Source organism: Serratia sp. CY82433, assembly GCF_052166535.1.
GTDB classification, from domain to species: domain Bacteria; phylum Pseudomonadota; class Gammaproteobacteria; order Enterobacterales; family Enterobacteriaceae; genus Serratia; species Serratia sarumanii.
The window spans coordinates 170,340-228,010 of record NZ_JBJNOR010000007.1 but is presented as its reverse complement, the minus strand read 5'-3'; the positions used below and the strand labels follow the sequence as shown (position 1 = coordinate 228,010).

Annotated in this window: 43 protein-coding genes and 3 tRNA genes (1 of these 46 only partly in view); 14 read left to right on the top strand and 32 right to left on the bottom strand. The window is 60.8% G+C overall.

Going from position 1 to position 57,671, the window contains the following annotated elements:
- Positions 1-39: 39 nt before the first annotated feature.
- From rnhB to rpsB, 15 genes are all read right to left on the bottom strand, one after another.
- The gene (gene rnhB, locus ACJ8PI_RS23190) at positions 40-633 is read right to left on the bottom strand and encodes a ribonuclease HII (protein WP_033635733.1); all 594 of its coding nucleotides are present in this window, start codon (positions 631-633) and stop codon (positions 40-42) included.
- On the bottom strand, positions 630-1,778 hold the full coding sequence (lpxB, locus tag ACJ8PI_RS23185) for a lipid-A-disaccharide synthase (protein ID WP_033635734.1): 1,149 nt from the start codon (positions 1,776-1,778) through the stop codon (positions 630-632). The genes rnhB and lpxB overlap by 4 nt, the downstream gene beginning before the upstream one ends.
- Before the next feature lie 3 nt (positions 1,779-1,781).
- Positions 1,782-2,570 carry an acyl-ACP--UDP-N-acetylglucosamine O-acyltransferase gene (gene lpxA, locus ACJ8PI_RS23180; RefSeq protein WP_004931964.1) on the bottom strand — a complete coding sequence of 263 codons (789 nt, stop codon included), beginning with the start codon at positions 2,568-2,570 and terminating at the stop codon, positions 1,782-1,784.
- Between the two features lie 3 nt (positions 2,571-2,573).
- A complete protein-coding gene (gene fabZ / locus ACJ8PI_RS23175) occupies positions 2,574-3,029 on the bottom strand; it encodes a 3-hydroxyacyl-ACP dehydratase FabZ (protein ID WP_004931962.1) in 456 nt (151 codons plus the stop codon).
- Between the two features lie 160 nt (positions 3,030-3,189).
- Entirely contained in the window at positions 3,190-4,212 is a 1,023-nt protein-coding gene (gene lpxD / locus ACJ8PI_RS23170; protein WP_033635735.1) for a UDP-3-O-(3-hydroxymyristoyl)glucosamine N-acyltransferase, read from the bottom strand.
- Positions 4,213-4,215: 3 nt separating this feature from the next.
- Positions 4,216-4,713: a molecular chaperone Skp gene (gene skp / locus ACJ8PI_RS23165; protein ID WP_004931958.1), complete on the bottom strand. Its 498-nt coding sequence runs from the start codon at positions 4,711-4,713 to the stop codon at positions 4,216-4,218.
- 156 nt (positions 4,714-4,869) lie between these two features.
- Complete coding sequence (gene bamA / locus ACJ8PI_RS23160) at positions 4,870-7,296, bottom strand: outer membrane protein assembly factor BamA (RefSeq protein WP_033635736.1); 2,427 nt, start codon at positions 7,294-7,296, stop codon at positions 4,870-4,872.
- Between the two features lie 35 nt (positions 7,297-7,331).
- Positions 7,332-8,687, bottom strand: coding sequence for a sigma E protease regulator RseP (gene rseP / locus ACJ8PI_RS23155; protein ID WP_004931952.1), 1,356 nt, complete (start codon positions 8,685-8,687; stop codon positions 7,332-7,334).
- Between the two features lie 27 nt (positions 8,688-8,714).
- On the bottom strand, positions 8,715-9,557 hold the full coding sequence (gene cdsA, locus ACJ8PI_RS23150) for a phosphatidate cytidylyltransferase (protein ID WP_004931949.1): 843 nt from the start codon (positions 9,555-9,557) through the stop codon (positions 8,715-8,717).
- Positions 9,558-9,566: 9 nt separating this feature from the next.
- Positions 9,567-10,325, bottom strand: coding sequence for a (2E,6E)-farnesyl-diphosphate-specific ditrans,polycis-undecaprenyl-diphosphate synthase (ispU, locus tag ACJ8PI_RS23145; protein ID WP_033635737.1), 759 nt, complete (start codon positions 10,323-10,325; stop codon positions 9,567-9,569).
- A 277-nt stretch (positions 10,326-10,602) separates the two neighbouring features.
- Positions 10,603-11,799 (bottom strand): 1-deoxy-D-xylulose-5-phosphate reductoisomerase, encoded by a 1,197-nt coding sequence (gene ispC / locus ACJ8PI_RS23140; RefSeq protein WP_033654123.1) that lies wholly within the window; start codon positions 11,797-11,799, stop codon positions 10,603-10,605.
- 157 nt (positions 11,800-11,956) lie between these two features.
- Positions 11,957-12,514 (bottom strand): ribosome recycling factor, encoded by a 558-nt coding sequence (gene frr / locus ACJ8PI_RS23135; protein ID WP_004931943.1) that lies wholly within the window; start codon positions 12,512-12,514, stop codon positions 11,957-11,959.
- A 119-nt stretch (positions 12,515-12,633) separates the two neighbouring features.
- Complete coding sequence (gene pyrH / locus ACJ8PI_RS23130) at positions 12,634-13,359, bottom strand: UMP kinase (RefSeq protein WP_004931940.1); 726 nt, start codon at positions 13,357-13,359, stop codon at positions 12,634-12,636.
- Between the two features lie 148 nt (positions 13,360-13,507).
- Positions 13,508-14,359 carry a translation elongation factor Ts gene (gene tsf, locus ACJ8PI_RS23125; protein WP_033654122.1) on the bottom strand — a complete coding sequence of 284 codons (852 nt, stop codon included), beginning with the start codon at positions 14,357-14,359 and terminating at the stop codon, positions 13,508-13,510.
- Between the two features lie 129 nt (positions 14,360-14,488).
- The gene (rpsB, locus tag ACJ8PI_RS23120; RefSeq protein WP_016929891.1) at positions 14,489-15,214 is read right to left on the bottom strand and encodes a 30S ribosomal protein S2; all 726 of its coding nucleotides are present in this window, start codon (positions 15,212-15,214) and stop codon (positions 14,489-14,491) included.
- 345 nt (positions 15,215-15,559) lie between these two features.
- Between rpsB and map the strand changes: the two genes are divergently transcribed.
- From map to ACJ8PI_RS23100, 4 genes are all read left to right on the top strand, one after another.
- Positions 15,560-16,354 carry a type I methionyl aminopeptidase gene (gene map, locus ACJ8PI_RS23115; RefSeq protein WP_004931936.1) on the top strand — a complete coding sequence of 265 codons (795 nt, stop codon included), beginning with the start codon at positions 15,560-15,562 and terminating at the stop codon, positions 16,352-16,354.
- Between the two features lie 73 nt (positions 16,355-16,427).
- A complete protein-coding gene (glnD, locus tag ACJ8PI_RS23110; RefSeq protein WP_033649826.1) occupies positions 16,428-19,091 on the top strand; it encodes a bifunctional uridylyltransferase/uridylyl-removing protein GlnD in 2,664 nt (887 codons plus the stop codon).
- A gap of 42 nt (positions 19,092-19,133) precedes the next feature.
- Entirely contained in the window at positions 19,134-19,958 is an 825-nt protein-coding gene (dapD, locus tag ACJ8PI_RS23105) for a 2,3,4,5-tetrahydropyridine-2,6-dicarboxylate N-succinyltransferase (RefSeq protein WP_004931932.1), read from the top strand.
- A 129-nt stretch (positions 19,959-20,087) separates the two neighbouring features.
- Positions 20,088-20,477 carry a DUF3461 family protein gene (locus tag ACJ8PI_RS23100; RefSeq protein WP_004931929.1) on the top strand — a complete coding sequence of 130 codons (390 nt, stop codon included), beginning with the start codon at positions 20,088-20,090 and terminating at the stop codon, positions 20,475-20,477.
- Positions 20,478-20,534: 57 nt separating this feature from the next.
- On the opposite strand, the gene ACJ8PI_RS23095 is transcribed toward ACJ8PI_RS23100, so the two are convergent.
- The 5 genes from ACJ8PI_RS23095 to ACJ8PI_RS23075 form a co-directional block, all read right to left on the bottom strand.
- Positions 20,535-20,987, bottom strand: coding sequence for a flavodoxin (locus tag ACJ8PI_RS23095; RefSeq protein ID WP_060431462.1), 453 nt, complete (start codon positions 20,985-20,987; stop codon positions 20,535-20,537).
- A gap of 33 nt (positions 20,988-21,020) precedes the next feature.
- The gene (gene truC / locus ACJ8PI_RS23090) at positions 21,021-21,791 is read right to left on the bottom strand and encodes a tRNA pseudouridine(65) synthase TruC (RefSeq protein WP_033654120.1); all 771 of its coding nucleotides are present in this window, start codon (positions 21,789-21,791) and stop codon (positions 21,021-21,023) included.
- A gap of 60 nt (positions 21,792-21,851) precedes the next feature.
- On the bottom strand, positions 21,852-24,200 hold the full coding sequence (gene pbpC / locus ACJ8PI_RS23085) for a penicillin-binding protein 1C (RefSeq protein ID WP_164134892.1): 2,349 nt from the start codon (positions 24,198-24,200) through the stop codon (positions 21,852-21,854).
- 49 nt (positions 24,201-24,249) lie between these two features.
- Entirely contained in the window at positions 24,250-30,225 is a 5,976-nt protein-coding gene (locus ACJ8PI_RS23080) for an alpha-2-macroglobulin family protein (protein WP_164134893.1), read from the bottom strand.
- 146 nt (positions 30,226-30,371) lie between these two features.
- Positions 30,372-30,698 carry a YqcC family protein gene (locus ACJ8PI_RS23075; RefSeq protein WP_033654135.1) on the bottom strand — a complete coding sequence of 109 codons (327 nt, stop codon included), beginning with the start codon at positions 30,696-30,698 and terminating at the stop codon, positions 30,372-30,374.
- A 178-nt stretch (positions 30,699-30,876) separates the two neighbouring features.
- Between ACJ8PI_RS23075 and ACJ8PI_RS23070 the strand changes: the two genes are divergently transcribed.
- Positions 30,877-32,115: an MFS transporter gene (locus ACJ8PI_RS23070; protein ID WP_164134894.1), complete on the top strand. Its 1,239-nt coding sequence runs from the start codon at positions 30,877-30,879 to the stop codon at positions 32,113-32,115.
- A gap of 610 nt (positions 32,116-32,725) precedes the next feature.
- On the opposite strand, the gene syd is transcribed toward ACJ8PI_RS23070, so the two are convergent.
- Positions 32,726-33,274, bottom strand: coding sequence for a SecY-interacting protein (gene syd, locus ACJ8PI_RS23065; protein WP_164134895.1), 549 nt, complete (start codon positions 33,272-33,274; stop codon positions 32,726-32,728).
- A 63-nt stretch (positions 33,275-33,337) separates the two neighbouring features.
- Here syd and queF point away from each other — a divergent pair, with 63 nt between their 5' ends.
- The 3 genes from queF (at position 33,338) to xni (ending at position 36,551) form a co-directional block, all read left to right on the top strand.
- Positions 33,338-34,183, top strand: a complete 846-nt coding sequence (gene queF / locus ACJ8PI_RS23060) for an NADPH-dependent 7-cyano-7-deazaguanine reductase QueF (RefSeq protein WP_033649800.1) — start codon at positions 33,338-33,340, stop codon at positions 34,181-34,183.
- 192 nt (positions 34,184-34,375) lie between these two features.
- Positions 34,376-35,740, top strand: a complete 1,365-nt coding sequence (gene ppnN, locus ACJ8PI_RS23055; RefSeq protein ID WP_019455737.1) for a nucleotide 5'-monophosphate nucleosidase PpnN — start codon at positions 34,376-34,378, stop codon at positions 35,738-35,740.
- 52 nt (positions 35,741-35,792) lie between these two features.
- On the top strand, positions 35,793-36,551 hold the full coding sequence (gene xni / locus ACJ8PI_RS23050; RefSeq protein ID WP_164134896.1) for a flap endonuclease Xni: 759 nt from the start codon (positions 35,793-35,795) through the stop codon (positions 36,549-36,551).
- Between the two features lie 39 nt (positions 36,552-36,590).
- Here the strand turns inward: xni and rlmM are convergent, their stop codons facing one another.
- The 4 genes from rlmM to ACJ8PI_RS23030 all read right to left on the bottom strand — a co-directional run bounded on the left by rlmM (position 36,591) and on the right by ACJ8PI_RS23030 (position 39,661).
- Positions 36,591-37,694 carry a 23S rRNA (cytidine(2498)-2'-O)-methyltransferase RlmM gene (gene rlmM, locus ACJ8PI_RS23045; RefSeq protein ID WP_164134897.1) on the bottom strand — a complete coding sequence of 368 codons (1,104 nt, stop codon included), beginning with the start codon at positions 37,692-37,694 and terminating at the stop codon, positions 36,591-36,593.
- Complete coding sequence (locus ACJ8PI_RS23040; protein ID WP_004931896.1) at positions 37,687-38,082, bottom strand: DUF423 domain-containing protein; 396 nt, start codon at positions 38,080-38,082, stop codon at positions 37,687-37,689. The genes rlmM and ACJ8PI_RS23040 overlap by 8 nt, the downstream gene beginning before the upstream one ends.
- 51 nt (positions 38,083-38,133) lie before the next feature.
- Positions 38,134-39,051, bottom strand: coding sequence for a transcriptional regulator GcvA (locus ACJ8PI_RS23035; RefSeq protein ID WP_025304049.1), 918 nt, complete (start codon positions 39,049-39,051; stop codon positions 38,134-38,136).
- A 385-nt stretch (positions 39,052-39,436) separates the two neighbouring features.
- The gene (locus ACJ8PI_RS23030; protein ID WP_025304050.1) at positions 39,437-39,661 is read right to left on the bottom strand and encodes a YgdI/YgdR family lipoprotein; all 225 of its coding nucleotides are present in this window, start codon (positions 39,659-39,661) and stop codon (positions 39,437-39,439) included.
- 196 nt (positions 39,662-39,857) lie between these two features.
- Here ACJ8PI_RS23030 and csdA point away from each other — a divergent pair, with 196 nt between their 5' ends.
- Together csdA and csdE are read left to right on the top strand one after the other, a co-directional pair.
- The gene (gene csdA / locus ACJ8PI_RS23025) at positions 39,858-41,063 is read left to right on the top strand and encodes a cysteine desulfurase CsdA (protein ID WP_039567391.1); all 1,206 of its coding nucleotides are present in this window, start codon (positions 39,858-39,860) and stop codon (positions 41,061-41,063) included.
- A 19-nt stretch (positions 41,064-41,082) separates the two neighbouring features.
- Positions 41,083-41,517: a cysteine desulfurase sulfur acceptor subunit CsdE gene (csdE, locus tag ACJ8PI_RS23020; RefSeq protein ID WP_033649797.1), complete on the top strand. Its 435-nt coding sequence runs from the start codon at positions 41,083-41,085 to the stop codon at positions 41,515-41,517.
- Here the strand turns inward: csdE and tcdA are convergent.
- Entirely contained in the window at positions 41,508-42,314 is an 807-nt protein-coding gene (tcdA, locus tag ACJ8PI_RS23015) for a tRNA cyclic N6-threonylcarbamoyladenosine(37) synthase TcdA (RefSeq protein WP_049212978.1), read from the bottom strand. The two genes, csdE and tcdA, sit on opposite strands and share 10 nt — an antisense overlap.
- Positions 42,315-42,398: 84 nt before the next feature.
- Positions 42,399-43,535 carry a murein transglycosylase A gene (mltA, locus tag ACJ8PI_RS23010; protein ID WP_049212977.1) on the bottom strand — a complete coding sequence of 379 codons (1,137 nt, stop codon included), beginning with the start codon at positions 43,533-43,535 and terminating at the stop codon, positions 42,399-42,401.
- Positions 43,536-43,751: 216 nt separating this feature from the next.
- On the opposite strand from mltA, the gene ACJ8PI_RS23005 reads away from it, so the two are divergent.
- From ACJ8PI_RS23005 to ACJ8PI_RS22995, 3 genes are all read left to right on the top strand, one after another.
- Positions 43,752-43,828, top strand: a tRNA-Met gene (locus tag ACJ8PI_RS23005).
- A gap of 58 nt (positions 43,829-43,886) precedes the next feature.
- Positions 43,887-43,963: transfer RNA gene (locus ACJ8PI_RS23000), tRNA-Met, on the top strand.
- Between the two features lie 65 nt (positions 43,964-44,028).
- Positions 44,029-44,105 (top strand) — tRNA-Met (locus ACJ8PI_RS22995).
- 90 nt (positions 44,106-44,195) lie between these two features.
- Here the strand turns inward: ACJ8PI_RS22995 and amiC are convergent.
- Entirely contained in the window at positions 44,196-45,449 is a 1,254-nt protein-coding gene (gene amiC / locus ACJ8PI_RS22990; protein ID WP_033635752.1) for an N-acetylmuramoyl-L-alanine amidase AmiC, read from the bottom strand.
- Between the two features lie 221 nt (positions 45,450-45,670).
- Between amiC and argA the strand changes: the two genes are divergently transcribed.
- On the top strand, positions 45,671-47,014 hold the full coding sequence (argA, locus tag ACJ8PI_RS22985) for an amino-acid N-acetyltransferase (RefSeq protein WP_049232224.1): 1,344 nt from the start codon (positions 45,671-45,673) through the stop codon (positions 47,012-47,014).
- A gap of 37 nt (positions 47,015-47,051) precedes the next feature.
- Here the strand turns inward: argA and recD are convergent, their stop codons facing one another.
- The 4 genes from recD to recC all read right to left on the bottom strand — a co-directional run.
- Positions 47,052-48,902 (bottom strand): exodeoxyribonuclease V subunit alpha, encoded by a 1,851-nt coding sequence (gene recD, locus ACJ8PI_RS22980; protein WP_164134721.1) that lies wholly within the window; start codon positions 48,900-48,902, stop codon positions 47,052-47,054.
- Complete coding sequence (gene recB, locus ACJ8PI_RS22975; RefSeq protein ID WP_164134720.1) at positions 48,899-52,450, bottom strand: exodeoxyribonuclease V subunit beta; 3,552 nt, start codon at positions 52,448-52,450, stop codon at positions 48,899-48,901. The genes recD and recB overlap by 4 nt, the downstream gene beginning before the upstream one ends.
- Positions 52,447-55,335, bottom strand: a complete 2,889-nt coding sequence (ptrA, locus tag ACJ8PI_RS22970; RefSeq protein WP_442528231.1) for a pitrilysin — start codon at positions 55,333-55,335, stop codon at positions 52,447-52,449. Before ptrA ends, recB begins: the two co-directional genes overlap by 4 nt.
- A gap of 231 nt (positions 55,336-55,566) precedes the next feature.
- Positions 55,567-57,671, bottom strand: partial view of an exodeoxyribonuclease V subunit gamma gene (gene recC, locus ACJ8PI_RS22965; protein ID WP_103773102.1) — the 3' portion only. The gene runs 1,267 nt beyond the window's last position; 2,105 of the gene's 3,372 nt are visible here — the last part of the coding sequence; its start codon lies beyond the right edge, outside the window; its stop codon occupies positions 55,567-55,569.

The following is a 57,671-nucleotide window of genomic DNA, read 5'->3' as shown; positions in this document are numbered from 1 at the left end:
TTAATGCTATCGTCGGGCCTGGTCAACCAGGCCCGCAGGCTACAGCGCCAGCGCCCTTTTCACCGGCGCGAAGCTGCGGCGGTGATGCTCGGTGGCGCCCAGCGCGGCCAGCCGCTCCAGGTGGAAGGCGGTCGGGTAACCCTTATGCTGCGCGAAACCGTAGTCCGGGAACTCGCTGTCCAGCGCGGCCATTTCACGATCGCGCGTGACCTTCGCCAGAATGGACGCCGCGCTGATCTCCGCCACGCGGCTGTCGCCCTTCACCACCGCCTGCGAACGCATCGGCAGGTTCGGGCAACGGTTACCGTCGATTAAAACCATGTCCGGCGCGATATGCAACCCGGCCACCGCCCGCTGCATCGCCAGCATGGTGGCGTGCAAAATGTTCAGCTGGTCGATTTCCGCCGGCTCGGCGCGCCCCAGGCTCCAGGAGAGCGCCTTGGCGACGATTTCGTCATACAGCGCCAGGCGGCGTTTTTCACTGAGTTTCTTGGAGTCCGCCAGCCCGACGATCGGCTGCGCCGGATCGAGGATCACGGCGGCGGTGACCACCGCGCCGACCAACGGGCCGCGGCCCACTTCGTCCACGCCGGCAATCAGCGTGGCAGCGGGATAGATAAAGGGTTCAATCATGCTTTCGCCAGCTCCAACACAGCCTGAGCGGCCTGTTCGTCCGCACCGCAACGGATGCTTTGGTGCAAGGTAAGGAAAGTCTGTTTCAGCGCTTCGGTTTGCGGGCTCTCTTCCAGCAGCGGCATCACGGCGGCGGCCAGTTTGTCCGGCACGCAGTCATGCTGCAGCAGCTCGGTAACGATCTCGCGCCCCGCCAGCAGATTCGGCAGCGAAACGTAAGGCGTTTTCACCAGCTTCTGCGCCAGCCAGAAAGTGAACGGCTTCATGCGATAGCCCACCACCATCGGGCACTTGGCCAGCATGCACTCCAGCGCCGCCGTGCCGGATGCCAGCAGCGCCGCGTCGCTGGCGATCATCGCCTCGCGCCCCTGACCGTTCAGCAGGTGTACGGTCAGATCCGGCGCCACTTCCGCCTTGATGCGCTCAAACTGCTCGCGCCGTTTGGCGTTGACCAGCGGCACCACCACTTCCAGCTCGGGATAACGGGTGCGCAGCAGCTGCGCGGTCTTGAGGAAGTCGGCGCTCAGCATCTCGACTTCGGCGCCGCGGCTGCCCGGCAGCAACGCCAGGCAGCGCGCCTGCGGATCGATGCCAAGCTGAGCGCGCGCCGCCAGCCGATCGGGCTGCAACGGCATGGCGTCCGCCATGGTGTGGCCGATAAACCGGCAGGGCACGTTGAAACGATCGTAAAACGCTTTTTCGAAAGGGAGAAAGGCCAGCACCAGATCGGTGGCTTTGCCAATTTTGAAAACGCGCTTTTGCCGCCAGGCCCACACGGAAGGGCTGACGTAGTGAATGGTACGGATGCCGCGCTGCTTGAGGCGGCCTTCCAGCGTGATGTTGAAGTCCGGCGCGTCGATGCCGACAAACACGTCCGGCCGCAGCTCGCCGAAGCGGCGGGTAAGATCCTTGCGGATCTTCAACAGGCGTGGCAAACGCTCGAGCACTTCCACCACGCCCATTACCGCCAGCTCTTCCATTTCGTACCAGGCTTCACAGCCTTCGGCCTGCATCAGCGGGCCGGCGACGCCAACAAAACGCGCGTCGGGGATCTGCGCCTTGAGCGCGCGGATCAAACCGGCGCCGAGAATGTCACCGGAGGTTTCTCCGGCGACCAATCCGATAGTCAATGGACGATTCGACATAACTCAGCGAATGATACCGCGGGTGGAACGGGTAAAGAAATCGAGGTATTGCTGCACCACCGGCTGTTCTTTGGCCAGGGCTTCGATTTCCGCTTTCGCTTCATCCAGCGTTTTCTCGCTGCGATACAGGATCTTGTAGGCGTTGCGGATCGCCTGCATTTCATCCTTGTCAAAACCGCGACGCTTCAGGCCGACCGCGTTGACGCCGAACGGCGTCGCGTGGTTACCCTGAGCGATGACGAAGGGAGGCACGTCCTGAGCGACGCCGGAACAACCGCCTACCATCACATGCGCGCCGATAATGCAGAACTGGTGGATCGCCGTCATGCCGCCGATGATGGCGTGATCGTCGATTTCCACATGCCCCGCCAGCGTGGCGTTGTTGGCCAGCACGCAAGCGTTGCCGACCACGCAGTCGTGGGCAACGTGCACGTTGACCATCAGCAGGTTGTCATTGCCCACTTTGGTCAGGCCGGTGCCCTGCGCGGTGCCGCGGTGAATGGTCACGCTTTCGCGGATGCGGTTGCGATCGCCCACTTCAACGCGCGTCGGTTCGCCCGCGTATTTCAGATCCTGGTTCACTTCACCGATGGAAGCGAACTGATAAATCTGGTTATCGCAGCCAATCTTGGTAATGCCGTTCACCACCACGTGGGATTTCAGCACCGTGCCGGCGCCGATTTCCACCTGGGAGCCGACGTAGCAGAAAGGGCCGATATGCACGTTGGCGCCGATCACGGCGCCTTCTTCGACTATCGCGCTAGGATGGATAAAGGCGGTTTGGTCAATCACGGATTAAGCCTCCCGGCTGCGGGCACACATCATGGTTGCTTCGCAGACAATTTTACCGTCAACGGTCGCCACGCCTTTGAAGCGAGTCAGGCCGCGGCGAGTTTTCTCGAAGGTGACTTCCATGACCATCTGATCGCCTGGCACCACAGGGCGTTTGAAGCGTGCTTCGTCGATACCGGCGAAGTAATACAGCTCGCCCGGCTCCAGTTTGCCGACGCTTTTAAACGCCAGGATACCGGTGGCCTGCGCCATGGCTTCCAGAATCAATACGCCTGGGAAAATCGGTTTGCCAGGGAAGTGGCCCTGGAAAAACGGTTCGTTCACCGATACGTTCTTCACCGCACGCAGATATTTGTGCTCTTCAAACTCGAGGACGCGGTCGACCAGCAAGAACGGATAACGGTGAGGAAGCAGATCCAAAATTTCTGCAATATCCAGAGTATGAGTGTCAGTAGTCAAAATACTCTTCCTGTCTCTAAAAACTGATGGCATCAACAACACGGCCTGCGCTGACCCCAAAAGGAGATCATCATGCAGGCCGCAAATTAACATCTCTTTGCGCTTTTGGTCTCACGACCAACGCGTTTCGTTTTGTACCCGCGAAGGCGGGCGGCAATGATTAGTCTTTTCCGACTTTACGTTCGACAGCTTTCAAGCGTTTGCTGATCTCATCGATATTCATCACCAACGCAGCGGTTTTACGCCAAACCTTGTTAGGCTGCAACGGAATGCCCGAAGAGTATACCCCAGGTTCGGTGATTGGTCGCATAACCATTCCCATTCCGGTAACAACAACCTTGTCGGCAATTTCCATGTGACCGTTGATCACGCTGGCACCGCCGATCTGGCAGTAGCGGCCGATTTTCAGGCTGCCGGCCATGATTACACCGCCGGCGACGGCGGTATTGTCGCCAATCACGACGTTATGTGCAATCTGGCATTGGTTGTCGATGATAACACCATTCCCGATTTGGGTGTTATCCAAAGCGCCGCGGTCGATGGTAGTGCAGGCGCCGATTTCGACGCGATCGCCGATAATCACCGTGCCCAACTGAGGGATTTTGATCCACTCGCCGCGCTCGTTCGCATAGCCGAAACCGTCCGCGCCGATCACGGTGCCGGACTGGATCAGGCAGCGCTGGCCGATTTCAACCGCATGATAAATCGTAACGTTCGCCCACAGACGCGTTCCCGCGCCGATGCGCGCGTGTTTGCCGATGAAGCAGCCCGGGCCGATAACCACGTTATCGCCAAGCACCGCACCCGACTCAATCACCGCGTTCGCCCCAATGGCGACGTTCTGCCCCAGTTGCGCTTCAGGCGAGACAACCGCGCTTGGCGCAATATCCTGCGCCGGCGCCGGCGTGGTGTCCATCAGCTGCGCCATGCGCGCGTAGGTCAGGTAAGGGTTTTTAACCACCAGCGCCGCAGTACGGCAGTGTGGTAAATCCGCTTCGGTAAGCACCACGGCGCTTGCCTGGCAGGAAGACAGCTGCTCTTGATAGCGGCTGTTTGACAAAAACGTGATTTGGCCAGGCTGTGCCGAATGCATAGAAGCAATGCCGGTGATGACGAGATCGCCATCACCGTGCAATTGTGCATCCAACTGCTGCGCTAAATCAGCCAGTCGAATTGAAAGCATGTGTTATTTAACCTGTTTCAGCACGTCAGCAGTGATATCTTTGGAAGAGTCTGCATAGGCAACGGCGTTGGCGTCGATCACCACGTCATAACCGCCTTTGCTGGCGACAGATTTCACAGCGTCCTGAATGCGGCTTAGGATCTTGTTACGCTCTTCCATCTGGCGACGACGGTTGTCCTGCTCGAAAGCCTGGGCTTTCTGAGAGAACTGCTCGCGCTGCGCCATCACGTCTTTTTCCAACTTGCTGCGATCGCTGGCTTTCATGGTAGCGCCGTCACGCTGCAGACGTTGCATTTTGGTCTGCAGGCTACGTTCCATGTTCTGGAGTTCGCTTGCACGGCCTTTAAACTCGTTTTCCAGCTGTTTAGCGACCGCTTCGCGGGCCGGCAGCTGTTGGAAAATGCTGGAGACGTTAACGACAGCGATCTTATCTGCTGCCTGAACGCCAGCTGAAGCAGCCATTGCTAAACCGAGGCCTGCGGCACACAACCACTTTTTCACTATAAACTCCTTACCATCACCCATTTGTGTCATATGACACTGAAGTACACAATTTGCCAGACTTATCCCACCAAACAATGAGAATCATCTCCCTCTGCCGGCGGGCGCCTGGCCATTGCGATTCTTAATAACTTTTATGCCCAGAGGCGAGACCCGTTACCAGGTCTTACCGATGTTAAACTGGAACTGTTCGGACTTGTCGCCTTCGTATTTCTTGATCGGGTTGGCGTAAGAGAACACCAATGGCCCCAGCGGCGACATCCACTGCAGCGCGATACCGGCGGAAGAACGAATATTGCTGGCCTTGCTGTAGTCCGGCACGCCGTACATCAGCGTTTCGTTGGTATTCTTCCACTTGGTATCCCACACGGTACCGGCATCGATGAACAGCGACGTCCGCACTGAGTTGGCGTATTTCTCGCTGATGAACGGCGTCGGGGTGATCAGCTCCAGGCTGGCGACCGCCATGGCGTTACCGCCCACCGCGTCATCCGAGCTACAGATGTTCTGACGCGTGGTCGTGCTGCCGGCGTTGAACTGACACTGGTACGAGTTGGAATTGTAGTACACCGCCTTCGGACCAATGGTGTTGGACTGGAAGCCACGCACGGTGCTAGAACCACCGGCGTAGAAGTTCTCGTAGAACGGCATTTCCTTGCCGCCCAAGCCATCCGCGTAACCCAGACGGCCACGGCCCAACAGCACCCAGGTGCGATCGTCGTTGATCGGCACGTACTGTACGCTGTCCAGCGTCACCTTGTAGTATTCGTTGTCCGAGCCCGGAATGGTGACCTTGCCGTTCAACGTGGTGCGGTTACCCGACGTCGGGAAGTAGCCGCGGTCTAGGTTGTTGTAGGTCCAACCCAGGTTCAACGTAAAGTCGTCCGTCGAGTAGCTGGCGCGGTCGGTCTTGTTCGCATCCACGCCCATCGAGTCGAGGTAACGCCACATCGCGATCTGCGGCTGCATGTTCGACAGGCCGTTGTGGACGTAGCCCAGGCCGGTACGCAACGAGTTGTTTTCGTTGATCGGGAAGCCCAGCGTGCCGTCGATACCGTAACTCTTGTTGGTATAGTCCGACAGATCCGCGTCATCCGCCTTAAAGTCGTTGTAGAAGATGCGGCCGCCCAGGCTCACACCGTCAACGGTGAAGTACGGGTTGGTGACCGACAGTTCCGTATAGGTCTGGTAGTCGTTCTTGGTGCCGCTGATGCCCACCGAGTAGCCGGTACCCAACCAGTTATCCTGCTGCACGCCCGCCTGGAAGCTGACGCCGCTCTCGGTGCCGTAACCGACGCCGAAGTTGAAGGTACCGGTGTTGCGCTCTTTCACCTTGTAGGTGACGTCGACCTGATCGGCGGTGCCCGGCACGCGCTGGGTTTCCACGTCAACCGTTTCGAAGTAGCCCAGACGGTTCAGACGCTCCTTGCCCTGCTCGACCTGCTCGTTGCCGAGCCAGGCGCCTTCCATCTGGCGCATTTCGCGACGCAGTACGGAATCCTTGCTGGTGTCGTTGCCTTCGAACTTGATGCGACGCACGTAGAAGCGGTTGCCCGCGTCGACGTTGACGTGCAGTTTGACGGTTTTATCCGCGTCGTTGATCTCAGGCTGAGTGCCGACGCGCGGGTAAGCGTAACCATAACGGCCCAACATCGTTTTGATGTTGTCTTCCATTTTGGTCACCTTGCTGCCGTTGTACAGCTCGCCCGGTTCGATTTTGGTGATCTGAGCGACTTCCGCCGAGTGGCCGGCCAGGTTGCCGTTCACGACAACATCGGAAAGCTTGTACTGATCGCCTTCGGTGATGTTGATGGTGATGTAGATGCCTTTTTTATCCGGCGTCAGGCTCACCTGGGTAGAATCGATGTTGAAGCGGGCATAGCCGCGATCCAGATAGAAGCTGCGCAGGGTTTCGAGATCGCCCGCCAGTTTCTGCTTCTGGTATTTGCGATCGCCGACCAGGTTCCACCACGGCACTTCGTCACGCAGCTGGAAGCGCGAGATCAGTTCGTCGTTGGTGAAGGCATGGTTGCCGACGATGTTGATTTGTTGAATCTTGGCGGAGACCCCTTCCGTGAACACCAGTTTCAGGTCGACACGGTTGCGCGGCAGCGGCGTGACTACGGCTTTCACCGAGGCGCTGTATTTACCGACGCTGTAGTAGAAGTCTTCCAGCCCTTTTTCAATGCTGGAGATCGTGGTGCGGTCGAGCGCCTCGCCCACCCGGACGCCGGAGGCTTCCAGGTTCTGCTTGAGCATGTCATCTTTCACCGACTTGTTGCCGGAGAAAGTGATGCTGGCGATGGTAGGACGTTCCTTCACCTGCACGATCAAGGTATTACCATCGCGCAGTACGCGCACGTCCTCGAAGTTGCCGGTGGCAAACAAGGCACGGATGGTATTACTGATGTCATCGTCAGTGACGGTATCGCCGACGCGAACCGGCATGTTGAGTAACGCCGCACCGACGGCGACTCGCTGCAGGCCTTCGAAATGAATATCTTTCACTACGAACCCGTCTGCACCGTATACGGTGGCGCTGCCAAACAGCAGCGACGCTATGAGCAACTTTTTCATCGCCATCGTTGTTATGCGTTCTTCCTAACCTATCCCCGCCCCTAGAGGCGGGAAAAATCATTGAAAAGTGCAAGACCCATCAACAACACCAGCACGATCGAACCTATGCGGTAGCTGTAGTCCTGTACTCGCTCGGAAACCGGCCCACCCTTCAGCTTTTCTATCGCCAGGAAGAGGAGATGCCCACCATCTAACACCGGTAATGGGAACAGGTTGATGATACCCAGGTTGACGCTAATCAACGCCAGGAACATCAGATAATACACGAACCCGACTCCGGCTGACGCCCCTGCTCCCTGTGCAATCGAGATCGGGCCACTCAGGTTGTTCAGCTTTACATCACCGGTTATTAATTTGCCCAACATGTTGACCGTCAGCCGCATCAGCTGCCAGGTCTTGTCGCCGGCCTGATACAGCGCCGGGAACGGTCCATACTGGCGAATCGTTTTATACTCGTCCGGCAGCGGCAGCACCTTTGGAATGATGCCTGCAAACCCCACCGATTTGTCTTTTCCCACCGGCTTTGTATCCGGTATCAGCGTCAAAGACAAGGGGGCGCCGTTTCTTTCAATCTCCAAAGCCAGCGGTTGCCCCGGGCCATCGTGGATACGCTTCACCAGCGTCTGCCAACGACCCAACGGCTGACCATCGACTTTAACGATCCTGTCCCCCGCTTGTAAACCCGCCTTTTGCGCCGCCGAGTTAGGCTGCACTTCCGCCAACACGGATTCTATCTGCGGGCCGCGCGGCATAATGCCCAACGCGACAACGGGATCCTGCTTGTCCGGTTCAAAGTTCCACTGGCGCAAATCCAGGGTTTTGGTCACCACCTGCGAAGAGCCGAACGGCGCGACGCCGACTTCGGTTTGCGCATCGCCAATCTTCGCCACCAGCGCCAGACGAACTGACTCCCAATCAGGCGTTTCGATACCGTCAACCGACTTTAGTTCCATGCCAGACGAAATTTCGGCCTTGGCGGCGATGGATTGCGGCGCGATTTCGCCGATCACCGGACGGAAACTCGGCACGCCGATGATGAACACCAGCCAATAGGCAAGGATAGCAAACAGGAAGTTGGCGATGGGGCCGGCGCTGATGATGGCCGCGCGCTGCCAGACGGTTTTGTTGTTGAAGGCCTGATGGCGCATTTCCGGCGCCACCGACTCCACGCGCTCGTCCAGCATCTTCACGTAGCCGCCGAGCGGAATCAAGGCGATGACGTACTCGGTGCCCTGGCGATCGGTGCGGCGCCACAGCGCCCGGCCGAAGCCGATGGAGAAGCGTTCAACGCGCACGCCGCAACGGCGGGCAACCCAAAAGTGTCCGAACTCGTGCACGGTGATCAAAATACCGAGCGCAATCAGAAACGCCACCAGGTTCCAAAGCACGCTGACCATCATCCCTCACTTTCCGTCATCGACGGATTAAAACACCAACAGCATCAGGCAGGCAAACACCGGCACCGCCGCGGTCAGGCTGTCGATACGATCCAGTATGCCACCGTGACCGGGGATCAAGTGACCGCTGTCCTTGATGCCCGCTTCGCGTTTGAACATGCTTTCGGTCAAATCGCCCAGCACCGAAGCCAGCGCGGCGATCACCGAACAGGCCAACAGCGTGGTCGGCACCACGTTCAGCGGCGCGTAGCGGCCGAACAGCCAGGAAATGACCGCCGACGTCAGCAGCCCGCCAATCAGCCCTTCCCAGGTTTTACCCGGAGAGACCTTCGGCGCCAGCTTATGCTTGCCGAACAGCTTGCCGAACATATAGGCGCCGGAATCCGCGCCCCACACCAGCAGCATCACGTACAGCAGCCACCAGGCGCCGGTAAACGGGTTTTGCTCGTAGCCGAACTGGCGCAGCGCCAGCATGCCCCAGAAGAACGGCACGATGGTCAGCAGGCCGAACAGCAGGCGCAGCGGGCGCGAGTTGCGCCAGATGGCGGCCGAGCCGGGGTAAAACAGCACCAGCAGCAGCGCCGCCAGCCACCAGGCCAGCGACAGCCACAGCGAGCCGCTCACCTGCGGCACGGATTGATGGTACGCGGGAACGCTGAGCATCATCAGCGCCAGCAGAAAACCGCACAGTATCGCCAGCCAGATGCGCTGCGAACGAGAGGTAAAACCGGCCAGTTGGCCCCACTCCCAGGCTGCTAACATGCACACGACGAGCGTTACCAGAGCAAAGGCCAGCGGCGGCAACAGGAACAGCGCCGCGATAACGATCGGGATTAAAATCAGAGCAGTTATGAGGCGATACTTCAGCAAAAGTTCTCCCTAGGACGCATCGGCGCCGATAGGTGTTGTTCCCCCGAAGCGGCGCTCACGTTGTGCAAATGCATTCAGCGCACCTTCAAAGACAAGTTCATCGAAATCAGGCCAGAGCACATCAGTAAAGTAAAGTTCAGCATAGGCGATTTGCCACAGCAGGAAGTTACTGATGCGATGCTCGCCACCGGTGCGGATAACCAGATCCACCGGCGCCAGGTCGCTCATGCAAACCCGCTCGTTCAATAATTCCTCGCTGATCTGATCCGGGTGCAACTCCCCCACCCGTACTCGTTCGGCCAGTTCCCTTACTCCCTGAATGATATCCCAACGGCCACCGTAGTTGGCAGCGATATTGAGCGTCAGGCCATCGTTATTTTCCGTCAGTGCTTCAGAGCGGCGGATCCGCTCCTGCAAACGCGAGCTGAAGCGGCTGATATCGCCGATCACCCGCAGCCTGACGTTATGTTTATGCAGGCTTTTTACTTCACTATCCAGAGCACGGACAAAAAGCTCCATCAGGGCGGAGACTTCCTGCACCGGACGGTTCCAGTTTTCGCTGCTGAAGGCATAAAGCGTGAGCGCATCTAAATGGTGGCTGGCGGCAAAACTGACCGCGCGGCGAACCGATTTCACCCCTGCTTTATGACCGAAGACACGTAACTTGCCCTGACGTTTGGCCCAGCGTCCGTTACCGTCCATGATAATGGCGACATGGCGCGGCCCCGGGGAAGATGGATTAGCCTCTTGTTGGTTTGCGGACGACATAACTCGTACTTATTTCCTCAATAGAAATATAACTGCCTTTCCGGAACATCAGGCCCTTACGCGCAAAAAAAGCCGTGTGCCCGACACGGCTTTCAGCCAGCCCTCGCGATGCCCGGCGCAGCCGGGCCGCCATTGGCGCACAAGGCGCCAATCAGGCCATAATTCAACGGTATAACCGCTGACAGGTGGCGCAGACTATACCACCTCAGCGGGGCATGAACAAACGGCCCCGCTGCGGCACGCGTGAATTACGAGCAAAATCGGATAATCGCCGCCCTCAACCGCGCAACGCGCGAACGCGCTCCTCGGCGGCGGCGCGCGCCTGGCGATCAATGTCTAAGACCGCTTCGATGCTGGTCGGTTCCTGCAGCGCGAGGCGCTCCACCACCTGGCGGTTGACCGCCGCAATGTCGGTGAAGCGAATCTGCTGCTGCAAAAATGCCGCCACGGCAATTTCGTTGGCCGCGTTCAGCGCAGTGGTCGCCGCCTGGCCGGCATCGAACGCTTCAATCGCCAAATACAGGCAAGGATAACGCTCGCGCTCCGGTTCGGCGAAGGTCAACGAACCGATGCGACAGAAGTCCAGCGCCTCCACGCCGGAGTTCACGCGCTGCGGATACGCCATCGCGTGGGCGATCGGCGTGCGCATATCCGGCGTACCCAGCTGCGCCAGCACGCTGCCGTCGGCATAGCGCACCATCGAGTGAATCACCGACTGCGGATGCAGGATCACTTCCATTTGCTCGGCCGAGGCGTTAAACAGCCAGCGGGCCTCAATGTATTCCAGACCTTTGTTCATCATGGTGGCGGAATCCACCGAGATCTTGCGCCCCATCGACCAGTTCGGGTGGGCGCAGGCTTGATCCGGGGTCATCGCGGCGAACTGCTCCAGCGGCGTGGTGCGGAACGGGCCGCCGGAGCCGGTAAGCACGATGCGCGAAACACCATGACTGTCCAGGGAAGAGTATCCCAACTGACGCTGAATGCTCTCAGGCAAACTCTGAAAAATCGCGTTGTGCTCGCTGTCGAGCGGCAGCAACTGCGCTTGGCTTTGGCGCACCGCATCCATAAACAGACGGCCGCAGGTGACCAGTGACTCTTTGTTGGCCAGCAGCACCTGCTTGCCTGCGCGGATCGCCGCCAGCGTCGGCAACAGCCCCGCGGCGCCGACGATGGCCGCCGTCACTTGATCGACGTCGTCCAACGCCGCCAGTTCGCAGGCCGCTTGCTCCCCGGCCAATACCTCGGTAGCGACGCCGTTTTCCGCCAGAATGGCGCGCAGCTCGCGCGCGGCGCTTTCATCCGCCATCGCGGCGAAGGCGGGCCGAAATTCCATGCATTGCTGCGCCATGACCGCGACGTTGCGGCCGGCCACCAGCGCTTTGATCGCAAAAAGGTCGGGATTTGCCCTGACCACGGCCAGGGTGCTGGTCCCTACCGAGCCGGTCGAGCCAAGAATGGTCAGTTGCTTCATGAGTTCACTCTGAATAACTGTCTGATAAGATCGGAGGTGTTCCAGTGTGGAACCTTGGACACCGCTTGTCCATGATCTTTCAGTACGATGAAACGGGATCTGCGCCACAAAAAACAAAGCGCCGCCCAGGCGACGCTTTTTTTCTGCGCGATGCTGATTAGAAATCCATCAGCTCTTTTTCTTTCTCCGCCAGCGCGGCGTCGACCAGCTTGATGTAAGCGTCGGTCATTTTCTGAATCTCGTCTTGTGAACGACGTTCTTCGTCTTCGCTGATCTCTTTGTCTTTCAGCAGCGCCTTGACCTTGTCGTTGGCGTCGCGACGCACGTTACGCACCGCTACTCGGCCCTGCTCGGCTTCGCCACGCACGATCTTGATCAGATCCTTACGACGTTCTTCGGTCAGCGGAGGCAGCGGAACGCGAATGTCAGAACCGGCAGAAGACGGGTTGAGGCCCAGATCGGAGCTCATGATCGCTTTCTCAACGGCCTGGCTCAGGCTGCGGTCGAACACGTTGATTTTCAGCGTGCGGGAGTCTTCCACGGTCACGTTGGCCAGCTGGCGCAACGGCGTAGCGGCGCCGTAGTATTCCACCATGATGCCGTCCAGAATGCTTGGAGAAGCGCGGCCGGTGCGGATCTTGCTGATTTGGTTTTTGAATGCTTCTACGCTTTTTTCCATGCGTGAATCAGCATCTTTTCTGATTTCATTAGTCACGTTGCAAACCCTTGGAAGCTGGTTACTTGGCAGGCGATACTCAAGTATAGCCCGTAATCGTACTCGGAGAGCGCGCGGCGTCTGGCGTCACGCGCACCGAAAAAGGGGTGTGAACAGCCTTATTTGCTGATCAGCGTACCTTCGTTCTCACCCATCACCACGCGGCGCAGCGCGCCCGGCTTGTTCATGTTGAACACGCGGATCGGCAGACCGTGATCGCGGGCCAGCGTAAACGCCGCCAGATCCATCACTTTCAGCTCGCGCTCCAACACGTCCTGATAGGTTAATTGTTCATACAGCGTCGCATCCGGGTTTTTCACCGGATCGGCGGAGTATACGCCATCCACTTTGGTGGCTTTCAGCACCACGTCCGCTTCGATCTCGATGCCGCGCAGGCAAGCGGCGGAATCGGTGGTGAAGAACGGGTTACCGGTACCGGCGGAGAAGATCACCACGCGGTTGTTGCGCAGTAGGCTGATAGCTTCTGCCCAGCTGTAATTGTCACACACGCCGTTCAGCGGGATCGCCGACATCAGGCGGGCGTTCACATAGGCACGGTGCAGTGCATCACGCATAGCCAGGCCGTTCATCACGGTAGCCAGCATTCCCATGTGGTCGCCCACTACGCGGTTCATGCCGGCTTGCGCCAGGCCCGCGCCGCGGAACAGGTTCCCGCCGCCAATAACTACACCGACCTGAATTCCCAGTTCGACCAGCTCTTTCACTTCCTGAGCCATGCGATCCAAAACGCTGGCGTCGATACCAAAACCTTCTGCACCTTGCAGGGCTTCGCCACTCAGTTTAAGCAGAATACGCTGATATACGGGTTTTGCATTGGTTGCCATGGTGTTCTGTCCTAAGAAGCAGTATTAGTATTGGGGATTTCAGCCGATGAAACGCGCCTGAGGTGAGCATCACGCTGCAGGGCCTGCCACCGGTGTAATTCTGGCTGGATAGTATGGAACCGCCAGACGGCGGTTCCATCGACAGTCATTAAGACTGTTTGCTCATCGCGGCAACTTCAGCAGCGAAGTCGGTTTCGACTTTCTCGATGCCTTCGCCCACTTCGAAGCGAATGAAGTTGGTCACGTCAGCGTTGTGCTCTTTCAGCACCTGAGCAACGGATTTGCTCGGATCAATAACGAAAGGCTGACCGGTCAGAGAAACTTCGCCGGTGAATTTCTTCATGCGGCCTTCAACCATTTTCTCTGCGATTTCTTTCGGCTTGCCGGACTGCATGGCGATGTCCAGCTGAACCTGGTACTCTTTTTCTACCACTTCAGCAGACACGTCTTCCGGCTTAACGAACTCTGGCTTGCTTGCCGCAATGTGCATTGCGATTTGCTTAACCAGCTCTTCGTCAGCGCCTTTAGCCGCAACCAGTACGCCGATACGCGCGCCGTGCAGGTAGCTGCCCAGCACTTCGCCTTCCAGGGAAGCAACGCGACGAATGTTGATGTTTTCGCCGATTTTTGCCACCAGCGCTACGCGCTCTTCTTCGAACTGTGCTTTCAGCACGTCAACGTCAGTGATTTTGCCGGCCATGGCCGCATCCAGCACTTTGTCGGCGAACGCCTGGAAACCGGCGTCTTTCGCTACGAAGTCAGTCTGGCAGTTAACTTCCAGAATGATGCCGTAGTTGCCTTCGATCTTGGTTTTGATCACGCCGTCAGCAGCTACGTTGCCTGCTTTTTTAGCGGCTTTGATCGCACCGGACTTACGCATGTTTTCGATTGCCAGTTCGATGTCGCCGTTGGATTCAACCAGCGCCTTCTTGCAATCCATCATGCCAGCGCCGGTACGCTCGCGCAGTTCTTTTACCAGGGCAGCGGTAATATCAGCCATTTATTTTTCCTCGGTTATCTCGCGTGGAGACAGTTCTCATTCAGATAAGCAAAGGGGGCCTTAACAGGCCCCCCTAACCAACATATGTCAATACCTGGTTAATAAGGGCTCAGTGACGAGCTTGCCTTATTATTCAGCTTCTACGAAGCCTTCTTCCGCCTGAACGGCCAGATCTTGAGAACGACCTTCACGCACAGCGGCAGCAACGGCAGTCAGGTACAGGTTTACTGCACGGATTGCGTCGTCGTTACCAGGGATGATGAAGTCAACGCCGTCTGGGTTGGAGTTGGTATCAACGATAGAGAATACCGGGATACCCAGGTTGTTGGCTTCTTTGATCGCGATGTGCTCGTGATCGGCATCGATAACGAACAGTGCGTCTGGCAGACCGCCCATATCTTTGATACCGCCCAGGGAGTTTTCCAGCTTGGCCAGTTCACGAGTGCGCATCAGCGCTTCTTTCTTGGTCAGCTTGTCCAGGGTGCCGTCTTGAGACTGGATTTCCAGATCTTTCAAACGCTTGATGGACTGACGAACGGTTTTCCAGTTAGTCAGCATGCCGCCCAACCAGCGGTGGTTCACGAAGAACTGGTCACAGCTGTTAGCAGCGTCTTTTACCGCTTCGCTTGCTGCGCGCTTGGTACCTACGAACAGGATCTTGCCTTTACGGGAAGAGATCTTGCTCAGTTCAGCCAGAGCGGCGTTGAACATTGGTACGGTCTGCTCCAGGTTGATGATGTGAACCTTGTTACGAGCGCCGAAGATGAAAGGCTTCATTTTCGGGTTCCAGTAACGGGTCTGGTGACCGAAGTGAACACCAGCCTTGAGCATGTCGCGCATGGAAACAGTTGCCATGATTAAACCTCTATAGATTAATTGGGGTTATGCCTCCACGTATCCCATAACGCCGACCCTGGCGGCGACAAGTCACCTCAGGGCACCCCGGCGGATGTGCCGATACGTGTGTGTTATTTACACAAAATGAGTGCAGTTAAAGTATTTTCGGCCAATTCCTGCCAGGTCACAAGAACCAAGTCGCGGATCGCCGGCGCGCTTTATACCATAAACCCGCCGCCGACACCAACTTTTGTTGCTTTGCGCCGGGCATCGGGAAATGAAATTTGGCAGCCCCCGGCCGGGCTGATACCATAAGTCACTGCTTCTTATTGTCGACGATAACGACACCTGCGGACGAATTTCATGGCAATCTCAATTAAAACACCTGATGACATCCAAAAAATGCGCGTGGCCGGCCGCCTGGCCGCCGAAGTGCTGGAAATCATCGAGCCGCACGTCAAACCTGGCGTGACCACCGGCGAGCTGGACCGTATCTGTCACGAGTACATCACCAACGAGCAGCAGGCTATTTCCGCCTGCCTCGGCTATCACGGCTTCCCGAAATCCGTGTGCATCTCGGTGAACGAAGTGGTGTGCCACGGCATCCCGAGCGACGACAAAACGCTGAAAGACGGCGACATCGTCAATATCGACGTGACCGTGATTAAAGACGGCTTCCACGGCGACACCTCAAAGATGTTCATCGTCGGCAAACCAACCATTCTGGGCGAGCGCCTGTGCCGCGTCACTCAGGAAAGCCTGTATCTGGCGCTGAAGATGGTCAAGCCGGGCATCCGCCTGCGCACCCTGGGCAAGGCTATCCAGCAATTCGTCGAGGCCGAGAAATTCTCCGTGGTGCGCGAGTACTGCGGCCACGGCATCGGCGAAGTGTTCCACGAAGAGCCGCAGGTGCTGCACTATGATGCCGACGATGGCGGCGTGGTGCTGCAGGCGGGCATGGCCTTCACCATCGAACCGATGGTCAACGCCGGCGACTACCGCATCCGCACCATGAAAGACGGCTGGACGGTAAAAACCAAAGATCGCAGCTTGTCGGCGCAGTATGAGCATACTATTGTGGTCACTGATAACGGCTGCGAGATAATGACGTTGCGCAAGGATGACACCATCCCCAACATCATTACGCACGAGATGTAAGCACCGCGGCGCACGCCGCGTGCAGAATGTCACCAGGCCGGCTTTTGCCGGCCTTTTTTATGGGCTGCGCACTATGTCTGACAATCTCCTTCAACAAGCGGCCCCGGCCGTGCCGATGCCGCCCGCCTCCCCCAGCACCTACGGCGACGAAGAGCTCACCTGCCCGATGCTGAAACAGCGGCTGGAGCAGTTCCAGCTGTGGCTAGCGGCGGCGTTCGATGCCGGCTCCAGCGCCGAAAGCCTGGTGGCGGCGCGCAGCGACTTTATCGATCGCCTGCTGCGCCGGCTGTGGACGTTCTACGGCTTCGAAGATATCCCGGAAACGGCGCTGGTGGCGGTCGGCGGCTACGGCCGCGGCGAACTGCACCCGCTGTCGGACATCGACGTGCTGGTGCTCAGCCAGCGCCGGCTGACGGAACAGCAGTCGCAGCGGGTCGGCGAATTCATCACCCTGCTGTGGGATCTCAAGCTGGAAGTGGGCCATAGCGTGCGCACTCTGGAAGAGTGCCTGCTGGAAGGGTTGGCGGATCTGACCGTGGCCACCAACCTGATCGAATCGCGTATGATCTGCGGCGACGTCGCGCTGTTCCTGCAGATGCAAAAACATATCTTCAGCGACGGCTTCTGGCCTTCGCCGCAGTTTTTCCACGCCAAGATCAACGAGCAGCAGGAGCGCCATCAGCGCTACCACGGCACCAGCTATAACCTGGAGCCGGATATCAAAAGCAGCCCCGGCGGCCTGCGCGATATTCACACGCTGCTGTGGGTGGCGCGGCGCCACTTCGGCGCCACTTCGCTGGACGAAATGGTCGGCTTCGGTTTCCTCACCCAGGCCGAGCGCAACGAGCTGAACGAGTGCCAGAGCTTCCTGTGGCGCATCCGCTTTGCACTGCACCTGGTGCTGCCGCGTTACGACAACCGCCTGTTGTTCGATCGCCAGCTCAGCGTAGCGCAGCTGCTGCGCTATGAAGGCGAAGGCAACGAGCCGGTCGAGCGCATGATGAAAGACTTCTACCGCATGACGCGGCGCGTCAGCGAACTGAACCACATGCTGCTGCAGCTGTTCGACGAGGCCATTCTGGCGCTGGACGCCACCGAGAAGCCGCGCCCGCTGAACGACGATTTCCAGCTGCGCGGCGATCTGATCGACCTGCGCGACGAAACGCTGTTTATCCGCGAGCCGCAGGCCATCATGCGCATGTTCTACCTGATGGTGCGCAACCGCGAGATCAAGGGCATTTATTCCACCACCGTGCGCCAACTGCGTCACGCGCGCCGCCACCTGAAGCAGCCGCTGTGCACCATTCCGGAAGCGCGCGATCTGTTTATGGCCATCCTGCGCCATCCCGGCGCGGTGTCGCGCGCGCTGGTGCCGATGCACCGTCACAGCGTGCTGTGGGCCTATATGCCGCAGTGGGGCAAGATCGTCGGGCAGATGCAGTTCGACCTGTTCCACGCCTATACCGTCGATGAACACACCATCCGCGTGCTGCAGAAGCTGGAGAGTTTCGCCGACGACCAGACTCGGCCGCGCCATCCGCTGTGCGTGGAGCTGTATCCGCGCCTGCCGCACCCGGAACTGCTGCTGCTGGCGGCGTTGTTCCACGATATCGCCAAAGGGCGCGGCGGCGATCACTCGATCCTCGGCGCGGAAGACGTGGTGGAGTTCGCCGAACTTCACGGCCTCAACTCGCGTGAAACCCAGCTGGTGGCCTGGCTGGTGCGCTGCCACCTGCTGATGTCGGTCACCGCGCAGCGCCGCGATATCCAGGATCCGACAGTGATCCAGCAGTTCAGCAGCGAAGTGCAGAGCGAAACCCGCCTGCGCTATCTGGTATGCCTGACGGTGGCCGACATCTGCGCCACCAACGAAACCCTGTGGAACAGCTGGAAACAGAGCCTGCTGCGCGAGCTGTATTTCGCCACCGAGAAGCAGCTGCGCCGCGGCATGCAAAACAGCCCGGATCTGCGCGAACGCGTGCGCCATCACCGCCTGCAGGCGCTGGCGCTGCTGCGCATGGACAACATCGACGAAGAGGCGCTGCACCGCATCTGGAGCCGCTGCCGCGCCGACTATTTCCTGCGCCACTCGCCGAATCAGCTGGCCTGGCACGCCCGCCACCTGCTGGCCCACGATTCCACCCAGCCGCTGGTGCTGGTCAGCCGCCAGGCGACGCGCGGCGGCACCGAGATCTTCATCTGGAGCCCGGACCGCCCCTACCTGTTCGCCGCCGTCGCCGGGGAGATGGATCGCCGCAACCTGAGCGTACACGACGCGCAGATCTTCACCAACCGCGACGGCATGGCGATGGACACCTTTATCGTGCTGGAGCCGGACGGCAGCCCGCTGGCGCAGGATCGCCACGCGGCGATCCGCCAGGCGCTGCTGCAGGCCATCACCCAGCGGGAGTATCAGCCGCCGCGCGTGCGCCGGCCCTCTTCCAAGCTGCGCCACTTCAGCGTGCCGACCGAGGTCACTTTCCTGCCGACCCATACCGATCGCCGCAGCTACCTGGAGCTGACCGCACTCGACCAGCCCGGCCTGCTGGCGCGGGTGGGCGAAGTGTTCGCTGACCTGGGGCTGTCGCTGCACGGCGCGCGCATTTCCACCATCGGCGAGCGGGTCGAGGACTTGTTTATCCTGGCCGACGGCGAGCGGCGCGCGCTCGACCAGGAAACGCGCAGAAAGTTGGAGCAACGGTTGACAGAGGCCCTCACCCCAAACGATAAAATGTGATACAAGTAACTTTTTACCGACAACATCAGGAAAGAGAACAGCATGCAGCAATTACAGAACGTTATTGAAAGCGCCTTCGAGCGCCGTGCGGACATCACCCCGGCGAACGTAGACACCGTAACGCGCGAAGCGGTAAACCAGGTGATCGGCCTGCTGGACAGCGGCGCCCTGCGCGTCGCCGAGAAGATCGACGGTCAATGGGTCACCCATCAGTGGCTGAAGAAAGCCGTGCTGCTCTCTTTCCGCATCAACGACAACAAGGTGATGGACGGCGCGGAAACCCGCTACTACGACAAGGTGCCGATGAAGTTCGCCGACTACGATGAAGCGCGCTTCCAGAAGGAAGGTTTCCGCGTCGTGCCGCCAGCCACCGTGCGCCAGGGCGCGTTCATCGCGCGCAACACCGTGCTGATGCCGTCTTACGTTAACATCGGCGCCTACGTCGACGAAGGCACCATGGTCGACACCTGGGCCACCGTCGGTTCTTGCGCTCAGATCGGCAAAAACGTTCACCTGTCCGGCGGCGTCGGCATCGGCGGCGTGCTGGAGCCGCTGCAGGCCAACCCGACCATCATCGAAGACAACTGCTTCATCGGCGCGCGCTCCGAAGTGGTGGAAGGCGTGATCGTGGAAGAAGGCTCGGTGATTTCGATGGGCGTGTACCTCGGCCAGAGCACCCGTATCTATGACCGCGAGACCGGCGAAATCCATTACGGCCGCGTACCGGCGGGTTCGGTGGTGGTTTCCGGCAACCTGCCTTCGAAAGACGGTTCCTACAGCCTGTACTGCGCGGTGATCGTCAAGAAGGTCGACGCCAAAACGCGCGGTAAAGTCGGCATTAATGAGTTATTGCGCACTATCGACTAAATTGAAATAGCGGGTGATTCACCCGCTATTTTTTTGTCTGCGTTTCGCTGGCAGTCACAGTCGCAAATCTCGCTTTCCGCCATAATCGCAGTCGTGGAATATAACGATCACATCTAAAGAGGGCGCAGTATGTACGATAACTTGAAGAGTTTGGGCATCAATCAACCGGAAGACGTCGATCGCTATAGCCTGCGTCAAGAGGCCAACAACGACATCCTCAAGATCTATTTCCGCAAGGACAAGGGCGAGTTCTTCGCTAAAAGCGTGAAGTTCAAGTACCCGCGCCAGCGTAAAACCGTGGTGGCGGACAACGCCGGCCAGGGCTACAAGGAAATTCACGAGATCAACCCGAACCTGCGTTACGTGATCGACGAACTGGATCAGCTGTGCCAACGCGATCAGGTGGAAGTGGATCTGAAGCGTAAAATCCTCGACGACCTGCGCCATCTCGAAGGCGTGGTGTCGCACAAGATTGCCGAGATCGAAGCCGATCTGGAAAAACTCACCCGCGGCAAGTAATGCGGATCGGTTGACCCGCATCATCGCCAAGGCGCCCTTTCGCGGCGCCTTTTTACTTTACGATTGCAGCAGCGTGCCCCACTGCTCGACCCACGGGCAGGCGGCCACTTCCGGCTCCGGCTGTTCCATCGCATCGATCTCCAGCACTTCGCCAACGCGGGTAGCGCCCTGCTCCTGCAGCAGCGCGTCGAACGTGCGCCCGGCGCCGCAGAAGTTGTCATAGCTGCTGTCGCCGAGGGCGATCAGCCCATAGCGCAGCTCCGGCTGGTAGCCGACCTGATCGCGAATGGCGTGGAACAGCGGCGCGATGCTGTCCGGCAGATCGCCCTGCCCGGTGGTGGAGGTAATCACCAGCGCGTAGTGCTGACGATAATACTGCCAGGCCTCCAGCGTGCCCTCTTCGAACAGTTTGACCTCATGGCCCTGTTCGCTGAGGATGTTTTGCGCCTCTTCCGCCACCAGCAGCGAATTGCCGTAGACCGTTCCCACGAAGATACCAACCTGAGCCATGGCTCCTACTCCCTTCATTACCTTTAAAAATTGTCAGCTATCCTGACCGTTAGCCGCGCTAAACTCAACCCCGGCAAGTTCAGGGAATACTCCCGCCCAGCCGAACTGCGCCATCACCCCTTGCCAGTCTTCGTCCCAGCGCGCCGTCACCCGCAGCGGCTCACCGGTCACCGGGTGCGTCAGCTGCAGATGGCTGGCGTGCAGCATCAGGCGCGGGCAACCGAAATGCTGCGCCATGCCGCGGTTCTGCCGCAGATCGCCGTGCTTGCTGTCGCCGATGATCGGATGGCGAAGGTGCGCCATGTGGCGCCGCAGCTGGTGCTTGCGGCCGGTTTCCGGCTGCAGCTCCACCAGGCTGTAGCGCGCGCTGTCGTAGCGGCCGACGGCCACCGGCATCTCTACCTGCGCCAGCGGCCGGTAGTGCGTCACCGCCGGCTGCGGCCCTTTATCGGCATCGGCATGTTTATCGGCGATTTTGTCCAGCTCCGCCGTCAGCGGGTAGTCGAGGGTCGCCCCCTCCTGCACGTAGCCGCGCACCACCGCATGGTAGGTTTTCTGCACCTGATGCTGCTCGAACTGCTGCGACAGCAGGCGCGCCACCTCGCTGGAGAGCGCCATCAGCAGCACGCCGGAAGTCGGGCGATCGAGACGGTGCACGGTAAAGACGTGCTGCCCGAGCTGATCGCGCACCGTCTGCATCATAAAGCGGGTCTCATGACGATCCAGCCAACTGCGGTGCACCAACCAACCCGACGGCTTGTTCACCGCCACCAGGTGTTCATCCTGATACAAAATCTCAATCACATCGCTTTCCCAGGTAAATAGCCGTTTCGGGCGCGAGTATAACAGGCGTGCGGCTCAGCGCTAGTTCACCCATTCGATGGTCACCAGCCGCGTATCGGCGCGGCCGCGATCGTCCACCGCCCGAATGCGGTAGCGCCCGTTGTCGATCGGCCGCCAGTCGATCGGCTTTTTGCTGGCGCTGCTGCCGAGATAGATATCGTCGACGAACCAGTACACCGTCTTGCTGTCGGCGTCCGTCACCGCGTTGAAGGCGATTTTATCTCGCCCCTGCTGCGATTGGCGCAGGGTATAGGTGGTGTTTTTCAGCGGCGAAGTGATGCGCGGCGCGTTGCCGCCGACGGCGATGCCGTTGTCCTTGCAGCGGTTGACCGGCGGCGCCCGCTTCGGCAGCCCGGCCTGGGCGAACACGTTGGCCAGATCGGAAGGCCAGAACTCAAAGATTTCGGTGCGGGTCTGCGCCGCGTCATACGGCGGGCAAACGACCTCGCCGCTGTGAATATCCAGCACCACCGGCCGATAGACGCTGTCGACCTTGATCGGCGACTTGCCGGGAATGAACCAGGTCTTGCCCTTCTGCTGGCACCACGGCGTCGGCAGATCGCCGCTGGCGAGGCAAATATCCACCCGCCGCAGCCGTTGGGGGAACGGGTGCTTCGGTTCCCGCAGGCCAGGGTAGCTGGCATTGACGCTGTCGATGATGTTGAAGAACAGCGGCGCGGCCGCCTCGGCGCCGACCAACGCATTGTTGCCGCGCCCGTCGAAGTTGCCTTCCCACACCACCAGCACGTAAGGGCCGAAAATCCCGACGCTCCAGGCGTCGCGAAAGCCCCAGGAAGTGCCGGTCTTCCAGTACACCGGCAGCGAAGAAGAACGCTGCGCCAGCGTATCGCCCGGCCGCCGGTGCTGACGCAGCATATCCAGCGTGATGAAACTGGCCTCCTCGCTCAGCAGCCGCACCGGCGTCGATTCGGCCTCTTTCAGCTGCATACGAAGCGGCCGCAGCTCGCCGCGGTTCGCCAGCAACGCATACAGCTTCGCCAATTCCTGCGTCGTCACCTCGCCGCCGCCCAGCACCAGCGACAGCCCGTAGTGGCTTTCGTTGGCCATATTGGCGACGCCGGTCAGGCGCAAAAACTGATAAAAGGTCGGCTGGCGCAGCTGCGAGGCAACATACACCGCCGGGATGTTGCGGCTGAAATTCAGCGCGTCGGTGGCGGTCACCGGGCCGAGAAAACGCCGGTCGAAATTTTCCGGCGCATAGGCGCCGAACGACGAAGGCACGTCCTTCAGGATGGTCATCGGATGCAGCACGCCCTGCTCCATGCCCAGCGCGTAGATGAACGGTTTGAGCGTCGAACCCGGCGAGCGCTTGGCGTTGGTGCCGTTCACCTGCCCCTGGATCGGCCGATTGTAATAATCCGCCGATCCCACCAGCGCGCGCACCCCCATATCGCGGCTGTCCACCAGCAGCACCGCGGCGTTTTGGATGCCGCGGCTGCGGTTGCGGGCGATAAAGGCATTGACCTGCCGCTCAACCAGCCGCTGCAACCCGGCGTCCAGCGTGGTGTCGACGCGGGTATCGCGCTGCACCAGTTGCTGCGTCTGCTGGCGCAGCTGTTCGATAAAGTGCGGCGCGATATAGGGCACTTGTTCGGGCTGGCGCAGCGCCAGCGGCAGGCGGAACAGCGTTTGCTGGCTGGCGTCGGTGGGGTAAACCCGCTGCCAGCGCTGGAACAGACGGTTGCGCGCCTGGGTCAACGCGGCGCCGAGCACGCCGGTTTTCGGCTCCAGACGGTAGCTGGGCGACTGCGGCAGCACCGCCAGCGTCAGCGCCTCCGGCAGGGTCAAATCCTTCGGCGACTTGGCGAAATAGATCAGGCTGGCGGCGCCGATGCTTTCGATGTTGCGGCCGTAAGGGGCGTAATTCAGGTAGGCTTCCAGGATATCGCGCTTGGAGTAGCTCAGTTCCAGTTGCACCGCACGCAGCACCTGCAGCAACTTGCCGCCCGGCGTGCGGGTGTTGAGATGCCAGCGCATGCGCGCCAGCTGCATGCTGATGGTCGATCCGCCCTGCATTTTGCCGCCGGCGACATAGCTGCGCCAGAAGCCGCGCATCAGGCTGACGGGGTTAAAACCGGGGTTGTAGTAGAACCAGCGGTCTTCGTGCAGCAGCAGCCCGCGCACCGCCAACGGCGACACCTGCTCCAGCGGCGTCCACAGCCGGTAGCGGTCGTCGTTGGCCAGGGTGATGCGCAGCAGCGCGCCGTGCCTGTCGTAATAGACGGAAGACTGCGGCAGCCCCTGCCACAGGGGCGGATGCGGCCACAGCCGAATCGCGGCCAGCAGCAGCGCCAGTAAAAACACCGCCATCAAGCCGTTTTGCAGCACGCGCCCGGTCAGGATCTTCATACGTTCTCACCACCCCGGCGCCAGACGCTGGCCTGGCGCCGGAGCCGGCCTAGTCGTTGCCCGCCGGCACCACCACCAGCTTGCCGCCGCCGGCCGACATCGCCTGTACTTCACGGTCATACATGGCTTCGCCGTAGGCCGGTGGAACAATAAAGCTGCCGGTATTGGTGGCCTTGATCTGATAGACGAACTCCTGCACCTCGGTGCCGGCGCTGCCATAGATAATCACCCGATCTTCACGGATATCGCTGTAATCCGGCGCCCAAGTGGAGCCGGTAGCGGCCAGCGGCGACTGCCAACCGCCGCGTTCTTCGCTCTCCTCGCCGGCATCGGCCGGTTCCGGCGGCGTCTGCTGCACCACTTCGAACCCGCCCGGCAGCAGATCGACGATCGCCAGGTTGCTCTGCCCCTCTTTCGAGTTGGCGCGCACCTTCAGATGGACGTTGATCTTCTGCCCCAGCGTCACCTGCGTCACCGGCTTGCCCTGTTCGTCGGTGTAATCGCGGACGATCTCAATGCCGCGCGACAGCGCTTTTTGCGGCGCATTCAGGTCGTAACCGGCCTGCGTCACCACATACCAGGCCGGCGCATTGCCGCCGTTGGTGAAGCGCACCGCGGTGGCATCGGCGTTGAACTGCCCCTGAACGAACAACCCCTGCAGCTCACTGATGCGCTGCGGCTCGCCGCCGCTTTTGCCTACCTGCACGATGCCCAAGGCGTCCGCATTGGCGGATTGCGCCGCCACCTGGGCCGAATAGCTTTCCAGCGCCAGAATGCTCATCGCGGAGGAGTAGGTGGTATAACGCTCTTCTTTCAGCGCCTTGACCATATTCTCCAGCACCTGCGGCGGGATCGACGCCACCTTCTCCGGGAAGTGACGGGTAATCAGATACAGCCGCGTCGCATCCTGCACCAGCGGATCGAAATAGTTCTGCGTCCACCAGGCGCTGTCATACGCCTTGCTCAGCTGCTGCCAGCTCGGTTGCAACAGCGCGGCGGCTTCGTCGTCCATCTTCAACAACCGATAGGAAGAAGCCAGATACAGCGCGCTCAGATCGGTTTTCCACCCTTCGCCATAGCGTTTTTGCAGCGTATCCTGCACCGCCGCCAGCGAGTTGGTGGTCACTTCGCCCTGCAGCGTCAGCAGGTAAACCGCCCAGCTGCGCAGGCGCAGCAGATACAGATCGTCGAATCCGCTGGCCGCCAGCTCGCGCAATGCGCCGTTGGCCTCGTCCAGCATGCCTTCCGGCAGGGCGTAGCCCGCCGCTTTGGCTTCGAGCAGATACTGCACCACATAAGGCGTGACGAAAGGATCGGCATCCGGCGACGAACGCCAGGCGCCGATCGCTCCGCTGTCGTTCTGGCGCGCGCGCAGCACGCCAAGCAGGTTGCGCAGCTGCTTGCTGACTTCCGCCTGGCTCAGGCTGCTTTTCATCTCGGGGTGGCGGCTCTGCAGCATCAGCGGAATGGAGCGGCTGACGATCTGCTCGGAACAGTAATACGGGTAATCCGCCAGGTACTGCGCCAGCCCGCTGGTCAGCACCAGCGGCGAATTAGATACCGCCGCCCGGCGCTGCGCGAAAGCGTCAAACATCTGGCGCAGGCCATCGACGTTCTGACTGCCGCCGCTCATGCGCCCCATCACCGACTGGGTACGGTACGGCGCCGCCGGCCGCACCGAGGTGCTGACAGTGCGGCGGCTGGCCTGGTCGCCGTAACGGGCGTCGAACACCAGCGGCGCATCGCCCAGCACGGCTTTGGCGCGCAGGCGGAAAGCGATCACGCCTTCGCGTTTTTCCGCCAGCGTCAGGCTTTGCGTCGCGTTGCCCACCACCTCCAACTGCGGCGGCGGCGTCAGCAGGACATTGATAGCCACCGACTGACCGTTCAGCCCGTCGAGGTTGTTGCTGACGCCCACGCTGACGTCGAACTCGTCACCCGGCGCCACCATCGCCGGCACGTTCGGCGTCATGATGAAATTGTCGCGCACCGTGGCGGCGGTTTGCGCCTTGCCGATTTTCTCCGGGGTCACCGAAATCGCCATCACGCGGATCTTGCCGTTGAAGTAGTCCGGCACCGGGTAAACGAACTGCTTCTCGCCGCTGACCTCGGTAATGCCGGACCAATAGGCCACCGGCTTGTCGCGCTTGCGCTTGAACGGGTTGAGGTTGAGATCCAGCCCCTCGCCCGCATCGCCGCCCGGCGCCGCGGTCAGCGCCATCAGCTTGCTGAATTCCGGCAGGATCAGATCGAGGATCTGCGAGCTGCTCACGTTCAGTTCGCGCTTGCTGAAGAAGAACTCCAGCGGATCCTTCAGGCGGTAGCGCGCCACCTGCAGAATGCCCTCATCGACGGCGAACAGCGCCACCTGCTGCGGCGCGTCGGTCTTGACCGTCATCGTCAGGTTTTCACCCGGCTTGATGACCTCCGGCGCCGTCACCTCGAGGCTGTTTTGCCGCGCCTTGGTGCTGATCTTGAACGGCATCACGCCATAGCTCAGCGGGCTCATGAAGATCTCGCTGGAGTTGATATCGCGCACGAACTGCACGTTGATGTAGCCGTTGCCCTCCATGCCGGCCGGCACGCGGATCTTCTGCACCGAGCTGGTGGTGTCGGTGTGGAACCACTGCCAGGCGTAAACCCTGTCCTTCTCGATGGTGATCAAGCCGCTGCCGGTATAAGGCGCGTTGATCGCCACCTCGATCTCTTCGCCCGGCTGGTATTCCGCCTGGTTCAGTTTCAGCTTCAGTTCGGCGTTGCGATCCAGCGAACGGCTCAGGTTGGCGTTGCCGGCCACGCTGTAGGCGACGCGGTTGAGCGTTTTGCCCTGCGCATCTTCAATCACCAGCACGAAGTCGCCCGGCTTATCGGTCGCCAGCCGCAGATCCGCGCCCTGCCCGCTCAGCGCCAGCGGCTGTTCCGACAGCTGCACTTCCTTCATCTTCGACTGGTATTTGTAAACGCCCGAATCCTGTTTGGTCAGCACCGAAATGTATTTCTGCTCGATCAACACCTGCTTCAGGTTCGGCATGGCGATCTGTTTCAGGTCCGGATCGATGGCGATCACGTTCAGATGGCGCTCCGCGTCGCGGTTGATGTAGCCCAGATCGCCGTCCGCCTTCACCCCGATCAGGTAATCGTAAGGCGAAACCAGCGTGCGGGCGGTCGCCGCCACCGAGCGCCCACCGCCGGCGACGAACGCCTCCGACAGCAGCTGCAGCTGATAAGTGGCGTCGGCGTAGGATTTCAGATCGAGCGGGATATCGGCCGCGCCGTGCTCATCGGTGGTGCGATCTTCCAGCTCGGTTTCGAACCCGTCGCTGTTTTGCCGATTTTCATAGAACGCATAATCCGGGAAGCGATCGAAGCTCGGATACATCGGCCGCAGCGTCAGCCTGGTGCTCACGCGGCGATCCTGCGCCGGGGTGCCGAACAGGTTCTGCACATCGATGCTGGCCTTCAGCTCGGACGGTTTGGCCCAGCCTTGCTGGCGGTTCGGCGTCAGCGCCAGCTTCACTTTCAGCTGATCCGGTTCGAACTCCTTCACATTGACCGCGGTATGGCCGAGCAGCGTGGAGGTATCGTTGTTTTTGCCGATCAGATACAGATAGACGTTCCACTCGCCGGTAGGCGAGTTTTCATCGGTGGTATAGCTCAGCTCATTGAAACCGCTGGCGCCCAGCGTCAGCGGCACGGTGGTCATCAGCTTGTCGCGCGGATCGCGGATTTCGGCGCGCACCGGCACGCCGGCCAGGCCAACGCCCCAGTCGGCGGCGCGGGTGATGAGGCCGATGTTAAAGGTATCCCCCGGCCGATAAACGCCGCGATCGGAGAACAGGTAACTGCTGAGCGTGCGCGGATCGGTCGGCGTTTGTTCACCGGCGACGTCGAAGCGCGAGAAATCCAGCCCGCGATCGTTATAGCTGCCGGTCGGCAGGAAGGAGACATCCCCCTCCTTTTCCACCAGGAACATCACCGGCTGGCGCTCGTTGGTGTACACGTCGAGCGCCGGGAAACGCACGTGGCCGTCGGCCCCGGTGGTTTGGCTGAGCAGCGTCACGCCATTTTTGGCCACCACCGACACGTTGGCGCCGCTGACCGGCGCGCCGCTTTGAATCGACTGCACAAAGACGTCGCGCGTCTTATCCTGCGAGCTCTTGGCGACGATGCCCAGATCGGTCACCACCACAAAGCGCGAATCGCCGACGTCGGGCTGATCTTCCCCGGTGCTCTCGTCCGGTTCCTGTTCTGGCTCGGCGCCCGCCTCTTCCGCCGCCGGTTTCCGGTTCGGCTGCCATTCGGACAGCGTCAGCAGGAATACTCCGCGATGGGAACTGGCGTTGGTGGAGAGATAGCGGGAGAGATCGATGCCCTGATAGTTCACTTCCCCCGGCCGCTCGTTGTTGAGCGCCGTCTGGTATTTGAAATGCTCGGTGAAATATTCGTCGTTGAGCCGGTTGAATTCCGTTGACGAGTATTCCCGGCTTTTGAAGGAGACGATGTGCTGCAGCTGACTCGGGATCACCCGCTTGATGTCCAGCCGCAGGCCCGCCACGTTGCGCGCCGCCACGCTGATCTGTTTGTCGCCGTTGACCGACAGCAGCGAGCCTGCGGACATGAACTGCAGCGATTTCGGGAACTCCGGCACTTCGACCACTCGATAAACCTTCTTCGGCATTTTGTAACCGCCGACGGAGACCAGCTGGTTGTCTATCTCGATCAGCACGAAGCGGTGCGCCGGAGCTTCAAAGCGGAAGCTGAACTGCGGCTGGTAGGCCTCTTCCGCCTCGTTAAGCGTCAATGGCAATGCCGTCGCCTGCGCCAGCACGTTTTTACCGACGCTGTCGACCGTCCATTGATAGAAATCTTCAGCATCGTTGGCGGTCTCGGCATCGCTCGGATCGTGCTGCGGCAGCAGCCAGGCTTTGGTGGCCCGCGCCAGCTCTTTATCCTTCACCGCATCGCTGAAGCCGACCACCAGCGCACGCTGCCCTTGGCCGCCGTCGGTATCCACCACCTGGGCGCTGGCGTCGCTCAGCGCCAGGCTGTACAGCGTCGGTACTTTGACCCAGTTGCTTTTCGCCTCAGCGACCGCATTGCCGGCCGCCGTCGATTTAACGCCTTTGCCGACGGTCAGATGCACAGCACCGCCCTGATCCAGCGCCTGCAGCGGCTCGGAATGCACCCAGGCGTTCAGTTTTTTCTCGTCATAGACCAGGGAGAAGTTCAGCTTTTTCTCGGAGGAAGCGCTGCCCTCCTTCAATCCCAGCGAAATCTGTTTTTCAAAGCTGGCGACGTCGACCGGCGCATTGAACTGCAAATTGAAAATCGCGCTGCGTTTCTGCGCATCTTGCGGATCGCGGTAATACTCGGCCTGCCCCAGGCGGTAATCGAACGCGGGCACGGTGAAGGCATAGCGGGTTTTGGCGAGCTTGACCTGCGGCGCCAGCAAGGTGGCGGGCTCGAGGGTTACGTCATATTTCGCGCCCATCGGCAGCGGTTTTTTCGGCGTGAACACCAGCGTCGACTCATTGCGCCACGCCCACTGCCCTTCTGCAGCCGGTTTGAGGATGATGCCGGCGCTCACGGTTTTACCCACCGCGCTTATTGCCGCGGCCGAGCCGCTGAAGGTCAGGCTCACCGTTTGCGGCGCCTGCCGGGCGGCGGCGTAGTCTATCAGCTCGGGGTTGGCCAACTCGGCGCTGATCTCCTGAACCGCCATTGGCGCCGGTTCGATGGGCTGGGGGCGGTTTTGCCACCAGTGCCAGCCGTAAAACGCGCCGCCTGTGGCGCCCGCCAGCAGCAGCAAGCCCAAACCGATCGCTTTCGGGTGTTTATCTACGCCGCTTTCGAGCCGCAAAAAACCGCGCAGCAGCGCAGCCCACCAGGCCGGCGCACGCCAGCTGAGGTTGCCGACCAGCGGTCTCAGCAACCGCCCCAACAGCGACAAAATCCCGCCCAGCAGGCGGCAAACGCCCTTAACCAGGGTAAAAGGCAAACGCAGGATAAACCTTAATAAATCCATTATTGCAGCACCTCATCATCCTAATGCAGCCCCCGGTCAACCGCCGCGGTTCAACCGAGCCGAAAGACGCCTTCGGCTCTCCTGCCCGGCATCCGCGCGAGTACTCTACACTGCCGGGCGGCAAAAATCTGCGCGCCGCCGGCGAATTACGGCGCTTTATTCAACATCAAATCCAGCTGTTGCAGCAGCACCAGCAGCGGCAGGCTGCTCGGTTCACGATCTTTCAACGCCTCTTCGAAATAAGGCGTGATGGCGAAGCGCGTCGGCAGCGGCGCTTCGGCGTCCAGCAACGCATACATGCGCGGCAAGAACACCCACTGCAGCCAGGCTTCGGCCGACATGCTGTCGATGCAGAACGGCTCGGTGCTGGAGAAGGCCTCATGATCAGGCGGCGCGGCCTGCCACAGCGCCAGATCGCGCATGGATTGTTCAATCGCCTGCAAACTGCGGCGCACCTGGTTATGTATACTCATCTGCATTCCCGATCTCTTTTCATCATGGTATTCAGCGCGCTGGCTGAAAGGCGGCAAAGCATAGCATTTTTATAGCCCAAATTCGGCGCGTCTGAGACAGCCCGCCGTTTTTATCTGGTGGCGTCCGCCGCCGCGCGGCACAATAGGCCCACCGAGTTCACCACACAGATAAAGATTCATGTCCGTAATAACAGAGAAAAAAAACCACGCGACGCCCGGTAAGGCCATGCTGGCTTCGGTCACCGGTTACGCCATGGACGGGTTTGACCTGCTGATCCTCGGCTTTATGCTGCCGGCCATCAGCAGCGAATTAGGATTAACCTCATCGGCCGCCGGTTCGCTGGTCACCTGGACGCTGATCGGCGCGGTGCTGGGCGGCGTGATCTTCGGCCACCTCAGCGATCGCTTCGGCCGAATCCGGGTGCTCACGATCACCATCCTGATGTTTTCCCTGTTCACCGGCCTGTGCGCCGTGGCGCAAGGATATTGGGATCTGCTGGCCTATCGCACCCTGGCGGGCATCGGGCTGGGCGGCGAGTTCGGCATCGGCATGGCGCTGATCGCCGAAGCCTGGCCGGCGGAGAAGCGCAACCGCGCTTCGGCTTACGTCGGCATGGGCTGGCAACTGGGCGTGCTGGCGGCCGCCTTCCTGACGCCGCTGCTGCTGGAACACATCGGCTGGCGCGGCATGTTTTTGGTCGGCCTGCTGCCGGCGCTGGCGTCATTCCTGATCCGCCGCACTCTGGGTGAACCGGAGGAATTCGTACGGCAGAAAGACGCTGGGCAATCGCTCTCCTTCCTGCAGCGTTTGCGCCTGCTGTTTAAGGATCGCGCCACCAGCAAGGCCAGCATCGGCATCTTCATTCTCTGTTCGGTGCAGAACTTCGGCTACTACGGGCTGATGATCTGGATGCCGACTTACCTGGCGAAAAACTTCGGCTTCTCGCTCACCAAGTCCGGCCTGTGGACGGCGGTGACGGTAGTCGGCATGACGTTCGGCATCTGGCTGTTTGGCGTGCTGGCCGATCGCTTCGCCCGCTGGAAGATCTTCGTGCTGTATCAGGTCGGCGCCGTGGTGATGGTGATCGGCTATGCCCAGTTGAGCGACCCGACGCTGATGCTGTTCGCCGGTGCCGTGATGGGCATGTTCGTCAACGGCATGATCGGCGGCTACGGCGCGTTAATTTCCGATACCTACCCGGTGCAGGCACGCGCCACCGCGCAGAACATCCTGTTCAATCTGGGGCGCGGCGTCGGCGGCCTGGGGCCATTGGTAATCGGTGCGCTGGTGACGCAGGTGTCGTTTACCGCGGCCATCAGCCTGCTGGCGGCAATTTACCTGCTGGATATCTACGCCACGCTGTTCCTGCTGCCGAAAAAACAGGGCGCAGGCGATACGCTGGGCGCGATTGGTTAACGCTGAAGAGGGATTAAGGCAGGGCCGCACGCGCGGCGGAATGGAACAAAAAGTTGGGGGCACTGCGTTAACAGTGCCCCCGGTTCGTTTTATAGCTATCCCGCTACACAGCGTGCTCCCTGCTCAATCCTTGAAAACTTTTCCTGCGGCCATCCTGACCAAGCGATCCTTGCATCATCCTGCAGCATCGTCCTGACGCGGTTCCTCAGCCTTCCTGACCCGCCGACAGTCCTGTGCCGGCTCTCAATCTCCGTCCTGGAGGTGTCCCTGGTTTCTATCCTGAAACATCCTGGGCATCTCCTGACGCCATCCTTCGCTCTTGCCTGAGCGCATCCCTTTGTTCTTCCTGAAGCTGCATCATCCTGATGCTTTCCTGCTCCGCCGGTTCCGTTCCGGTAACGATAAGATCGCTTAAATTCCCCGGAATCACAAGGGTTTGGGAGGTGTCTCACACTAAATTAAGCCTAAGAGTTATCCTAAAGAAATTCTAACCAATTGATCTGGATAACAATAATCTCATCGCCTGGAGAAAGGCGGGAAAAATTAAGAGCGATCTCTCACAGCCCGTGTGAGAGATCTCGCACACGGGCGACGGCGAATCCGTCGCCATTCAGTCCAGCACCGGGCGCAGCGCATCGAGGAAATTCCCCAGCGTCGCCGCCAGCAGGGTACGCTTATCGCTGCCGAACTGTTCCAGCACCACGTTGCCGCTGACGTTGCACAACGACACCATCGTCATCTCGGATTCGGTGGTCGCCAGGAACAGCGTTGGCGGCAGCTTGAGGCGCTTTTGCGTCACCAGATGGCCGATCAGGTTCTCCTGCAGGCGGATAAAATCCTCTTCGCTCCAGACCTGCAGCAGGCTCAGACGATGCTCGCCGAACTGCGCGCTCATGTCGCCGGCGTATTGCTGCGTGTAGAAACGGTGCGCGTCCGGCTGCAAACGCAGCTCCAGCGCGGCTTCTACCTTTTCCAACGTCGCCGCCGGTTCGAAAGGCTGTGGCAACCACAACACTTCGTCCTCGCGGTTCTCCACGATGCAGGGCGACGGCACGCCGTACAGCGTCTGGCTGGCCGGCGCGTGGCCGCGCTCTTGTTGCCACAACTCGACATAGCGTTGAGTGAATTCACGCAGAGCGTGCGATACATCATGGTCCATATTCTTTCCCGCATACGTTAAACTGACGGCCATTGTACCTATCTCTGACCAAGGTGACAGCAGATGTCCTCATATCAAGACCACCAGGCCCTGTCGGGGCTGACGCTGGGCAAACCCACCGCCTACCGCGATCGCTACGACGCCTCGCTGCTGCAGGCGGTGCCGCGCAGCATGAACCGCGAGCCGCTGGGGCTGTACCCCGATAACCTCCCCTTCCACGGCGCGGACATCTGGACGCTGTACGAGCTCTCCTGGCTGAACGCCAACGGGCTGCCGCAGGTGGCGGTCGGTGAAATCAGCCTCAACGCCGACAGCCTGAACCTGATCGAATCGAAAAGCTTCAAGCTGTATCTCAACAGCTTCAACCAAACCCCGTTCGCCGATTGGGAAACGGTGCGCAGCACGCTGCAGCGCGATCTGTCCGCCTGCGCCCAGGGCGAGGTGAGCGTCACCCTGTTCAGCGTCGAGCAGTTGGAAGGCACGCCGATCGCCCGCCTGGCCGGCGACTGCATCGATCAGCAGGATATCCGCATCGACAATTATGAGTTCAACGCCGACTACCTGTTGAACGCCGCCGGTGAAGAGGTGGTGGAAGAGCAATTGGTCAGCCACCTGCTGAAGTCCAACTGCCTGATCACCCATCAACCAGACTGGGGCTCGGTGCAGATAAGCTACCGCGGCGGCAAGATCGATCGCGAAGCGCTGCTGCGCTACCTGGTCTCCTTCCGCCACCACAACGAATTCCACGAGCAGTGCGTCGAGCGCATCTTTAACGATTTGATGCGCTACTGCCGGCCGCAAAGCCTGACGGTTTACGCCCGCTACACCCGCCGCGGCGGGCTGGATATCAACCCGTGGCGCAGCAACGTCGAATTCGCTCCCGAACGCGGCCGTCTGGCGCGCCAATAAGTGCGAAACATTGCTCAACAACTGAGCTAACGAGCGGTTTATGTTGGTAAAAGCGCAGGGACGGCGGTAAGGTTAAAACGAGGCTGCGGCCGGGCGGAGCGCCCGCTGCGCCGCAGCACGCCAACCATAACGAGATGCTGTTTTGCTGCGTATGGATTACTACCGCCCCGCACCGGGTGCAAAGGAGTTACCTTGATTACACACATCAGCCCGCTTGGCTCTATGGATTTATTGTCGCAGCTGGAAGTAGACATGCTGAAGCGTACCGCCAGCAGCGACCTGTACCGCCTGTTCCGCAACTGTTCGCTGGCCGTGTTGAACTCCGGCAGCCAAACCGACAACAGCAAACAGCTGCTGTCACGCTATGAAACCTTCGACATCAACGTGCTGCGCCGCGAACGCGGGGTGAAGCTGGAGCTGGTCAACCCGCCGGAAGAGGCGTTCGTCGACGGCCGCATCATCCGCTCGCTGCAGGCCAACCTGTTCGCCGTACTGCGCGACATCCTGTTCGTACACGGCCAAATCGCCAGCGCCGGCCGTTTCCAGCACCTGAACCTGGAAAACTCGGCCCACATCACCAACCTGGTATTCTCGATCCTGCGCAATGCACGCACGCTGCATCTGGATGAAGATCCCAATATGGTGGTGTGCTGGGGCGGCCACTCGATCAACGAGAACGAATACCTGTACGCGCGCAAGGTCGGCAGCCAACTGGGCCTGCGCGAGCTGAACATCTGCACCGGCTGCGGGCCGGGCGCGATGGAAGCGCCGATGAAAGGCGCGGCGGTCGGTCACGCGCAGCAGCGTTACCGCAACAGCCGCTTCATCGGCATGACCGAGCCGTCGATCATCGCCGCCGAGCCGCCAAACCCGCTGGTGAACGAGCTGGTGATCATGCCGGACATCGAAAAGCGCCTGGAAGCCTTCGTGCGCATCGCGCACGGCATCATCATCTTCCCGGGCGGCGTCGGCACCGCCGAAGAGCTGCTGTACCTGCTGGGTATCCTGATGAACCCGGAGAACAGCGAACAGGTGCTGCCGCTGATCCTGACCGGGCCGAAAGAGAGCGCCGATTACTTCCGCGTGCTGGACGAGTTCATCATGAACACGCTGGGCGATGCCGCGCGCCGTCACTACACCATCATCATCGACGATCCGGCGGAAGTGGCGCGGCAGATGAAGAAAGCCATGCCGCTGGTGAAGGAAAACCGCCGCAACACCGGCGACGCCTACAGCTTCAACTGGTCGATCCGCATCGCGCCGGATCTGCAGCTGCCGTTCGAGCCGACCCACGAGAACATGGCGAACCTCAACCTGTATCCGAACCAGCCGCCGGAGCAATTGGCCGCCGCGCTGCGCCGCGCGTTCTCCGGCATCGTGGCCGGCAACGTGAAGGAAAACGGCATCCACGCCATCGAGCAGTTCGGCCCGTACAAGCTGCACGGCGAGCCGCAGATGATGAAACAGATGGACAGCCTGCTGCAGGGCTTTGTCGCCCAGCACCGCATGAAGCTGCCGGGCAGCGCCTATGTGCCCTGCTACGAAATCGTCGCCTGACCCTCAATCCCGGGCGGCGTAACGGCCGCCCCGTTTTCTGACCTTGCCGCCCATGATGATACACCTACTGATTGTCGACGCCCTGAACCTCATCCGCCGCATTCACGCCGTGCAGGGTTCCCCTTGCGTCAACGCCTGCCGCCACGCGCTGCAGCAGTTGATCCAGCACAGCCGCCCGACCCACGCGGTGGCGGTCTTCGACGAGGACGATCGCCGCGACAGCTGGCGTCACCAAATTCTGCCGGACTACAAGGCCGGGCGTTCGCCGATGCCGGAAAATCTGCAGCAGGAGATGCCGCAGCTGCGCGAGGCCTTCGCCGAACTGGGCGTCGCCAGCTGGCATTCTCCCGGCAACGAGGCGGACGATCTGGCGGCCACGCTGGCGGCGAAGGTCGCCGGCGGCGGCCACCAGGTGACCATCGTCTCCACCGACAAAGGCTACTGCCAGCTTTTGGCGCCGAACGTGCAGATCCGCGATTACTTCCAGAAACGCTGGCTGGATATGCCTTTCGTGCAACAGGAATTCGGCGTGCGGCCGCAGCAGCTGCCGGACTATTGGGGGCTGGCGGGGATCGGCAGCAGCAAGATCCCCGGCGTGGCCGGTATCGGGCCGAAAACCGCCGTGCTGCTGTTGCAGCAGTCGGGCAGCCTGGACGGGCTCTATCAGCAGCTGGAACAGGTGCCGGAGAAATGGCGCGGCAAGCTGGAGCAACACCGCGAGCTGGCCTACGTCAGCAAACAAGTCGCCACGCTGCGCACCGATCTGTCGCTGGACGGCAACCTGCAGCAGCTGCGCCTGCCGATACCATAAGGGCGCTGCAAGCAGCGCCCTTCATCAGGCTTAACGCGATTAATCGCGCTCGTCGCGCCGGCCCGGCACCGCCGACCACATGCGGCGCACGTGTACGGTGATCTCTTCGCGGTCGTGATACAGCTGCTTGGCATGCACTTCGACGCTGACGCCGGCAGCGCCCAGCGCTTCGCGGATGCTCATCAGGTTCTGCGACACTTCCTCATAGCGCTTTTTCATCGGCAGCTTGAGGTTAAAAATCGCTTCGCGGCACCAGCCTTTCACCAACCACTGGACCATCAGGCTGGTTACCTTCGCCGGCTTCTCCACCATGTCGCACACCAGCCAGTAGATCTTGCTGCTGTTCGGCTCGAACTTGAAGCCGTCGGCGCGGTGGTGCGTCACCTGGCCGGTTTCCATCAGGCTCGGCGCCATCGGGCCGTTATCCACCGAATGCACCATCATGCTGCGTTTCACCAACTGATAGGTCCAGCCGCCCGGGCAGGCCCCCAGATCGACCGCGTGCATGCCGCTGGCCAGGCGTTCGTCCCACTCGTCGGCGGGGATGAACACGTGGAACGCTTCTTCCAGCTTCAGCGTCGAACGGCTCGGCGCATCGGCCGGGAAGCGCAGACGCGGAATGCCCATGTAGAACGGCGAGTTGTTGTTGCTGTAGGAGTAACCGACGTAGCAGCAGCCCGGCGCGATGAAGAACACGTGCACCACCGGGCGAGTGGGGTTCTCGCGCGCCATCAGCACCTTCTGCTCGCGCATCGCGGCGCGCAGCGGCACCGTCAGCTTGCGGCAGAACTTCATCAGCTCTTTGCTTTCGTTGGTGTCCGGCACTTCCACCCGCAGCTCGCCGCCGCGGTCAACCACGCCGATCAGCATGCCGACGATCGGCGATACCCGATCTTCCGGCGGCAGATCGCGCAGCAGCTCACCCACCACGATCATCTGGCGGGCGAAAATCAGTTCGCGGAACGGAATTTCCCGCGCCAGGCGATCGGCATCGTCCGGCTGATAGCATTCGAACAGCACGTAACCGCTGTGCTCTTTTACCCGCGCAAAACCGAAAATCTCCCGCTGGGCGGCTTTGTCGGTGATCTCCGCCGCACACTCTTTTTCAAAGCCAGGGCGGCAGTACAACGCAATCTTATTCATGGCGCTCGGCCTTTTTCCTCAGACGCAAAGCGCCAATCAACATCAATATCCAGCCGATCAGGAAGCACACGCCGCCAACCGGCGTGATGTATACCCAGACCTTCAGGTGCGACAGCGCCAGGCAATAGAGGCTGCCGCTGAACAACACGGTGCCGAACGCCAACAGCGCTCCGCTCCAGTAAAACCACAGGCTCACGCGGCGCTGCATCGCGACCGCCAGCGCCAGGATGGCCAGGGTGTGGAACCCCTGATACTCCAGCCCGGTGCGGATCCAGGCCATTTCGTTGGCGCCGAGCGTGCCGCTTAATACATGCGCGCCGAATGCGCCCAACGCGACAAACACAAAGCCGCTGATAGCGGCGAAAACCAGCATGGAACGGCTGCTCATCGTGATTTATCCCATTTAAAATCACCGGCCGCGGCAAGGCGGCGGCCGGTCTTATTGTTCGTAGCGGAAGCGGAACTTCTCTTGTTCGCTGGCGGCGCGCGCCAGGATCCACTGCCGGAAGGCGGCTATTTTACCCAGTTCTGCCTGGCTGTCATGACATACCAGATAAAAAGCGTTTTTACTGACCAGCACATCGTTGAACGGGCACACCAGGCGACCGGCTTCGATCTCGGTTTGCGCCATCACATTGTTCACCAGCGCCACGCCCTGGCCGTGCACCGCCGCCTGCACCACCATCGCGCTATGGCTGAAGATCGGCCCCTGCTGCACATTGATGTGCTGCAACCCCAACTGGCGCGTATAGGCCAGCCAGTCGCGGCGTGAAACGTCATGCAGCAGCGTATGATAAGCCAGATCCTCTGCGGTTTTCAGCGGATGATCGCCGGTCAGCAGGCTCGGCGAACACACCGGCAGCAGATATTCCGCATACAGGCGCTCGGCGCGCAGCCCCGGCCAGTTGCCGCGGCCGTAGAAAATCGCCACGTCGACGTCGTCCGCCAGCTTGTCTTCTTCGCGGTCCACCGCCTGGATGCGCACGTCGATCCCCGGATAAGCTGAGTTAAAGCCGGACAGGCGCGGCACCAGCCACTGAATGGCGAAGCTCGGCGGCAAACTGACGGTCAATGCCCCCTTGGCGCTACGCGCCTGCAGCTTGCGCGTCGCCTCGTTGATCGAAGAGAAGATCTCCTTGATATCGAGGTAGTAACTTTGCCCCTCTTCGGTCAGCAGCAGCGAGCGGTTACGCCGGCGAAACAGCTTCAGCCCGAGGAAGTCCTCCAGCGACTTGATCTGGTGGCTCACCGCGGCCTGGGTCACGAACAGCTCTTCCGCCGCCTTGGTGAAACTCAGGTGGCGAGCGGCCGCATCGAACACGCGCAGCGCATTGAGGGGAGGTAAGCGTTTAGACATTAAATTAGCTACTTTTGTGTAACATTAATCCGAATGATTCGGCGCCGAAAATCGGGCGGCTTTGTGTGGCAAGCCATCGGTAAACGCTAACGGCGTATTGCCATTAGTTTTTTTAATCCGAGCCATTATAATTTGTCCGTTGAGGATGCGCCAGCAAATACCTATAGTGGCGGCACTTCCCGGGCCGGAACGAAAAGGGAGTGGGTGTCGAGGACGCCGATGAACTTTTGGCTTGTGGTTGTGATGTTGTGTTTGCAAATTGTCCGGCGATTCCGGACATGGTAGCTAGGCTACTGTTTTTTCACTTCCTGTACATTTACCCTGTCTGTCCATAGTGATTTTATGCAGCACCGCAAAACTTGCGGTGCTTTTTTTTGCCTGACGGTTACTGGTTGCTTTCAACCATCTCTTTCACATCGGCGCGGTTGATCTGCTGCTCGACGCCGTTGGCGTCTTTATAGCTGATCATGCCGGTATCGTTGTCCACTTTTGGCTTGCCGTCAGCGACAATGGTGCGTCCGTCATTGGTATGCATCACGTAGTTGCTGGAACAGGCGGCCAGGGTAAACGTAAGCATCAGGGCAGAGAGAACTGCGGCTGTTTTCTTCATTGAGGACTCCTTTTTAGTTTTAAATGCTGATAAATACCTTTTATGTGTATAGATGCGATTAATAAGCGCACATTTAATAGCATAACAAACTTTCCCAATTTTGCCAGGCGATAAGTCCTAATAGGCAGGATCGCTTGTCTCCGGCGGCAAAATAGGACAGGATCCCCCATCGACTCAAGCCAGTGACAATCAGGGTATGACGCCTTTTAACCCCAGCCTTTTTCGCCAACAGTTTCCCGCGCTCGCGCAGGACGGCATCTATCTGGACAGCGCCGCCACCGCGTTAAAACCGCAGGCGGTGATCGACGCCACGCAGCAATTTTATCGCGATGACGCCGCCACCGTGCACCGCAGCCAGCATCGGGCGGCGCAGGATCTGACCGCCCGCTTCGAGCAGGCGCGCGGCCAGGTGGCGCAGCTGATCAATGCGCCGTCGGCCGACGACATCGTCTGGACGCGCGGCACCACCGAAGCGATCAACCTGGTGGCGCAGAGCTACCTGCGTCCGCGTCTGCAGCCGGGCGATGAAATCCTGGTGAGCGAAGCGGAACACCACGCCAACCTGATCCCCTGGCTGATGGTGGCGGAACAAACCGGCGCGCGGGTGGTGAAACTGCCGATCGGCGCCGATCGGTTGCCGGATTTGACGCAGCTGCCCACCCTGCTCAACGACAAAACCCGCCTGTTGGCGCTGGGGCAAATGTCCAACGTCACCGGCGGCTGCCCGGATCTGGCGCCGGCGATCGCGATGGCGCATGCCGCCGGCGCACGCGTGATGATCGACGGCGCACAGGGCGTGGTTCACGGCCCGGCCGACGTACGGCTGCTCGACATCGACTTCTACGCCTTTTCCGGCCACAAGCTGTATGGCCCGACTGGCATCGGCGCGCTGTACGGCAAAGCCGAGCTGCTGGCGCAGATGGCACCCTGGCAAGGCGGCGGCAAGATGCTGACCCAGGCATCGTTCGACGGCTTTACCCCGCAAAAGCCGCCGCATCGCTTCGAAGCCGGCACGCCAAATATCGCCGGCGTGCTGGGGTTGGCCGCGGCGCTCACCTGGCTCAGCGAGCAGGACATGGCGGCGGCGGAGCGCTACAGCCGCGAGCTGGCGGACCAGGCGGAACAGCGGCTGGCGCAGCTGCCGGGCTTTCGCAGCTTCCGCAGCTCCGGCTCCAGCCTGCTGGCGTTCGACATCGCCGGCGTACACCACAGCGACATCGTCACCCTGCTGGCGGAGCAAGGCATTGCGCTGCGCGCCGGCCAACACTGCGCGCAGCCGCTGATGGCGGCGTTGGGCGTCAGCGGCACGCTGCGCGCGTCGTTCGCCCCCTACAATACGCAACAGGACGTCGATACGCTGGTCAGCGCGTTGACTCACGCCCTCGATCTGCTGGCCGACTGACTTGATTCCCGGAGACGCTATGCTCGCCCCCCATCCTTTTGGCCGAGAGGTCACCGCCGAGGCGTTGATCGCCACCTTCAGCACGCTGAAACAGTGGGAAGATCGCTACCGCCAGCTGATTATGCTCGCGAAACGGCTGCCGCCGCTGCCGGAGGCCTTGCGCAGTGAAGAAATGGCGTTGAGCGGCTGTGAAAACCGCGTCTGGTTGGGGCACCAGTTGCTGGAAGACGGCACGCTGCACTTCTATGGCGACAGCGAAGGCCGCATCGTGCGCGGCCTGCTGGCGGTACTGCTGACCGAAGTGGAAGGGAAAACGCCGCAGCAGATCGCCGCATTGGATCCGCTGGCGCTGTTCGACCGGTTAGCGCTGCGCGCCCAGCTGAGCGCCACCCGCGCCGGCGGCCTGGCGGCATTGGCCGCCGCCGTCAAGGCGATCGCCGCCCGTTACGCCTGAGGCGCCGCCTTCGCCACCATCTTTTTCAGCGCGTGCGACACGGCGACGAAGCCGAAAGTAGCGGTGACCATGGTCGCCGCGCCGAACCCCGCGCTGCAATCCATTCTTTTCGGCCCTTCCGCCGTGCTGCGTGAAGCGCACACCGAACCGTCCGGCTGCGGATAAACCAGCGGCTCGCTGGAGAAGACGCAGTCGATGCCCAGCTTGCCCTTGCCGTTTTTCACCACGTTGAAATCGTGCTTCAGCCGCTCGCGCAGCTTGGCGGCCAGCGGATCCTGGATGGTTTTCGCCAGATCGGCCACTTCGATCTTGGTCGGGTCAATCTGCCCGCCGGCGCCGCCGGTGGTCACCACCGGGATCTTGAAGCGGCGGCAGTATGACAGCAACGCCGCCTTCGGCCGCACGCTGTCGATCGCGTCGATGACGTAGCTGAAGTTATGGTCCAGCAGCTCGGCAACGTTGTCCGGGGTGATGAAATCGTCGATGCAGGTCACCCGGCATTCCGGGTTAATCGCCAGGATACGCTCCGCCATCACCTCGGTTTTCGATTGCCCGACGTGTTGGCGCAACGCGTGGATCTGGCGGTTGGTATTGGTGACGCAAACATCATCCATGTCGATCAGGGTGATGGCGCCGATGCCGGTGCGCGCCAGCGCCTCAGCCGCCCAGGAACCCACGCCGCCGATGCCGATCACGCAGACGTGCGCCTGCGCGAACACCGCCAGCGCCTGCTGGCCGTACAACCGCGCCGTGCCGCCGAAACGCTGCAGATAGGCTTCCGAATAAGCTGTGCTCATAACGCTTTAATTACCTTCGTAATGCAAATGATAAGGGCCGGAAAATCCGGCCCTTGCGGGTCACTCTTTTCACGCCGTATGCGTTTACCGGGTGGCCAGCAACGAACCGCCGCCGTTTGACTGATTGGCGCTGAACAGCTGACCGCCGCCGTTGTTCTTCAGCACCCAGACGCGGCCGTAGTGGTTGTAGTACCCCGCCGAGTGGCCGGCTTCCGGTCCGATGCCCTGATACATGTCAAAATGCTGGCCCTTGATGGCGCCGCCCACGTCGAGCGCGACCATCAGGCGCATCTCGTATTTTCCCGTGAATTTACCCTTGTTGTCCAGCAGCGGCACTTCGGCCAGCAGCGTGGTGCCCGCCGGGATCAGCGAACGGTCGGAAGCCACCGAGGCTTTGGCGATCAGCGGCACCGCGCTGGCGCCTCTCACCGGCGCAAAAGCTTCCGGGCGGAAGAACACGAACGATGGGTTTTGCTCCAGCAGCTCACGCACCTCTGCGGCGCTGTGGGTATCCGCCCACTGACGGATCGCCTGCATCGACATGTCCGCCTTGGCCACTTCACCGCGATCGATCAGCACCTTGCCGATGCTGCGATAGGCGTGGCCGTTCTTGCCGCCGTAGCCGAAGAACACCAGCGGCTGGCCGTTGCCGTAGTCGACATAGCCGCTGCCCTGGACTTCCATCATGAAGTTGTCCATCAGCGAGTTGGTGTAAGCGATGATATAGCGATCGTCGAGCGCGCCGGAATAGATGCCCGCGCGATCCGGCAAGCGGCCCCTGCCCTTCGGCGGCATGCGGTACAGCGGATAGCGGAACTCGCCCTGTTGGGTATAGCTCGCCTGCACCACCGGCGTGTAGTAGCCGGTAAACTGCACGTTGCCGTAATTGTCGACGCCTTCCATCTGGTAAGCGCTGAGGCCGTACTGGCTCAGCATGCGCGTGTCGGCGCCGGACGCCATCCAATTTTGTACCGCCTGATAGGTGCCGTTGTTGCGGTTGAACAGCGAAGGCGACGCGTACTTGATCTCCATCAGCTGATCCGAATAATCCTTGGCGTTGACCGGCGAACCTTTGGCGTTGGGCTGATTGACCAGCTCCAGCGACTGATCCAGACGGCCGTCTTTATATTGCTGACCCCGATCGGTCGGCTTGGACGAACAGCCCGCCAACACCGCCACCATCAACCCGCCCAGCAGGTATTTGCCCCAACGTCCTTTCATCGCGCACACTCTCAAACTGATATGATCTACCGGCTGAACGATAACAAACGCTCATTGATAAAGGAATCGCTGCAAATAAAAAAAGCCGCACGGAGGATGGTGATGAAAAAGAAGGCAAATTGCGGGCAAATTCAGCAGAAAAACGGGTTTAGGCCAATAAAATGCAAAAAGGGTTTGCAACAAAACGCATGGAGAGTATAGTGCGCATCCATCGGACGCGGGGTGGAGCAGCCTGGTAGCTCGTCGGGCTCATAACCCGAAGGTCGTCGGTTCAAATCCGGCCCCCGCAACCAACCGATGCCGCAGCGGCGGTATTTTGCGTTTGGTTTCGATAACAAAGTATTACACGGACGCGGGGTGGAGCAGCCTGGTAGCTCGTCGGGCTCATAACCCGAAGGTCGTCGGTTCAAATCCGGCCCCCGCAACCAACCGAATGTCGTACCAGCGGCATAACATGAAACGGTAGTTCGTAGTAATACAGCATCAAGACGGACGCGGGGTGGAGCAGCCTGGTAGCTCGTCGGGCTCATAACCCGAAGGTCGTCGGTTCAAATCCGGCCCCCGCAACCAACTCTTGATGACAACAGACAAGCACCCTGACGGGTGTTTTTTTGTATCTGCAATCCGCGAAACTAGCCGGACTCGCGCCCGGCCCTGCCTCTATCGGCTCGCCAGCGCGCCGCCGTTGGCGAAATAAGCCTTGATGCCCGCCAGAATCGACTCCGCCACCTGCTGCTGGAAATGGCTGGTGCGCAGCTTGCGCTCCTCTTCGATATTGCTGATAAACGCCGTCTCCACCAGGATCGACGGGATATCCGGCGCCTTTAACACCGCAAAACCGGCCTGATCGACGCGATTCTTGTGCAGCCGGTTGATTTTCCCCATCCGATTCAACACTTCCTTGCCGAACTTCAGGCTGTCGTTGATGGTCGCGGTCTGGATCAGATCGAACATGGTGTGGTCGAGATAACGGTCGCCGCTCTTGCTGACGCCGCCGATTTGGTCCGAGGCGTTCTGCGTCTGCGCCAGGAACTTGGCCGCCGAGCTGGTGGCGCCCTTGGTGGACAACGCGAACACCGATGAACCGCGCGCGGCGCGGCTGGTGAAGGCGTCGGCGTGAATCGAAACGAACAAATCCGCGCGCTGCTTGCGCGCCTTGGCGACGCGCACCTTGAGCGGGATAAACACGTCTTCGTTGCGCGTCATGAACACTTTCATGTTTGGCTCGCGCTTGATCATGGCGCTCAGCTTGCGGGCAATCTGCAACACAATGTCTTTCTCGCGCGTCTTGTACTTGCCGATAGCGCCGGGATCTTCGCCGCCGTGGCCGGGATCCAGCATGATGACGATCGGCCGATCGCGCCCCGCCTTACCGGCCTGCGGCGCTTCCGGCGGCAGCGTGCGCTCCAGATCGCCCTTGTTGTAATCTTCCAGTAACGCCAGCAGCGGATCATACTCCTCGCCGCCGCTGCTGCCCTTGGTCGGATAGAGATCCATCACCAGGCGATTGCGATACTCCGGCACCGGCGCCAGCGTAAAAATATGCGGGCTGACGCTCTGCTTGAGCTCCAGCACCAGCCGCACGGTATTCTGATCGAACTGGCCGACGCGCGCCTGCTTGAGATACGGATCGTCGGCGCGCACCTGCCCGGCGATGCCTTTCAGCACGCTGTTGAGGTGGACGCCTTCGATATCCACCACCACGCGATCAGGATTGGTCAGGGCAAACTGCTTGTATTTCAGCTCGACGTTGGATTCCAGCGTGACGCGGGTATAGGTGGAGGATGGCCAGACGCGCACGGCGATCACGTGCGATGACGCGGCGAAGCCCGTGCGACTCACACTCAGCAACCAGCTGGCGGCAACGCCCTGTAATAAACGACGGCGGCCCAGATTGTGATTAGAGTTTGGCATGCGGCTCCGGCAGTAATAGCTGTTTACAACAGATGAAAAAAACATCAATAAAATGGGGATGCCGAAAACTTTAACCAATCATTCCAGCCCTGTCATCAGAAAATCTTTTTATGGTTTTTCAATTTATTAACGATTTGGCGCCCTTAGCGCACTCTTCATGATGATTTCTCGCTTGCCATCGGCGCCATAAAAGAATAAAAATACAAAAATACCGTATAAATATGCAAAAGAGGTTTGTCGTGAAGGAACGTAGTACAGAGCTGGTGCAAGGATTCCGTCACTCAGTCCCCTATATCAACGCCCACCGCGGCAAAACGTTTGTCATCATGCTCGGCGGGGAAGCCATCGAACACGAGAATTTCTCCAACATCGTCAATGATATCGGGCTGCTGCATAGTCTGGGCATTCGCCTGGTGGTGGTTTACGGCGCGCGGCCGCAGATCGACGCTAACCTGGCGCAGCATAACTTTGAGCCGATCTACCACAAGCACACCCGCGTGACCGACGCCCATACGCTCGAACTGGTCAAGCAAGCCGCCGGTTTGTTGCAGCTCGACATCACCGCCCGGCTGTCGATGAGCCTCAACAATACGCCGCTGCAGGGCGCGCATATCAACGTGGTCAGCGGCAACTTCATCATCGCGCAACCGCTGGGCATCGATGACGGTATCGACTACTGTCACAGCGGCCGCATTCGCCGCATCGATGAAGACGCGATCCACCGCCAGCTCGACAGCAACGCCATCGTGCTGATCGGCCCGGTCGCGGTTTCCGTTACCGGCGAGAGCTTCAACCTGACCTCGGAAGAAGTGGCCACCCAGCTGGCAATCAAGCTGAAAGCGGAAAAAATGATCGGCTTCTGCTCCTCGCAGGGCGTGACCGACGCGGAGGGTAACATCCTTTCCGAGCTGTTCCCCAACGACGCGCAAAAGCGCCTTGAAGAGCTGGAAGAAGGCGGCGATTACCATTCCGGCACCGTGCGCTTCCTGCGCGGTGCGGTGAAAGGCTGCCGCAGCGGCGTGCGCCGCAGCCACCTGATCAGCTATCAAGAGGACGGTGCGCTGGTGCAGGAACTGTTCTCGCGCGACGGCATCGGCACCCAAATCGTGATGGAGAGCGCCGAACAGGTGCGCCGGGCGACGATCAACGACATCGGCGGCATCCTGGAGCTGATTCGGCCACTCGAGCAGCAGGGTATTCTGGTGCGCCGTTCGCGTGAACAGCTGGAGATGGAAATCGACAAGTTCACCATTATCGAACGCGACAACCTGACCATCGCCTGCGCGGCGCTGTACCCGTTCTTGGAGGAAAAAATCGGTGAGATGGCCTGTGTCGCGGTACACCCCGATTACCGCAGCTCATCACGCGGCGAGATGCTGCTGCAGCGAGTGGAAAATCAGGCCCGGCAGATGGGATTGAAGAAGCTGTTCGTGCTGACCACCCGCAGCATCCACTGGTTCCAGGAGCGTGGCTTTACCCCGGCGGAGGTCGACGTGCTGCCGATGCAGAAACAGGCGTTGTACAACTACCAGCGCCGCTCCAAAATTCTGCTGGCGGATCTGTAATCCCTGCGGGCGCGGCCGTTGCCGCGCCCCTCAGCGCTTATTCCGTCGCCTGCAGCCGTTCAGCCAATCCGCTGCGGCGCTGGGTCGGCGTGCGAATGGCCCGCAGCAGCACCGCCTCCGCAGCGTACAGCGAAAGCAGCTTACGCGCGCGAGTGATCGCGGTATAGACCAGCTCACGCGTCAGCACCGGCAGAAAGTGATTCGGCAACACCAGCACCGTATGGTCAAACTCCGATCCCTGAGATTTGTGCACCGTCATCGCATAAGCGGTTTCATGCGCCGGCAAACGGCTTGGCTGTACCGACTTGATGCTGCCGTCGGGCAGTTGGAAATGCACGCGCAGATCGCCGTGCTCATCCGGCAACGTAATGCCGATATCCCCATTGAACAGCCCCAGCGCGCTGTCATTGCGGCCGATCATCACCGGCCGCCCCCGGTACCAGCGGCCGAGTACGCCCGGCTTGCGGTCAATTAAACCGGCACGCTGCAGCCCGAGCTCAATGCGCTCGTTCAGGCCGGCGACGCCGAACGGCCCTTCACGCAGCGCGCACAGCACCTGGAAACGGCCAAAGGCCGCCAGCACCGTCGCCGCGTCCGCCCCTTCTGCGGTCAGCCGCAAATAGTCGCGGTAGCCCGCCACGCAGGCATCCAACAGCGCCTGATACTCTTCGCTCGTCGCCAGCGCATAGCCCGCAACATCACCGAAACTGCCGTTTAATGCCGCCAGCGCGCGATCCCCCGCTCCGGCGTTGACCGCCAACGCCAGCTGACCGATGCCGGAACGGGCGTCGAAGCGATAGCTCTTGCGCAGCAGGCACAGGCTGTCGCGCACCGCCGCTTCCGCGTCGGCCTGCTGGCCCGTGAGCGAACAACCGGTCAGGCGGCTCAGCTCAGCGGCGCGCGCATCGCTGTATCCCTGCTCGGCAAAACGGCAAATATCGCCCAGCACCGCGCCGGCCTCCACCGAAGCCAGCTGATCGCGGTCGCCGAGGAAAATCACCCGCGCCCGATCGGGCAGCGCGGCAATCAGGCGCGCCATCATCGGCAGATCGACCATCGAGGCCTCATCCACCACCAGCACATCCAAATGCAGCCGGTTGCCACGGTGATAACGCATGCGCTGACTGTTCGGTTGCGCCCCCAACAGACGGTGCAACGTCGCCGCCTCCGTCGGGAACAGCGCCTGCTGCGCCGGGGTCAACGCCAGCTGGCGGCTGGCGCTGCCAAGCGACTCCGTCAGGCGCGCCGCCGCCTTGCCGGTCGGCGCCGCCAGCTGAATGCGCAAGCGCGCGCTTTCATCCAGCTGCACCAGCGCCGCCAACAGTTTGGCGACGGTGGTGGTTTTACCGGTGCCCGGCCCGCCGGAAATGACCGCAATGCGCCGCGTGGCGGCCACCGCGGCGGCGATTTTCTGCCAGTCGGGCTCGTCGCTCGCGGCGCCGAACAAGCGGTCGAGAATGGTGCGCAGCTCAGCCTCCGGCACCGCCAGCGATTCGCCTTCACCGCCGATAAACGCCGCCACTTCGCCTTCGTTTTGCCACATGCGCTGCAGATACAGGCGCGGCCCGCGCAGCACCAGCGGCGTAGCGCCGCTGCCGTCCCCGACCGCCGCGCTGGTCGCCAAACGCTGCTGCCAACGCGCGCTATCCGGCCGCCCGGCCGCCTCCCACACCGCCAGCGCCAACGCCGGCTGGCGCCCTTCAAACAGCGTGTCCGCCTGCAGCTGCTCCAGCATCAGGCAGACGTGACCGGCCCCCGCCTCTGCGCTCAGGCAGGCGGCGGCCAGCAAAATATCGGGCTCGTCTTCGCTCGCCACCACGCGGGCGAACTGCACGTCCAGCGGGCGCAGCACGCCAAGCGCCACCGCCTGCTCCAGCAGTGCGATCATGATCCTTCCTCCGTCGCCGCAGCTTCGCCGCTGAACAAGCGATCCATCCCCTCCACCAGCTCAAGCTCGGGGAGACAGGTGAAAATGCCGTTGCCCGGGTGCGCCGCATCCACGCCGCGCAGGAACAGATATATCACCCCGCCAAAATGGCGCCGATAATCGTAATCCGGCAACCGATGACGCAGATAACGATGCAGCGCCAGCGTATACAGCTGGTATTGCAGATCGTAACGATGCTCCGCCATCGCCTGCTCCATCGCCGGCCGGGTATAGGCGCTACTGTCTTCCCCCAGCCAGTTGGATTTGTAGTCCAGCAGGTAGTATTTGCCCTGCCAGCAAAACACCAGGTCGATAAAGCCTTTCAGCATGCCCTGCACCTGATGAAAATCTAGCGCCGGGCAGCGGGCGGAAAGCGGATCGTAACGCTTCATCAGGGCATCGAGCGCCTTCGCCTGCAACAACCGGTTAATCGGCAAATAGAACTGCAGCTCGGCCTGCTTGTGCTGCGGCGTCAGCGCCGACAACGTCACGCCGCTGTCGTCGAGCGGCGTGTTGAGCAACACCTGCATCCACGCCAGCAGAATCGGCTGCCAGTGCTCAGCGAAGCCTTGCTGTTGCAGCTGTGCCAACAGCCACTGTTCGTCCAGCGGCTGGGTGAAGTCCAGCGTTTCAAACAGGCTGTGCAGGAAGGTGCCGGGCGTTGCGCCGCACGGGAAGGTATGCGGTGTGAGCGCTGGCTCACTCTCCTCACCCCGCTCGCCCGCGGCGTCGACATCCAGACGCGGCAGCAGATCCTGCATCAGGCTCGAACCGTGCTGTTGCAAACCGGTATAGCTGGTCACCCGCCAAAAATCCTGGATCCGTCGGGTAAAGCTTTTCGCCGCCAGCGTAGCGGCCAGCGATGCCTGGGGCTGCCAGGGCGCCTCGTCCGGCGGTTCCACCAGCGACAGCGCGATGCCGCCGCCCGCCAATTGCTGCAGGCGCTCCTGCAGATACGCGGCGTCGCCGGCCTGCCCGCCCTGCACCAGATAACCCAATGCGCTGCGGTGCAGATCGGTATCGCCCTGTTTCTTGCGCGTGCCCTGGAACAGCGGCGCGATGCCGATGCTGCAGTGGTACACCGAGCGGGTCAGCGCCACGTACAACAGGCGCAGGTCTTCTGCCAACCGCTCTTCCTCCGCCCAGGCCTGGCTCTCTTCATTGGCGTCGAGATCCAGCAACGCCTGGAAACTGTGGCGATCGTGATACAACGCCTGCTGCTGCTGGCGGAAATTGCCGACGAACGGCAGCCACACCAGATCGAACTCCAGCCCCTTGGATTTATGAATCGTGATCACCTGCACCAGATGCCGGTCGCTCTCCAGCCGCAGTTGCTGATTATCGGACTGGCGATTAGGCTGGGCGATCTGCTGTGCCAGCCAGCGCACCAGCGCATGTTCGCTGTCGAGTTGCGCCGCCGCCTCCTGCAACAGCTCCCCCAGGTGCAGCACGTCGGTCAAACGACGCTCGCCACCGGCGCTGGCCAGCAGGTTCTCCGCCAGTTGGCGCGCTTTCATCACCTCGCTCAGCATCGGCAACACGCCGCGGCGCAGCCAGAGCGTGCGGTAATTATCGAACTCGTTAACCAATGCGTCCCAGGCGCGCTCATCGCGGCTCAGGCCGTCCAGCGTCGGCGCGTCCAGCCCCATAAGACCGGTGGCCATAGCGCTGCGCAGCGTGCGCTCCTGCTCCGGCGCCAACACCGCCTGCAGCAACCACAGCAGGTCTTTGGCCTCCGGGGTGTCGAACACGCTGTCGCGGTTGGACAGATAGACCGACGGAATGGACAGCGCACTCAGCGCATCGCGCACCAGCGCCGCCTCATTGCGGCTGCGCACCAGCACCGTGATATCGGAGGCTTGCACCGGCCGTGGCTCCTTGCCGCCCTGCAGCCACGCCTGGCCCTGCTGCCCGGCGCTGAGCCAGTCGCGAATTTGCGTGGCGCACAGGCGCGCCATCAGCTGTTGGTAATCACTTACACCGGCGCCTTCCCCCTGCTGCAGCCAGAACTGCATCGCCGGTTGCGGCTTGCCGTGCAGGTCAAACGCCAACCCTTGGTTCTTTTCCGCCGCGCTGACCTCGATAAAGGGGATTTGGCCGAACAGGAAAGGCTTTTCTACCTGAGAAAACAGGTGATTGACGCTGGCGACCATCGACGGCGACGAGCGCCAGTTGGTCTCCAGCGTATAGTGGGCGCTCACCTCTGAGCGCGCCCGCATGTAGGTAAAGATGTCGGCGCCACGGAAGGCGTAAATCGCCTGCTTGGGATCGCCGATCAGCAGCAGGCCGCAATCGGGCCGGCCGACGTAAAGCTTTTGGAAAATGCGGTATTGCTGCGGATCGGTGTCCTGGAATTCATCGATCATCGCCACCGGGTAACGCTGGCGGATCGCCTGCGCCAGCTGTTCGCCGCCGCCGCTTTGCAGGGCGCCGTCCAGCCGGCTGAGCAGGTCGTCAAACCCCAGCTCGGCGCGCTGGCGCTTTTCTTGTTGAATGGAAGTGCGGATCTCGCTGAGCGCGCGCGCCATGATCAGGTCGCGCAGCGTCAAGGGCTCATCGAACAGTTCGTCGATCGCCGTGAACAGCGCATGCCGCGGCGGCTCGCCTTTCTTGGTCTTCTCCAGCAGCACCGACTGGCGAAATTTATCCAGTTCCTTCGGCAACTGGTAGTCCTGAGTCTCCTGCCCGCTCCATTCGCCGACCTTGTTCAGCCAGTTCGGCAGGTGCTTGCTGCTGTAGCTGCGCTTATCGACGCCGGACTGGGCGATCAACGCCTCCAGATCGCCCGCCGCCGCACGCCATTGCGCCTTGATGGCATCGATGCGCGCGACGATCTGCTCGTGGCGCATCAGGACGGTTTCTTCCTCTTTCGGCGGCCGGCGCAGCGCCGGCGCCTCACCGTGCAGATAGCCGGAGAGATCGGCCAGCAACGCTTCCGGGCCGCTCCACTCCTGGCTGACCGCACGCGCCACGCCCAGCGGCAACGGATAGCAGTGGCGACGCCAGAAATCGGCACAGGCCTGCCGCCGCAGCGGCAACTCGTCCTGCACCAGCGTTTGTTCAAACAGCATGCCGGATTCGAAGGCGTTGTGCGTCAGCATTCGTTGGCAAAAGCCGTGAATGGTGTAGATCGCCGCTTCGTCCATTTGCCGCTCCGCCGCCAGCAACTGCGAGGCGGCGTCGGTCAAATCGTCAATTTCAGCCATCAGCGCCGAAAACAGCGGGTTGGCGCTGACGCCACGCACGCAGGCGATGCGCAATCCGTGGATATTGTCGCGGATACGCCCGCGCAGCTCCTCGGTGGCGGCCTCGGTAAAGGTCACCACCAGGATTTCTTCGACCGTCAGCGGCCGGGGAAACGCCGCTTCACCGCCCAGCCCCAGCAGCAAACGCAGGTACAGCGCGCCGATGGTAAAGGTTTTGCCTGTGCCCGCCGACGCCTCGATCAGGCGTTCGCCGAACAGCGGCAGCGTCAGCGGCTCCAGCCTCTGCGGGGCAGTTTCCGTCATGGCGTCGCCACTTTGCGCGGCAGGATCTGCTGCAATGCAGACGCGTTCGGATAGGTGACCCAGCCCTTAGGCGCCGCGTAATCCGCCTTGTCTTGCCCGCTGCCGCTCACCTGCGACAGCACAGCCAGCCCCTGTGGCTGGATCACCGCCTGGTGGAAATAATCCGCCAGTTTGGCCGGCGTCAGCTGTTGCACCTGCGCGATCAGCTTCTGACGAGTATCGAAGGCGAAATTGCCGCGATCGAAATCGTTGGCGAACCGGCTGGCCTCCTCGCTCAGGGTTTGCGGCCGCTGCTTCAGCTCATTGATGAGCGCCTGTTTGTACTGCTCAAAGTCCGCTTCGCTCATGTCGCGCAAGCGTTTCTCGGTTTTCGGGTAGAAATCCTGATAGCGCTGGTACAGGTATGCCGGCTGTTTGCTGTTGCTCTGCAACAGGAAGCCCACGCCCCATTGGCGCCCCACCGACATCGGGAAGGCGAAGACCGCATACCCCAATTGCTCCTGAGTGCGCAGCTGGCTATAGAACCACGGCTGAATAATCTGCCCCAGCAATGAGCTGTAGGCCATGCCGGCCACTTCGTCGTAACCGGTCGGCACATAGACCGCCGCCAGCGCCGAATCGGTGCTGCTGCCCACCTGTTGCAGATTGGCCAGATGATTTTTGTCCACCACCACGTCTTCGCCGTGCCACCATTCGATGCCGGTACAGCCCAGGCGATGTTTCAGCGTCGACGCCAGCTTGTCGACCTGCTGCTTGCTCATGTTGCCCACCACCAGCAGCTCCGGCGTGGCCTCGGCCAGCAGGCTGTCGCGATAGGCCAGCACGTCTTTCAGCGTCAGCGTCTTCAGCACTTCGCGGCGTTCGCTGCGTTCGGAATACGGCACGCGGGAAACCATCTGCACCGGCTGAATGGCCAATTCAAACGCCTTGCCCTTCTCGGCGGCGTCCAACTGCTCCAGGTACCAGGACTTGGCCTGCGCCAGCTGATCTTCCGTCGGCGTGAAGCTGGAATAGCCCTCGATCAGCGCCGTCAGCAACTGCGGCAGGCGCTGGGTAAAGCCGTTGGCGTTAAACATCAGGCCGTTGTTCGGCGAGGTCGAGAAGCTCAACCCGCCAACCGATGCCTGATAGCTCAGCTGATCCAGCGCGAGGCCGGCCAGATAATCCGTCAGCGAGAACAGCACCTGGTTGCGCGCGGAATCCATGGTCTTGGCGTTGCGGAAAGCGACGGTGACGTCGGCCTTCGGCTCATCGGCGAAGTAACGGCTCGGCATGTACAGCACACGCAGGCCGGGGTTATCCACCACCATTTCCGGCTTTTTGAACTCGTGCGACGGCTTGGTCAGGGTAAAGTCATCCGGGATGTACGGATTGAGCGTCGGTAACGACAGGGAAATCCCACTCCCCAACTGCTGCCACTGCGTAAAGCGCTGCGGCGTGATTTTGTCGACCTGGTAATGCGCGTTGACGAAATAGGCCGTCTTGTTGTGCGGCTCATCCGGGCTGACGAACCAGATGCGGGCGTTTTGCGGCGTCATGGCGTCCAGGCGTTCGGCGATCGCCTTAGGATCATAGCGATCGGCCAGGTAAGGCGCATCCAGCGCATGTTCAACCGGCACGCGCAGCATGGTGTCCACCAGCCATTCGATGTAGTCCATGTCGCGCGTGATCGACGGATAACGGAAATCCAGATTCAGAACATGCGAGATTTCGTCGAAGTAACTTTGCTTGATGCCTTCGCTGCGCAGCATTTTCAGGTAGTTGAAAATGGCGGCGACGACCTCGTCGCGCTTGGCCAGGCCTTTGTCGGTCAGTGAAACGCTGATGGCGAAGACGCCGCCGTTGCGATCCACCATCGGATCGGCGCCGGCATTTATGGCGTCCGCCAGCCCCTGCTTCTGCAACCAGTCAGACAGGGTGTTCTTGCTGCGGTTGCCGATCAGGTAGCTGATGTAGGTATCGGTTTTGCTGCGAAACGCGGCGCTGTTGTTATCGATGCGAAACTCGACCTTCAGCTGTTTGCGCGGCTGTGCCGGCACATAGTGAATGATGATGCCCTGTTGTTCCGGCGTCACCGCCGGCACGGTGATCGGCGGCACGCTGGCGTCGTGATTCGGCACGCGGCCAAAGGTTTTCGCCGCAATATCAGCCAGCTGAGGCAGCGGCTGATTGCCGTACAAAACGCCCATCATCAAATTGGCGGAATAGTAGCGCTTATAGAAGCCGGTCAGCTCATCGTGCAGCTTGCTGTCCGGCTTGTCTTTCAGCGTATCGAGATTGCCGCCGGAGAAGCGCGCGCTCGGGTGCGCCGGGTTAAGGGTTTCCGCGCCCACCTGCGCCATACGCATACCGTCGCGCGAACGCGCCATCGTCAACTCGGCGTTAACCGCGTTGCGCTCACGGTCGGCATTGCCCGGATCCAGCAGCGGCTCGGCAATGGCGTCGGCCATGCGATCGACCGCCGGCTCCAGCGCGTCATTTTCCACTTCCAGATAGAAGGCGGTGCGATAAGAAGCCGTGCTGGCGTTGTGGCTGCCGCCATGCTTTTTCAGGAACTCGGACAGGTTTTCCGGCTCTGGATAGCGCTTGGAGCCCATCAGCACCATATGTTCCAGATAGTGCGCCAAACCCAGTTGGCTGTTCGGATCTTCAAGCGAGCCGACCGGCAATGCCAGCGCCGCCAGCGATTTCGGCGCCTGGGCATCGGACACCAGCAACACCGTCATGCCGTTAGTCAATTTGATCGCCTCATACTGACGCGGATCGTGTTCGCTTTTGTTGATCTTCTCCGCCAGCGGTTGCCATCCTTGCGCGGCCCAACTCAACGGCGCCCAACACATAGCCAATAATACCAGCCCGGTGATACGGGCCAACTGTCTGCGCATATCCAAAATAAACCCCTATTCTGACGTCGCTGCGCCCACTCCCTGACGGTGGCGACGTTCATCAAAACCACATAACCAAATCTGTACTCACCGGGTTCTTCGCCAATATGCCGACCCGAACTCGGCGGGTATATGCCTGTACGTTATGTAAGACCGGGAATGACCCCAATGGTTGAATATAACCTTCGTTATTTTTACCACCTACCGCCGCACAGCACCACCGGGGGATTGTTACCCCAGGTTATGCCGCGCCACCGGCAGCAGATAACGCTCTGTTTCGGCCAGTATTTGCGCTAAGTATTCATTATCCAATTGGCGAAACACTCGCTGCACGTAGGGATCTTCCCCTTCTCCGGGAATGCGCTGATCGCCCTGCCAAGCCTGCAGCAATTTGGCGCGCGCCTTGATTTGCGCTTCTTCCTCCCAGTCGATTTGCTGCGTTTCCGGCAGATAGCACTGACTCAGCCACGCCCAGCCGCTCTTGTTCAGCAACAGCAGCGGCTGACTCAGACCGCGCTGATAGCCCGTCAGCAGTTCCGCCAGCTGCGCCTGTGCCTCTTCAGGCGCCAGCGCGGCAAAGCGCCAGGCGGAGTTCTTGCGGCCATACATGCGGCTCTCGCCGGTGCCGCCGGCGCAGCAGTACACCAGGTGCTCCAGCCACAGCAATATGCCATCCACCGCCGACAGCGTCGCGGGCCGCCAGCGCAACAGGCCGTCACCTTGCACCTGATGCAGCCAGCCGCTGAGGCGCACGCCGGCGATATCGATATCCAGCTCCAGGCTATGGCTCTCTGCGCGTTCCGCACGCACCTGCTCGGCCAGTTCGCTCATCTCTTCCTGCTGCTTTTGCCAATAAATTTCGCCGAAGGCGCCATAGGGCAAGCCGCCGGCGGCGCGCACCCGCTGGAACAGCCGTTCGGGATCGTCGCCGTCGATCAGCGTATTCAGCAGCTGGCTGTTGAACTGGTAGCGGCTGAGGTTATCCAGCGTGAAGGGCTCTTCGTCCGGCAGCTCGGTCTCTTCCAGGATAAAACTGACGCCCAGCCGCAGTTGGAAAAACGCGCGAATCGGATGGCGGTAAAACCGCAGCAGCTCCTCCAGCGATATTTGCTGCAGCGCTTCGGCGGGCAGCGGCTGGTTGAACGCCGGATGCGCCGCACCGCGCCCATCGGCGGCAGGCAGCCACTCGGCGGCATAGCTTTGCGCCTCCGAGCCCGGCAAGAAGTTCTCGGCGGCGAACGGCATGCGCGCGTGCCACTTCAGCAAGTGCTCACCAACCCGCCGGGCGCTGTCGTCTGCGCTAAGCTCTTCATCTCCCGGCAGGCAATAGCTTTGTTCCAGGTACTCCAGCAGCTCGGTGACCAGTACCGAAGGGTAGCGCGGGCTGTTGTCCTGAATGGAACGGCCGATGAAGCTGATATACAGCCGCTGTTGCGCGGACAAAATCGCTTCCAGGAACAGATAACGGTCGTCATCGCGTCGGCTGCGGTCGCCGCGTTTGACCTGCTGCGCCATCAGATCGAAACCCAGCGGCGGCAGCGTGCGCGGATACACGCCGTCGTTCATGCCCAACAGGCACACCACCTTGAACGGAATGGAACGCATCGGCATCAGCGTACAGAAGTTGATTTGCCCGGCGAGGAAGCGCTGGCTGATGCGCTCCTGATCGAGACGCGCCGCCAGATCGTCCCGCAGAATGGTCAACGGCACTTCATCGGGATAGCGCGCCGCCAGGCCAAAATTGATGGCCTGCTGCCACTGCTGTTCGATCAGCGCCAGCACCACCTCGGTGTCGCTGTCCGCAGCGAAGAAAGCATCCAGCAGTTGCCGGCACAGCGGCAGCCACGCCTCGAGCGGGCGCGCTTCGCTCAAGATTTGCCGCCAGTGGCTGAGCTGCGCCAGCAGGTCTGCCAGCTGCCCCGCCAGTTCGGCGACCAATCCGCTCGATTCGTCGTAAGGCAAAATGCCCTGCCAATCGCCGGCATTGCTGTCCATCGCGTAGCCAAGCAACATGCGCGTGATGCCAAAGCGCCAGGTATGTTGGCCGGTGGCGGGCAGATCCAGTTCGCGCACGTTATCGTCGTCCAGGCCCCAGCGCACGCCGGATTCACCGACCCAATGGCGCAGCAGGCGCAGCCCCTCTTCGCCAATGGCGAAACGGGCGGCCAGGGCCGGCACCTCAAGCAGCGCCAGCACCTGTTCCGAGGTAAAACGGCTTTGCGGCAGATCGAGCAGTGAAATGAACGCCTGCAGCGCAGGATGCGCCTGGCGCGCTTTACGGTCGGAAATGGCGAACGGCAGGTAGCGCTCGGCAGGGGCATTGCCGAACACCGCCT

What these genes read in the sequence shown, in the direction of transcription:
- lpxD (WP_033635735.1), bottom strand. Translation starts at nt 4,212, where the DNA reads ATGCTTTCAATTCGACTGGCTGATTTAGCGCAGCAGTTGGATGCACAA.
- ACJ8PI_RS23100 (WP_004931929.1), top strand. Translation starts at nt 20,088, where the DNA reads ATGTACGATAACTTGAAGAGTTTGGGCATCAATCAACCGGAAGACGTC.
- dapD (WP_004931932.1), top strand. Translation starts at nt 19,134, where the DNA reads ATGCAGCAATTACAGAACGTTATTGAAAGCGCCTTCGAGCGCCGTGCG.
- ACJ8PI_RS23095 (WP_060431462.1), bottom strand. Translation starts at nt 20,987, where the DNA reads ATGGCTCAGGTTGGTATCTTCGTGGGAACGGTCTACGGCAATTCGCTG.
- pyrH (WP_004931940.1), bottom strand. Translation starts at nt 13,359, where the DNA reads ATGGCAACCAATGCAAAACCCGTATATCAGCGTATTCTGCTTAAACTG.
- rlmM (WP_164134897.1), bottom strand. Translation starts at nt 37,694, where the DNA reads ATGAATAAGATTGCGTTGTACTGCCGCCCTGGCTTTGAAAAAGAGTGT.
- xni (WP_164134896.1), top strand. Translation starts at nt 35,793, where the DNA reads ATGATGATACACCTACTGATTGTCGACGCCCTGAACCTCATCCGCCGC.
- ispC (WP_033654123.1), bottom strand. Translation starts at nt 11,799, where the DNA reads ATGAAGCAACTGACCATTCTTGGCTCGACCGGCTCGGTAGGGACCAGC.
- bamA (WP_033635736.1), bottom strand. Translation starts at nt 7,296, where the DNA reads ATGGCGATGAAAAAGTTGCTCATAGCGTCGCTGCTGTTTGGCAGCGCC.
- lpxB (WP_033635734.1), bottom strand. Translation starts at nt 1,778, where the DNA reads ATGTCGAATCGTCCATTGACTATCGGATTGGTCGCCGGAGAAACCTCC.
- tcdA (WP_049212978.1), bottom strand. Translation starts at nt 42,314, where the DNA reads ATGAGCACAGCTTATTCGGAAGCCTATCTGCAGCGTTTCGGCGGCACG.
- rnhB (WP_033635733.1), bottom strand. Translation starts at nt 633, where the DNA reads ATGATTGAACCCTTTATCTATCCCGCTGCCACGCTGATTGCCGGCGTG.
- ACJ8PI_RS23030 (WP_025304050.1), bottom strand. Translation starts at nt 39,661, where the DNA reads ATGAAGAAAACAGCCGCAGTTCTCTCTGCCCTGATGCTTACGTTTACC.
- argA (WP_049232224.1), top strand. Translation starts at nt 45,671, where the DNA reads ATGCAAAAGAGGTTTGTCGTGAAGGAACGTAGTACAGAGCTGGTGCAA.
- map (WP_004931936.1), top strand. Translation starts at nt 15,560, where the DNA reads ATGGCAATCTCAATTAAAACACCTGATGACATCCAAAAAATGCGCGTG.
- amiC (WP_033635752.1), bottom strand. Translation starts at nt 45,449, where the DNA reads ATGCCAAACTCTAATCACAATCTGGGCCGCCGTCGTTTATTACAGGGC.
- ACJ8PI_RS23040 (WP_004931896.1), bottom strand. Translation starts at nt 38,082, where the DNA reads ATGAGCAGCCGTTCCATGCTGGTTTTCGCCGCTATCAGCGGCTTTGTG.
- syd (WP_164134895.1), bottom strand. Translation starts at nt 33,274, where the DNA reads ATGGACCATGATGTATCGCACGCTCTGCGTGAATTCACTCAACGCTAT.
- ispU (WP_033635737.1), bottom strand. Translation starts at nt 10,325, where the DNA reads ATGTCGTCCGCAAACCAACAAGAGGCTAATCCATCTTCCCCGGGGCCG.
- tsf (WP_033654122.1), bottom strand. Translation starts at nt 14,359, where the DNA reads ATGGCTGATATTACCGCTGCCCTGGTAAAAGAACTGCGCGAGCGTACC.
- queF (WP_033649800.1), top strand. Translation starts at nt 33,338, where the DNA reads ATGTCCTCATATCAAGACCACCAGGCCCTGTCGGGGCTGACGCTGGGC.
- ptrA (WP_442528231.1), bottom strand. Translation starts at nt 55,335, where the DNA reads ATGCGCAGACAGTTGGCCCGTATCACCGGGCTGGTATTATTGGCTATG.
- csdE (WP_033649797.1), top strand. Translation starts at nt 41,083, where the DNA reads ATGCTCGCCCCCCATCCTTTTGGCCGAGAGGTCACCGCCGAGGCGTTG.
- pbpC (WP_164134892.1), bottom strand. Translation starts at nt 24,200, where the DNA reads ATGAAGATCCTGACCGGGCGCGTGCTGCAAAACGGCTTGATGGCGGTG.
- ACJ8PI_RS23070 (WP_164134894.1), top strand. Translation starts at nt 30,877, where the DNA reads ATGTCCGTAATAACAGAGAAAAAAAACCACGCGACGCCCGGTAAGGCC.
- csdA (WP_039567391.1), top strand. Translation starts at nt 39,858, where the DNA reads ATGACGCCTTTTAACCCCAGCCTTTTTCGCCAACAGTTTCCCGCGCTC.
- ACJ8PI_RS23075 (WP_033654135.1), bottom strand. Translation starts at nt 30,698, where the DNA reads ATGAGTATACATAACCAGGTGCGCCGCAGTTTGCAGGCGATTGAACAA.
- ACJ8PI_RS23035 (WP_025304049.1), bottom strand. Translation starts at nt 39,051, where the DNA reads ATGTCTAAACGCTTACCTCCCCTCAATGCGCTGCGCGTGTTCGATGCG.
- ACJ8PI_RS23080 (WP_164134893.1), bottom strand. Translation starts at nt 30,225, where the DNA reads ATGGATTTATTAAGGTTTATCCTGCGTTTGCCTTTTACCCTGGTTAAG.
- glnD (WP_033649826.1), top strand. Translation starts at nt 16,428, where the DNA reads ATGTCTGACAATCTCCTTCAACAAGCGGCCCCGGCCGTGCCGATGCCG.
- rpsB (WP_016929891.1), bottom strand. Translation starts at nt 15,214, where the DNA reads ATGGCAACTGTTTCCATGCGCGACATGCTCAAGGCTGGTGTTCACTTC.
- recB (WP_164134720.1), bottom strand. Translation starts at nt 52,450, where the DNA reads ATGACGGAAACTGCCCCGCAGAGGCTGGAGCCGCTGACGCTGCCGCTG.
- recD (WP_164134721.1), bottom strand. Translation starts at nt 48,902, where the DNA reads ATGATCGCACTGCTGGAGCAGGCGGTGGCGCTTGGCGTGCTGCGCCCG.
- mltA (WP_049212977.1), bottom strand. Translation starts at nt 43,535, where the DNA reads ATGAAAGGACGTTGGGGCAAATACCTGCTGGGCGGGTTGATGGTGGCG.
- rseP (WP_004931952.1), bottom strand. Translation starts at nt 8,687, where the DNA reads ATGGTCAGCGTGCTTTGGAACCTGGTGGCGTTTCTGATTGCGCTCGGT.